The sequence below is a fragment of the Bacillus sp. JJ1474 genome, from assembly GCF_036965225.1.
GTDB lineage: Bacteria > Bacillota > Bacilli > Bacillales > Cytobacillaceae > Cytobacillus.
In genome coordinates this window covers 1-43620 of record NZ_JBALPC010000025.1, presented here as the reverse complement: position 1 = coordinate 43620, position 43620 = coordinate 1, and the positions used below count along the sequence as shown (strand labels likewise).

Below are 43620 nucleotides of genomic sequence, written 5' to 3'. Positions count from 1 at the left end.
TATTCTTTAGGTAATCGGTTACATGTTTGAGGAAAACATATATAGACAATCAAATTAATATATAAATTATTTTTTTTACTTAATAGGTAAACGGTTACATATATTTTATAGGGATGTTTGCTTTATATGGTACCGGTTTCATGAAGAGAGGTGACTTAGCTTGACTACCACAATAAGAGATGTTGCGAAATTATCGGGTGTATCTGTGGCAACAGTTTCAAGGGTTATAAATAAAAATGGATATGTTAGTGCGGAAACTGAAGCGAAGGTTCAAGAAGTAATGAAAAGATTGGATTATGAACCAAACCAACTTGCTAGGGGATTAACAGCAAAAAAAACGAAAACGATCGCTTTAATTGTACCGGATATTTTAAATCCCTTTTTCCCTGTTTTAGCAAGAGGGGTTGAGGATGTGACGAAGCTGCATGGATTTACGTTGATATTGTGCAATTCAGATGACTCAGGTGTTAAGGAGAAATCCTATATCGATATCCTCAGAAAAAAATATGTAGATGGAATGATTATTGCTTCAAATAATTTAGGGTTAAAGGAAATTAAGGATTTGGAACACTCCAATATACCATTGGTCGTATTGGATCGGGCGCAAGACATTGAAACAAATTGTGTGATACGGGTTGATAACTATGGTGGGGCAATAAAAGCAGTACAGCATCTGCTAGACGTAGGATGCAAAAAGATCGCTCATATATACGGTCCCTTGGAATATAGTACAGCCCGCGAACGGCTTGCGGGTTATGAGGACGTTGTGAAAAAGCAGCCTTGGTTTACACCCACTTTATTAGTACCCGGGGATTTCACAATTGACGGGGGAAAGAAGGCAACAGAGGACTTACTGCAACTACATCCGGATGTGGACGGCATTTTCTCAGGTAATGATCTAATGTCAATTGGAGTATTAAAACAATTACACAATTTAAATATCAAAGTCCCTGACCAAATTGCTGTTTGCGGCTTTGATGGTATAAACCTAACAGAAATTACCCAGCCGGAACTCACTACTGTAGCGCAGCCCATCTATGAGGCTGGAAAACTAGCAGCTGAGAATTTAATTGCCAGAATTAATAATACTAAAAAAGGGAACGAGGTAATAAATTTACCGGTTTCCCTCATTGTTAGAGATTCAACGAGAAAGAAGGTACAGGAGAAGAATGATATCTAAAATTGCAGTAGTTGGAAGCATTAATATGGATTTTGTTGTTCAAACGGACAGAATTCCGGTACAAGGGGAGACGCTCCTGGGAAAAGAAATAAGTTACTTACCCGGGGGGAAGGGAGCAAATCAGGCGGTAGCTGCCTCCAGACTTGGGGCTGAGGCTCGAATGATTGGGAGTGTTGGCAAGGATCTGTACGGCAAAGAGTTAATTTCATGCCTAAGCTCAAATGGAGTAGAGGTTTCGTCTATTAAGGAAATTGAAGGCTTGTCTACCGGAACAGCAATTATATTGTTAGCTAATGGGGAGAACAGCATTATTGTCATTCAAGGTGCAAATGAAAAATGTTTGCCGGAGGATATTGATCGTAACATTGATGTCTTAATGGAATCAGATATTGTTCTGATCCAAATGGAAATTCCTATGGAAACTGTCTGTCATACTGTTAAGATAGCAAATCTCTTAAATAAGACTGTTATTTTAAATCCCGCTCCTGCTCAGCATATTCCGGAAGATATTATGGCATGTGTGGACATCATTACACCAAATGAAACCGAGCTTGACATTCTTACAAGTAATTGGGCAGTGGGGAATGCTCTAGAAAGTAAAATGGACGCGCTGTTATCGAGGGGGGTTCGGAATGTAATCACCACGCTAGGTTCAGAAGGGGTTGCATATAAGGGTGATGGGCAAAGCTTCCAAAGGATACCGAGTTATAAGGTGCCGGTCAAGGATACAACCGGTGCAGGCGATGCATTTAATGCTGGGTTAGCCTATGCAATTGGCCAAGGCAAAACCATTTTAGACTCAATAGAATTTGCCAATAAAACAGCAGCATTGGCCATTGGGAAATCAGGTGCATTATTAGGTATGCCGAGCCTAACTGAGGTATTAAGCTTTCAAGAAAAAGGTTAGTAATCCTCAATAATTCGTTCCCTTTATTCACTAGTGATTTCAACTATATAAAACTATAAATCAATTAAATATTTAAGGAGAGTGTGTTACAAATGAAAATACTTTTTATCGGAGAATCTTGGATGGTTCATATGGTTCATGTAAAGGGGTACGATTCCTTTGAATCAACTAAATATGAGGAAGGTGCTACATACTTACTTAATTGTTTAAGAGATGCAAATGTAGAAGTAGATTATATGCCCGCTCACGAGGTCCAGGTACGCTTCCCAAAGAAACTAGAAGTGCTTCAGCAATATGATGCGATTGTTCTTAGTGATATTGGAGCGAACACATTCCTGCTGCAAAACTCTACATTCTACCAAATGGAGATTATTCCAAATGCATTAGAGTTGCTGAAGGAATATGTTGCTCTTGGCGGAGGCTTGTTGATGATCGGAGGTTATCTATCGTTCATGGGCATTGAAGGCAAGGCAAACTATAAGAATACAGTTCTTGCAGATGTCCTTCCTGTTGAAATGCTTGATAGAGATGACCGTGTAGAAATGCCGCAAGGAGTACGGGCTGAAACGATTAAAGAACATGCGATTACAAAGGGTATGGCAAATTGGCCAAACTTCCTAGGATACAACCAGTTTAAAGCGAAGGATGGAGCAGAGGTTCTCGTTAACATTCAAGAGGATCCCCTTCTTGTAGTGGGTGAATATGGCAATGGGAAAACAGCATGCTTTGCAAGTGATTGTGCACCGCATTGGGGACCAAAGGAATTCATGGAGTGGGAGCACTATCAGCCACTATGGGTCCGGATTTTAGAACATATCAAAAAATAAAAACAGTAAGTTGGTGATGGACATGACAGTGGAGGAAGTCGTTCGGGAAAATAAAGATGAATATATAGATTTTTTGTCAAAATTGGTGCAGACAGATACCCAGGTCATTGGACACGGGCTGCTAGGCGGGAATGAGAAGGCCGGGCAGGAAATCATTAAAGGGAAGCTATTGAATCTCGGTTTTGAAGTTGATGAATTTTTGGTGGAAGATGAAAAGATCAAAAAATATCCCGGAGCCAATTTAGGCCATAATAATGCTGATCGTCCCAATGTTGTCGGAACACTAAAAGGAGCAGGAGGTGGTAAATCCCTCATTTTAAATGGTCATATTGATACGATGCCTTATGGAGACCGAGAAAAATGGTCACATGACCCCTTTCTAGGACAGGTTCAGGATGATGTTCTATATGGACTTGGATCTACTGATATGAAAGCATCTTTAGCCGCAATGGTTATGGCGGCACAAACCATTAAAAAAATGGGCTATCAATTGAAAGGTGACTTAATCATCCAATCAGTAGTCGATGAGGAAGGTGGAGGCAACGGAACGCTTGCATGTGTAGAACGTGGTTATACGGCTGATGCTGCAATAGTCGGAGAACCCACTCAATTACATATACAGCCTGCACATATGGGTTTTCTGTTTCATGAGATTGTTGTAGAGGGCCACAGTCTTCATTCCAGTCAGCTTTGGGAAGGCGTTAACGCAATTGACAAGGCATTCAAGATTTATCAAGGATTAAAGGATCTAGAGCACCATTGGCTTATGACAGAGAGGCACCCGCTATTGCCAGGCCCTACAATCAATCTAGGAGAAATAAAAGGGGGGATAGCCGGGTCTGTTGTTCCAGGCTCTTGCACATTAAAAACATGTCTTCACTATCAGCCTAATCAATCTGAAACGTATGAACAAACGAGAGAACGTGTGAACAGAGAAGTGATTGAAGCAATAGAAAGAGTGGCTAAAGGGGATGAATGGTTAGAGAAGCATCCTCCTAAGGTGAGTGTCTATCAGGAGGGTTATCCTTTTGAAACACCGATTAATCATCCTCTTGTTGACGAAATGAAGAAAGTCATAGAGGAAGTGTTAGAGGAAGAGGCAGTGATTGAAGGGATGCCGGCAGGATGCGATGCTCGTTTGCTTGCTGGGTTTGCTGACATACCAACGATTATTATTGGTTGTGGTGATCCAAAGCAGTGTCATTGTGTGAATGAATCTGTACCAATTTCCCAATTTTTATCACTAATCGAGATTTATGTTCAATTCATCATTTCATGGTGTGGTGTAGAATCTATAGATTAAAAAACTACTAATTTATTTGGAGGGGAAAAAGTTATGAAAAAAACATTGTTTCTTATTTGTTTGTCCATGTTACTAGTTTTATCCGCTTGTAGCTCAGGGGAAAAAGCAAGCTCTGGTAAAAAGGATGATGGAAAAATAACGATTGGCGTTACAACAGCTACGCTTCGCCACCAATTCTTTATTGATATTGATAATGGAATGAAAAAGGCTGCAGAAGAAGCGGGAGTAGAATTGTTAGTTAATGATCCTAACCTGGATTTAGCAAAGCAAGTTTCTTCTATTGAAGATTATATGCAAAAGGGTGTAGACGCTCTAGTCGTTTTAGCTGTAGATAATGCTGGGGTTGTTCCTGTCGTTGAAGAGGCGAAGGAAAAGGGAATTCCGATTATTACCGCAGATGCAGTAGTAGAAAGTGAAAGTGTAGATACTTTCATTGGAACGGAGAACCTCGAAGCGGGTAAACAAATAGGGGAATATTTAAAGAAAGAGATCGAAGCGAAGGGAAAAGGTGTAAAGATCGCAGTTGTTACACATGAACAGTCTTTCGTTCAAAAACAAAGATTAGAAGGTTTTAAAGAAGTATTAAAGGATATGGGAAATGTAGAAATTCTAAATAGCCAGCCAGGTTACGATCGTCAAAAATCAATGGCAACTGTAGAAAATATTCTTCAAGCTAATCCAGATATTGATTATATTTACGCTACTGCAGAAAATAGTGTGCTAGGTGCGTTGGCTGCACTAGAATCAGCGAACAACAAGCATACAAAAATCGTTGGTTTTGACGTAACAGAAGAGGCAGCAGAAGGAGTTCGCAGTGACTATATTCTAGCTATGATTCAGCAGCAGCCTTTCAAAATTGGTGAAGAGTCCATTAAAGCTGCTCTTGAGGCTATTAATGGAAAAGAACTAGATAAAAATATTAGTGTGCCAGTAATTTTAATAGATAAATCAAATGTAGACGAACATTTCAAAAAGTAGAACAGGGAGATTTTCTCCCTGTTTTCTCACCAAACCAAGGGGGGAGTATGTAAGTGAACTCACCAATCATAGAACTGGAGAATATTACTAAGGAATTTTCCGGTGTGAAAGCACTTAAAGGTGTATCTCTGACTGTTTATCCTGGAAGTGTTCATGCGCTTGTTGGAGAGAATGGAGCAGGCAAGTCTACCTTAATGAAGATTCTAACAGGCGCCTATTCAAAAACGAGTGGGGAAATTCGATATAAAGGTGAAATCATTGACAATATGGATCCTAAGGCTTCAAAGAAAATCGGGATTCATTGTATATACCAAGAATTAAACGTAGCCAATTTCTTAACGATTGCCGAAAATGTCTTTCTCGGCAGTCAGCCAACTAAAAAAATGGGTTTTATTAATTGGAATTACATGAATGATAAGGCAGCGGAAATTTTTAAATCGCTTCAAATTAATCTTAATCCGAAACAATTGGCAAAAGAAATTAGTATTGCACAAAAACAGATGATTGAAATTGCTCGTGCGATTTCTCAAGAAGCCAAAATACTGATAATGGATGAACCTACTTCATCATTATCTGAAAGAGAAACAGAAATTCTGCTGTCTTTAGTAACCGAACTCAAAAATAAAGGTGTAAGCATCTTGTATATATCCCATAGAATGGATGAGATTTTCAAAGTTTGTGATACTGTTACTGTTTTAAGAGATGGTACTCATATTAAAACCTTGCCAATGAGTGAGGTCAAGGATGTAGACCAACTCGTTGAATTGATGGTTAATCGAAAGATGGATGATTATTTTAATAAAGAGGAAGTTCCTATCGGAAAGCCTGTATTAAAGGTGCAAAACCTTTCAAAATCAGGAGTACTTAAAGATATTAACTTTGAATTACGAAGTGGTGAAATTCTAGGAGTCGCCGGTTTGGTAGGCTCAGGAAGGACAGAAATCGCCCAGGCGCTATTCGGCCTGTTAAAAATAGATACGGGTGAAATACTGATCGACAATCAATTAACAAAAATTAATAATCCAAGCGATGCCATCAAAATGGGGATAGGGTTTGTTACAGAGAACCGCAAAGAAACAGGGCTGATTCTAAAGCAAACTGTAAGGGATAATATATCCCTTCCGAACTTAGGCAAGTTTACAAAGGGCCTCCTTATTAATAAAAAGACAGAAAAGGCAGTTTCAGAAGATTATAAACAAAAGTTAAATATTAAGGCTAGGACAATAGAACAGAAAGTGTCTACGTTAAGTGGTGGAAATCAGCAGAAGGCGATTATTGCTCGCTGGATGATCCAAGAACCAAGAATCCTTATACTAGACGAACCATGCCGTGGGGTTGATGTAGGTGCAAAGGCAGAAATCTTTGCCCAAATTAGTAATCTTGCAAAGCAGGGAGTCGGGATTATCATGATTTCTTCTGAGCTATCAGAGATCATTGGCATGAGTGATCGCACAATTGTCATGAGAGAAGGGGCAATTGCTGGCGAACTTAACAAAGAACAAATAACGTCAGATAACATATTAAAATTAGCCTTTGGAGGTGGAATAGGTGCTTAATAATACATCAACAAACATGAACTTGGATCAAAACACACAGAAAACAAGCTGGAAACAAAAGCTTTATGTTCTCTTCGATAAGGGAAGTACGACTATCGGTTTAGCTTTGCTTATCATCATTATGTCTATTATTACAACTGACTTTTTGACAGTCGATAATTTGCTTAATGTCATGCGTCAATCCGCCGTATTATGTATTATGGCTGTAGCAATGACCTTCATTATTATTACGGGAGGAATTGATTTAAGTGCAGGGTCTCAGCTGGCTGTAAGTGGTGTAGTAGTGAGCGGACTCATTGTTTCTGGTGTACCGATTCCACTTGCCATTCTTATTACTATATTAGTAGGCGGGCTAATTGGACTCTTTATGGGAACTGTTATATCTAGGCAGAATATTCCACCGTTTATTGTTACTTTAGCGATGACAACCATTTTAAGCGGTATTGCTTTTGTATATACAGCAGGGACCCCGGTTGTTATTACTGATGCGGGATTCCGAGAAATTGGGCGCGGGTATCTTGGCCCCATTCCAACAGCGATTATTATCATGATTATTGTAGCCATTCTTGGACATGTTTTGTTATCACATACTCGTTTTGGCAGAAATGTTTATTCGATTGGTGACAATGAAGAGGCTGCCAGATTATGCGGTATTAATGTGAAATGGGTGAAGACGGGTGTTTATGTTTTGGGAGGAGCTGTTACCGCAATCGCTGGTATCGTTCTTGCTTCTCGTTTATCCTCAGGTTCACCAAATGCAGGTACAGGATCTGAATTAGATGCAATCGCTGCTGTTGTATTAGGCGGGACTAACCTGTTCGGGGGCGAAGGAAAAATAGCGGGAACCTTAATGGGTGTAGCGATTATTTCTATTCTGAACAATGGATTAAATTTATTAAATGTTTCTTCCTATAATCAATTAATGATTAAAGGTGTCGTAATCTTATTAGCAGTATGGCTTAATTCCATTAAAGCAAGAAAAAATGCGAGTGTGTAGGTGATATTAATGAGTGGTGGTATTTTTCCAGAAAAGAAACATGTATTAGAAAATTTATTTAATGTACGAAAACCAATTATAGGTATGGTTCATTTGAAACCGCTGCCTGGGGCTCCCCATTACAAAGGCGAAAGTATGGATGAAATCATCGAGTTTGCTCTTGAGGATGTTCGCCGTATGGAAGAGGGCGGAGTAGACGGATTACAAATAGAAAATGCATGGGATCTCCCTTTTCCGAAGCCCGAGGATTTCAGTTTTGAAACGGTTGCAGCCATGACTGCAGTAGGGGTTGAAATTCGTAAAGCATCTAAGCTGCCGCTTGGTGTAAACTGCTTAGCTAATGCAGTCGTCCCAGCTATTGCGATCGCCAAAGCATGTGATGCTAAATGGGTTAGATCGAATCAATGGGTTAATGCTTACGTGGCTAACGAAGGAATCGTTGAAGGGGCCTCAGCAAAAGCCATGAGATATAAGTCAAATCTCTTCGGTGATGATATAAAGGTTATGGCCGATGTTCATGTAAAGCATGGTAGTCATTCCATCGTTGCTGACCGCAGCTTGGCAGAACAAACACGGGATAACGAATTCTTTGATGCTGATATTTTAATTGCTACTGGAAACCGAACTGGGGATGAAACTTCACTAGATGAACTCATTGGTATTAAGGAGTCTGCTAGTTTATCAGTTATTATTGGAAGTGGAATGACGACTGACAATGCCAAGAAGATTCTATCTATTGCGGATGGCGCGATTGTAGGAAGTTTCCTTAAGGAAAACGGAAACTGGTGGGAAAGGGTAGACATCGAAAGAGTCAAACAGTTTATGGATCAAGTAAACTCACTCCGGTAGAATAGGGAGTCTTTAACATGGTAAAAGTTGCGGTACATGGATTTATTAATGTGGATTTAATCGGACTGATTGATGGATTTGCAGACATTGATCAAGAAATGGAAGGCAAGGAATTACAAATAGCCCCAGGTGGATCGGCAGCAAATGTTGCTGTCGGTCTTTCGCGTTTAGGGGAAGAAGTTTATTTCTTAGGGGCAGTCGGTGAAGAATCCTATACTTCTTTTCTATTAAATAGTCTCGAAAAGGTCAAACTTGACTATATTCAAAGAATACAAGGAAAGACCTCAGGTACTGTTATGGTGCTAGTAAACAATTCGGGATTAAGAACGATGTATACTTTTCCAGGGGCAAACTCTCATTATGATGCCGATCTGGTCCCAAAGGCATTTTATGGAAATATTAGTTTATTGCATATAAGCAGTCCTCTTATACATCTAGCACCCTCGCTATTTAGACGGAAAGAAACTTGTCCCGATCTACAAATTTCTTTTGATCCTAGTACTTTATTGACAAAGAAAGGGTTGTCGTTTTTGGAGCCATTGTTGTCAAAAACAGATATTTTATTCGTCAACCGCTCCGAATTAAATGATATGTTTCCGAATCGAGATCTGGATCAATCTATCCAGTCGCTCCACGCTTTAGGAGTGGGCAAAATATTTGTTAAATTAGGAAAAGAGGGTGCACTGTCTAGTTTTATCACTGAAGGAAGCAGCTATCATCAGCTTGTCCTGCCATCAATAAAGGTTAATCCAGTTGATTCAACTGGTGCAGGTGATGCCTTTGCTGTAGGTGCCCTATATGGAATCATTCGAAATTGGTCGCAAGAAGAGATCTTACGGGCGGGGATTCAACTGGGGGCTAGTGCCGTTTCTGAAGTTGGTGCAAGAAAAGGTCTGCCGCATTTTCTAGAGAGGGAAGTGTAGCTAATATGGATATCCAAAAGGTATTTAAATATGTTGACAAAGATGATGCTATCCAGTTTTTAAAGTCATTAATCCAGATCAATACGATTAATCCTCCAGGCGGGGAAAAGGCACTTGCGGATAAAATTAGTCAGCGGCTTGAAAATACTGGTTTAATGGTACAGGCAGATATAGTAGAAAAAGATAGGGAAAATTTAATTGTTTCATATAGCAATGCAGAAATTTCACCTGACGATTCAAAAAGGCTGATATTCAGTGGACATTTCGATATCGTCCCAGTCGGGAATGTAGAATGGACCTATCCGGTGTTTGAAGGAAGACAGGACGGTGAGCGGATATATGGCCGGGGCTCATCAGATATGAAAAGTGGTGTAGCCGCCATGATCATCGCAATGGAATGTATCGAAAAAGCAGGAATTAAATTGAATGGTATCCTTCAATTTGTAGGTACTGTCGGGGAAGAAGTAGATTGTCTAGGTTCTAAAACTGTTGTCAAAAAAGGTCAAATTGATCAAGCTTCGGCGATTGTTATTAGCGAACCTACTTCAAATCAACCCGTTATTGCACACAAAGGTGTATTGTGGTTGAAAATCTCTATGTTTGGAAAAACAGCCCACGGTTCAATGCCTTTGGAAGGAATTAATGCAATATTGGCAATGAACCAATTTATGAACGAATTGAATAATTACATTCTCCAATATGATGAACATGAAATATTAGGAGGCTCCACGTTGAATATTGGAATGATCAATGGGGGCGTTGGGACGAATGTCGTTCCAGACGAATGTTCCATCACCATTGATATTCGAACTGTGCCAGGACAATCGCATACAGAAATTACGGAGAATATCAAACAGCTGGCACAAAAGGTATCTGAAAAAATGAATGTGTCGTTTGGAATAGAGGTACTGAATGATATGGGCTGTGTCTATACTCCTGCAGACGATCCTTTTATTGAATTAGGGATTAAAACAGCTCAAAGCTTGAATAGTAAGGAAGATCTAAAGCCGGGCGGGGTTAACTATTATACTGATGGATCTATTTACAAGGCACACCTGCCCGAAGTTCCTATATTAATTTATGGACCGGGAGAACCTAAACAAGCCCACCAGCCTGATGAATGGGTTGAAATTCAAAAATATCTCGACTCCATTCAATATTACATTGCCCTAGCCATTGATTATCTAGGGGTCCAAGAGGGTACAAATAGTGCCTTGGACTCTGACGGAGACTAAGAAGGAGAGGATAAGCTTTGGAACTAAAAGTTGTTGTGATCACAGGTGCCGGCAGCGGACTAGGTGCTTCTCTGGCTATAAAATATTCTAATATGGGCTGCCATGTATGTTTAATAGGAAGAAGAACTTCCAAACTTGAAGAAACCGCTAAACAATTAACTAACAGCTACTCTATTTACGAGCTGGACGTGACGTCCAAAAGTGCGGTAGAAAAGGTAATGCGGTCCATTAAGGAAGAAGTGGGCCCCGTTGATTTATTAATCAATAATGCTGGCCTCGGTGTATTTGATTTGGCAGAAAATATATCAGAAGAACATGTGCATGGCATGATTGATATAAATTTAAAGGGAACGATTTTCTGCACACAAGCAGTCCTGCCAAGTATGAAAGAACGTAACCAAGGCATCATTGTAAATGTCGTGTCAACGGCTGGAATTGAAGGAAAAGTCACCGAGTCCGTCTATTGTGCGAGTAAATTCGGTGTACGGGGATTCACAGAAAGCCTTAACCTTGAACTAAATGACACTGGCATTCGGGTGTTCGGTGCCTATATGGGCGGAATGAAATCACCATTCTGGGACGGCATTTTCACAGAAGAGAAAATAAAGGACTTCATGGATCCAGACGATATAGCGGATATCATCATTGATAACGCTAAGCTTCGAAAAAATCTGATTGTAACGGAAGTTGTTATTAAAAATAAAATTTAGTGGGCTGTTTAGTGTGGAGTGGGTTTTATTATTTCATACTAAGGTAAGTGGCTGGCTTCTTCGACCTGATTGACGTGATTGAGGATGAAGGAATCATAGGTGAATTATACGCAGCTTACCAAGAAAGCATTAGAAAAGGTGCGAGCTTCCTTGCACAAGAAAAGGAAATGATTGAGTTCTTCAAAAAGGCAGATGAATATGCAAATGCTGAAGATGTAGAGGGGATGATGAGCTTATACAGCGAACAATTCCCTGACTATGCAAATCTTAAAGAAGAACTAGAACCAACTTTTAAAGATTTTGATGTAAAATACGAAACGACAGTGCTTGAGGTTCAATATTTTATTGACGGAACAGCCATCGTTATTCAAGATGAAATGGCCACTATCGATCAAGTGGAAGAACTTAAAAATACTTACGTCTATTATTTGGAAAAAGATGAGACTGGAAACTGGAAATTAGTTGATATTTTAGATGTGCAATAAAACAGGGGCTAGAGTGCCGACCCAGCATCGCCCTATACAAAATAAAAATAGAAGATGCAATAGAGATGATTAATAAAATTATGCAGGTTTTAAAGAAAGAGGTAACTCCCTTCACTAAACTGAAGGGAGTTACCTCTTTTTTTCAACTTATACTATAGTCAGTGAACGAATTCTAATTAACAATAAGGACTATAGTATTATTCTAAACTTTTTGTTTCATTCTTTTATCCTATGTATTACGATATCAATAGGTAAATATAGGAGGGAATGGAATGAGTTTCTTGTACGATGCCCGTCGGTTTATTGGACGAACAGCCGTAAATCTCGAATGCAGTGATTTTTTTGGCGAGATTGGCGAAGGGGCCAAACAAGCTACGGTCGCGACAGTTCGTACAGTAGGGGATCTAGCGGCAGGTGTTTCCAAAACAGTCGCTGGAATGGCCACTAACAATGAGAGTTTGCGCCGGTCTGGAGTTAAGGGTTTATCCCATGTGATGGAGTATACCGCTAATAGAATAGAAAAGGCTGTCGTCCAAACTGCTGTAAATTCCAAGGATTTTTATCTTGGCTTGGTTGATGGGGATCGTCAGAGAATGCTGAAAGGCGGAAGAGAACTGGCCAAGAAGGTAATCATTGGCGGTGTTGCTATTACGGTGTTTGAGTTAGCGGATAGTCCTAATTCTGTTCAGGCAGATGAGGTTAAGGATGAATCTCCATTTAGGCAGGAAAACCAGATCGAAAATATTGGAGTTTTTCAGGGTAATGAAGAATCCTATCTCCATACACCTCCAGGCGGAGAAAATGAATACTTTATTGAAACGGTCAACTCCAGTTTAGAGGGGGACTTCCATGAGGTATCAGGAGTTTATTTTTCAGCGGAAACCGTTGAGTTGCCGAATGGAGACTTTGTGTCCGGCGTCTATCCCGACTTTCAGGAACAAGCAGCCGTAGTGATTCCTGAATCCATATACTTTGAAAGTGACTATGTTCAATTTGAGGCTGCTAACCAGGTGCTGGCCAGCAAAATCGCTTTGAGCCCAGAACTTGGGAATCCTTTCAATTCTGAACAGCTAGAACAGATCCAGGCGGGCGAAACACCGGATGGATATGTATGGCATCATCATCAGGAACCTGGGAGGCTAGAGCTAGTTGAGGAAGAAGTTCATGCCATGACAGGGCATACCGGCGGACGCTTTATTTGGGGCGGAGGAACAGAATACCGATAAAGGGGCTTAAGGATGCTACTAAACTGGAAATATATCAAAACACCATTAAAGGTAGAAGACATTACAAAAATTGAAACCACTTTTCATATCCAGCTCCCGATAACATATAAAAAGATTCTCTGCAAATATCACGGAGGCAGACCGGATAAAAAAATGTTCAAACCTATAATCGGAAAAGAGCGTACATTAAAATCGTTTCTGCCAATATCCAGTGATTACAAGGTAAATCTTTTCAATGTAAAGGAGTGGCTCGGTCTTCCAGACGATGTCATTCCTTTTGCCAATCTTCCTTCAGGAGATTATCTTTGTCTAGACTACCGAAACTCAGCGGACCCAAATGTTGTCTTGTTACACCATGAAATAGATGCATTTGAATTGGTCTCCAATACTTTTGACCAATTTATATCTTCATTATACTAATCTGTCATAGAAGGAGAAAAGGGTACCATGGAATTGAAATCATCCTATTTACACATACTCACAGAATTAAAGGAAGTCAGAGATAAGCATCACATATCTCATGATTTATTTTTAGCGATAGAAAAAACAGAAAAAGAGATCAACAGTTTTATCGTGAAAATCCCCGTGATTGGTGGCTTTAATGCAGGAAAAAGCTCTCTGATTAATGCTTTTTTACATGAAAATGTCCTTCCGGTAGAAATTACTCCGGAAACAGCCATTGCGGCAGAAATTAAGTATGGGGATAACAAGGTAGTGGCCCATAAATTAGACGGCGAAACACAAACCTTTCCGCTGGAGCAAATCCGGCAGATTGATGCCAATACTTATAAATACATAGAAGTTTATATGGAGAATAAGCAGATTCACCAGCTTGGAGATATGGTGCTTGTTGATATGCCGGGCTTCGACTCCGGAATAGCTGAGCACAATAAAGCAATCTTTCAATATTTGAAAGAAGGAGTCGTTTTTATTATCGTGGTAGATTGTGAAGACGGTTCTGTTAAATCCAGTGTCTTGAATTTTTTATACGAACTGGATCTTTATCAACTGAACTACGCGGTCATAGTGAATAAAATCGACCAAAAACCCATGAATGAAATTAGTGAAATTGTGGGCGGCATCAAGAATGTGATTGCCTCTATTTCTGACGGGGTGATCGTGGAGACAGCTTCTGCCAGGATGGAAGGCGGAAATGATGGGTTTGTAAAAGCGGTTCACAGCTTTGATAAGGAAGCCATTTTTAAGAAGAAGTTTCAAGTGGAGCTTGTCCAGCTTCTATCGCGTGTAAAAATGAATTTGGAAGTTCTTCTTCGAAATTCAGATTCAGATGCCGATGAAATTAAAAAGCGTATTCGTGATATTGAGAAAAAGATGAAGGGTCTCGATGAAAAATTAAAGCAGGAAGAAGTCCGAATTCAGCATAAAATTCGCAATGAAGTAAAAAGCAATATTCTGCGAGACGTACAAGCTGTTTTATATAACGAATCATCTTCCTTGGCATTGAGTGCAAAGGCGGGCAGTGAAAGCTTCAACCAAAAGGTGAATGAGTTGATAAGGCCGGTGCTGGTGATGTCGACTAACAAGCAGCTTGAACTTACCTTTTCGGAGCTGGTGGCTAAAATGTCAGGGGAGCTAGTAGATGTTTCACAGGTTGCTCAAGGTGTAACGAAAGCAGGCAAGGCTTTGGAAGGAACCATTGCCAGAGTACAGGATGGCCTTGAAAAGCTTGCTGAAAGGGAAGATCTTGAGGGTTTCCTGAAAAAATACGAAAAGCTCTATAAAGTGTCAGTGGGAAGTCTGGCCATTGTGACAGGTGTTGTCGCCCCTTGGCTGGAGCTCATCATCTTCTTCTTGCCAGATATATTAAAAGTCTTTGGTATTGGCAGTGAAGAGCGTCAGCTAGAAAAGATCAAAGAGCAGCTTGAAGCAAATGTTATTCCTAATATTATTGATAAAATAGGCGCTAATATTGATGGAAATCTAGAGAGCGTTAAGGAGAACTTCCTTCAGGAGCTTAAGAAGGAAGTCGAGGCTGAAATGCAAAATCTCGCTGAAGCTCTAAAATTGTCCATTGATATGAAAGAGAAAAAGGAAAACGAATTCGCAGCCTATATCGACTTTTTAAAAGCAGATATTGCGAGGCTTGAAAAGCTTAGAGAAAACATCCAATAGGGAGGACAGTACACGATGCAGCTGCATGAAGAAACCATCAATATGTTCAAAAATATCAGTGGGAAATATACACAGCAAAATGATTTGATTTCAGATGGCTTGCAAACCGAGTTACAGCTGTTTGTTTCTCACTTTAAGGATAAAATGGAAGGCATTGTTCAAAATGAAAAAATATTAAAAATCGGGATTGTTGGGGAGGTAAAGGCAGGTAAATCTTCATTTTTGAATGCTCTGCTTTTTGAGGGGAAAAAGATACTGCCTGAGGCACCCACCCCCATGACAGCTGCTTTGACTAAGATTTCATATGCTGCTGAGCTAAAAGCAGAGGTCTTTTTTTACAGTAGAAAAGATTGGGAAATGATCGAGGAATTATCCCATCAATATGATTTGGAATATCAGAAGCTGAAGGAAGAGCTGATTTCTCGAAAAAGAGAGCAATCTGAAAATCCGTTTTCTTCCTTAAGCTTTTCAAAAGGAGACAAATCAGCAAAGGCTCGAATATCTGAGGAAGAAATCAGGCTATATGTAAATGAGCGGGTTTCTGAGGAGAAAAAGGGCTGCAAGGAATTAACGAATCTTGTTGTGGAAAATGACATTAAGCTTGAGGAATATCTTGATTCTGCCCAAACGATCAAAGGTGTTGAAACGATTGGTGACCTAACCGACAAGCTTGGCTATTTTGTCGGTGCGGAAGGGGTCCTGACACCCATTGTCAAAAGTACAAATATTTATTTAAACCTTCCGGGTTTGAAGGACCTGGAAGTCATTGATACTCCCGGAACGAATGATCCGATCGTATCAAGGGGGTTGGTTACGAGGAAATATCTTGCCCAATGTGACGCCATTTTTCTATTAAGTTATGCCGGCCAGTTCATGAAAAATCAGGATGTGGAATTCCTCGTTAATACGTTGCCTACAGAAGGAATTCGCAAAGGGATTATCATTGGCAGCAAATTTGATGCAGCCCTGCTGAACCTTGAGCCAGGGGGCGACTTAGTACAGGCATTGAGAATGCTTCAGGGAAAGCTGACGAATTATGCTAATCAGGTCATCAATGAAGAATTGAAAAAAAATCCAGGTAATATAACACTTCGGTCATTGCAGGAGTATTTGCCTCCTCAATTTATTTCTTCCCTTGCTTACAGCATTGCGCAAAAAAAGGGCAAGGACTTAAATGAGCTGGAAAGCCATATTCTGCATCGTCTTAAAGTGACCTTCCCGAATAGGGAGTTTACGCCTGAACTATTCTCGCAGCTTGCCAATATAGAGCGAATCAAGAAAAAAGAGTTCAAGACAATCGTGTCGCAGAAGGATGAAATCTTGAAGCATAAGCTGATGGATACGATTACCGGCCAGTCAAATAAATTCAGGCAACTGATTGAATCCATTCATGCTGAAGCGGCATCCAGGCTGGATAACCTGTCAAATTTCGATAAAAAGCAGCTTCAGGAAAAATTTGATGAGTTAATGAGCAAGCTGAATGGGTCAAAAAGTAATGTCCAATATATTTTTGAAAATGAAAAGATTGAGATTGAGAAAAAGATTCTCCATTTGCAGCAGGAACTCGCGGAAGCCCAGAACAGCTACAATAAAGTAGATGTTTCCTATGAAAGGAAGCAGGAATATTCGCATTCCTCTGGCTGGTGGCTATGGAAAAAAGATGTCTATTCAAATGTGACGTATCATTATGCGAACGTCAACCAGGTCATTGATAATGTTCGAAATTATATTGTTTCGATTCAAAGGGGTGTCATTGATTCGTTCAATGAAATTGTTGACAGCAGGGCGTTGAGAAATGATTTGAAAAAGGCAATTCTAGGCTTGTTTGACCTGAAGGACAGCAAGTTTAATGAAAATGAAATCCTGAATCCAATCGAGATTTTAATGAGGAGCCTTACGATTCCGCAAATTAAGCTCGATTATACGAAGTATGAAAAAATGATTTCGGATACATTTGCCGCCAGTGTCGTCCAAAATGATCAAATTCACAAGCTTGTGAAAAAGCAGGAAGAAGTCATGGGGGCTGTGATTAAAGATATCCAGGCGTTGCTGGAACAGGAAAAGCTGGCCATTAAGGGAGTTCTCACAAAAGAGGGGCAGGAATTTACCGGAAAAATTGCCAAAAGCATTGGGGATACCCTTGTTGAGCTGCAGCAGCAGCTGGAATCCCGTGAAATGTATATTCAGGCATACAAAGAGCTGCTTGCTGATGTGGAACAGGAACTTGCTGTATTAAAAATTGATTTCACTGCAAACGCAGAGGCTGCCGCAGGTGTTGAATAATTAATCTTTTTCCCCGGTGGTTCAATTCCTGCCGGCGGAAATTCTATAAGAGGTAATGTGGATGGATATATGGGACCAAGTTGAAGATAAAGAAGAATTGAATATCTTTGCCCAGGCTGAACAGCTTGAAACAGTAGTTCATAAAATAGAAGAACAGAATGAATATTTAAGAGATAAAGATAAAGCGATTAGCATCATTTTCGAGATTTTAAAAGAAGAGGAGAAGAATCGTGAAATCAGGGCAAGCTTAAAGAGTTTTGAACGGTTAATCAACATAGATTTGTCACGATTCTCTAATTCGATCTCGGTGGCCGAGGATATGGACGCTTACCAAAAAATCATAAAATTGAAGAATAAGATTTTTGAAATTCAGAACATCCGAATCCTCTCCGGAAAAAATATCATTGGCATCGGGGGAGGGTTTAATGCCGGAAAGTCTAAATTCATCAATTCTTTGGTTGATTATAGCCTGCTTCCGGAAGATCAAACCCCAGCTACATCCATTCCCACTTATATTGTGAAAGGGGAACGGAAAATCAGTGCCTTTACCTTCGTAAATGATGAGGTTGAGATCGATGAGGATGCCATGCATGCTATAACCCATGCGTTTTATAACAAATACAACCTTGGGTTTGCCCAAATTTTGAAAAATATTGTGGCGCAGCTCCCAGCCTTTGAATGGGAGAATTCTGTCATTCTGGATACCCCGGGCTACACAAAATCAGATACGAATAAGGCAGAAGGAAACAAGGATGAAGAGATTGCCAGGCATCATTTAAAGACAGCCGACTTATTGATCTGGCTGGTGGATATAGAGAATGGAACGGTCAAAAATGAGGATTTACATTTTATTTCGTCACTTGGAATTTCCAAACCCATTCTATTTATCTTTAATAAAGCGGACCAAAAGCCAGAAAGCCACGTAAAGGAGATCGTCCTTGCTGCCAGAAAGGCTCTAAGCGAAAAAGGAATCCCCTTTTATGCAGTAACCGCCTATTCATCCCTTGAAAAGAAAGAATATACCGGCAACTATATTATGAAGTTTCTTGAACGCGCCAATAAGCCTGTGAAGGACGATAGTGAACTGGCCAAGGAGCTGGAGGGTTCATTAAAAGTTTATCAGGAAGGTCTTCGCCAATCATCGGTAGAGCTTCTCAAGCAAAAAGAAGAAGTAACTCAGCTTATCTGCGAGGCGCAGCAAATAGAACAAATATACGAATTAGCCGTCCTCTACTCATCAATCAACCATGAAGTGATTAAGCACAACCAGCTTTCAAAAGATTTCATGAAGATGAAGAAAAAATTTCTGAGCACATTTGATGCCATTGTTGGGGTCTAGCTTGGAGAGATAGGATTGAGGGCAAGACCTCTGATGGGATACAGGGGAAAAAATGGGGCATCCCCCTGAAGTACGAGGAGGGACGTAATGGAGTCCGTAAAGAATATGGAAATGAACCTGCTTGCCAGGCTTCTTTCCGCGGATTTTGATGAAACAAAGTATAGCAGTTTGCTGAAAAGGCTTAAGGAATACACTGAAGGGGAACTGACATCCATTTTAAAGAAGGCTCATTATCCGAATAAACCTGGATTGATAAAGAAAGTCAGTTCACTAGTTGAACGTACCGCAGTCAGGCTGCAATACCCAGCATTGCAAGGGAAAATGACGGCCGGGCTCTTATTTGATTCTGTCAAAATAAGAAATTCTTTCTATCATACAGTCTTTCCAGATTCTGATTTCAAGTTTGTGCTGCAAACCAAGAAATTTCCTATTATCCAAAGCTCAACTTCAGAAGGCCTTTGTGTAGAAGCCAACAATGTTTTTGGCCGGAAGGAAAAGCTTGCTAATCACGAATTAAAACTGCTTGACGAGGTTTTAATTAAAGAATACCAATTAAATCTTCGGAACGTATTGGAAGGCTTTTCGGTGAAGGCGGGCTTACCCTTCGAACATCTGGCATGGATTGATTTATTCCCGAATAAAAAGAATCAAAGGCTGATCAACAGCACTGATTATTTGATTGTATGCATTGGTTATTCTAGCAAATGGGAGCAGCTGCTAAGGGAGCTGGAAAACCGTCAATATGTCCAAGATGTACTAGTTGTAGTTGAAGATAGAAAACAGGAATTAATGGATTTCTTAAAACGAACCAAATTGAATTATAAAATCATGAATCCTGGCCAGCTCAAGAATCACTTAAAAACTATTAATAAACCGACATATAACTTTGCCTATCAAACTGAGTTTGAAGCTGTTTTTTTGAAGGCGAGCGCTTTTATCCACCGGCAAAGGCAAAATAATTATCATAGGATTGAAAAAGTTAATAAGACGCTTCTTTTGCTCAATCATGATAACAAAGATCGTTTAATTCATATGAGAAACAAAATCCAAGAGGAAATTATCCGTGATACCAAGACCGTAGAGGCCCTTGCCAAGCTATCGAAAAAAATGTTTGGTGTTCTTGACGAGATGGAGCAGGAAATGGTAAGGGATTGTGAGGCCATCTTTAAAGGGGCGCCTATAGATAGAGCATTAGCCGTTTCAAGAGGCGCTCTTCAGACTTTATACGAAAAGGGTTCTGCTTTGATAGAATTAGAAAGGTATTCGGAGGCCCTGGAAGTTGCCCAGCATTTACTGGAACAAGGCTTTAATAAAGGCCATCTCCTTTTATTGAAGCACCATGAGCGAAATGAACAGCCATTATTGAAGGAATCATTGCACGCCGTACATGCATTGCCGGTAAATGATCGGGAGGCTGTAGAAGCCAAGATCAGATACAGGGATCAATTAGGCCTCAGTATCCAGCAGGCGATTAACCTCAGCTTAAAGGTAAAAGATACGGAGGATCCCGATATCCAATTCCTTTTAGGCAAGTACTATGAGATAAAGAAAAATGCTCAGTCTGCAATAGATTATTATAAAAAGTCATTGGAAGCAGGAAACGAGCAGGCTGGAAATCACTTGTTGGGACTGTATCAATCACAAAATAATCTGAGCATGCCCAATCTTATCTACCTTGGCAATTTGTTGAACAGCGAGGCCAACTATTTACTTGGTGAAAAGTATTTAACTCTAAATAATACGTCCAAGGCCATTATTCATCTGACTTTTGCGAGTATGTTTATCCATAAAAAAGCCCTTTTGCGCTTGGCTCAATTGTACTTTCAAATGAGAAATTTTGAAATGGCGATTGAGTCCATGCACACGTTACTAGACCATGGTATAACTAACGGGCGTATTATGGAAACCTTGGGAATCTGTTACTATGAAAAGAAAGATTATCAAAATGCCTACGAAAAACTAATGGCCGCCAAAACGGGTGAATCTTTTTACCGGATTGGAAACATGTATGAACAAGGGTATGGAAGAATTAAGGACATCAATAAAGCGCTTGAGTATTATCGAAAAGGTAAAGATCTGGGCAACCAAAAAAGCCATACAAAATATATTAAGATCTCAACCAGATTGGATGAAGAAAAGAAAGCAAAGGAAAAGTCTTCAACCAAAGCCTACAGCAGCAGCACGAGCTATACAAGATCCAGTTCATCCAGCTCCTATAAAAGCAGTTCCTCCTGTTTCTTAACAACAGCGACATGCAAAGCACTTGGAAAAGAGGATAACTGCGAGGAAATCCTAGCTTTCAAGGCATTCCGTGATGATTGGCTCATTACCCAAGCAGAAGGCCCGTCCATAATAAAAGAATACTATAAAATAGCGCCCGCCATCGTTGACCGTATTAACAGCGAGCCTAATCAATTGGAAATCTATCATTATATTTGGAATAAATACATGCAAAAAGGTTACAGCTATCTTTTATTGAAAGATTACCAAGCTGCCAAACAAACTTATATTGAAATGGTCGTTGAACTGAATAATAACTATGGATAACTGCAATTGGCTGACTAGACTTGCGGATGAGGGGAGATAGAGACTGCCGAGGGAATCCCCTTTTTTAGAAAACTTCTACCTTAATTTGATAAATGATGCTTTTGAAACCAGAGTAACTAATAGAGTAACAACATAAAAAGCATGGGTCAGAATTTAATTTGAACTCATGCTTTTAATATCTTATTTAAATTTTATGCTTCTTAATTATTCCGAGTAACCGTAGGGTTCGTATTTGGTGGATACCAAGCTGTGAATTTGGTTAATAACTTACTCAACGGATGGCCACCCTTTTGGAATTGGCTGACAAACTACCAAATCTGGCTGATGAATCTTTCAAGCCCTTCGTCAAATTGTAATACTTTTTATTATTTGAGGCTTGAGAGGCTTATACATGTTAAGTACAGCGCTGTTTATGAAAAAGAGCAAATTCATTAAAAATTGAAGTCGAGAATGTTGATATACCGGCATTTTTTAACATAAAAAGGGGTATCTAATAGCCGAAAACTCGACTTATTGGTAGCCCCTTAAATTATTACAACAATCCATCATTCACCATCGTTAAAATATCACTTTCTGCTTGTAAAATATCTTTTTCAGCTCTAATGGCGATTTGTTCAGCAGCTTGTTGTGCCTCAGTAATAGCAGATGTTTCATCAATGGTGAGGATTTTTCGATTTTCCATAATTACTTGGCCATCAATAATGGAAGTTTCTACTTCGTGTCCTCGTGCAGAGTAGACTAGGTTTGGAACGATATTTCGAATCGGCTTTGTGTAGACTGGGAAGAAGGATGGGTCTTGTAAATTAATTATGACCAGGTCCGCTTTTTTTCCTTTTCGGATCGATCCGACTTCATGATCAATTCCCATTACTTTTGCTGCTTCGATGGTTGCCATTCTTAAGGCCATGGTGGCATTAAATACTCTTGGATCAGCTAATTTTACTTTGTTTAAGATTGCTGCAAATTTCATTTCATTTATCATGTTGTTGCAGTTATTGCCTGGAGCTTGGTCGGAACCTAAGCAAGCTACACCGCCTGACTGTAGGAAGTGGTAAACAGGAGGGACTAGACCATCAATAATCCCGATACTGCCGGAGCAATAAACCATGCCGGCACCGCTTTTAGCAACTTTTTCAGTTTCTTCATTTGTGGCTTCGGTTAAATGTACAGCAATTAATCTATCATTTAAAAACCCATGTTCTTCAAGGAAATCAATCGATCTTTTGCCGTAACGTTTAATCATCTGATCAATTTCTCTATCACCTTGAGCAACATGCATGTGAAGTTTAGTATCGAATTTATCTCCATACTCTTTGATCTCATTAAGTAGCTCCAAACTCATCATATCAGGACCATGCGGACCTAAAATGGCTGTAATTCTTCCATTTTCAGTCCCATGATGTTTTTCAAATAATTCAAGGTTTCTTTTCAGCTTTGTATTTCCGATAGATGGATTGAAAGGATATAGTTCCCCAACAGGTAAATCACCCACGTTATCCGGAATTTCATTTACGAGTTCAGCAAGGCGGGCCCTTGCACCAATCTTTTTGTAATTCTCAACAATTAGGTCCATTCTTCCATCGTAATCACAAAAGGTTGTTGTTCCAGATTTAATTCCTTCAATAATATTGACCATTGATCCTTTAACGCTTTCTTCTGGTTGCAAATGCTTTTGAAACGGCCAAAGTCCCTTTTGCATCCAGTTTGACATATCCTGAGCGACTCCTCGGAAAATAGCAATTCCTGTATGGATATGGGCATCAATAAAACCAGGTGTTACTAATTTGTTTGTTGCATCTATAATTCTATCAGCTTTATAGTTTCTTTTTATTTCATCGGTACTCCCAACCTCTTCAATAAGGTTTCCTTTAATGGCAATGGAACCGTTTTCTATAAACCCTACACCTTTTCCTTCCATTGTGAGTATATGTGCATTTTGTATAATCAGATCAACTTTCAATCTATTCCTCTCCTTTTATTACATACTTATATTTAATGAATTTCTTGCATGCTTAGCTTTCTTATTTAGGAGATAGAGAGCTATAAATGTTGTAAATGCCGTTGTAATGATTCCTAACCAGCCGACTGTTGCTCCGGCTACAATAAAGCCTATTAAGGTACAGACCGCGATTAATACGGCATAAGGAAGCTGAGTTCTTACGTGTTCAATGTGATCACATGCTGCACCAGTTGAGGCTAGGATGGTTGTATCTGAGATAGGTGAGCAATGGTCGCCGAACAAACCGCCGCTAATAACAGCCCCAATGATAAGTGGGATATGAATGTCCATCGTTACCGCCATTGGAATGGCAATCGGCATCATAATCGCAAATACTCCCCAGGAGCTTCCTGTTGCAAAAGCAATTAAAGAGCCAAGTAAAAAGATTAAAGCAGGAACAATAAAGGAAGGCAAGTAGTCTCCGACAATCGAGGACATATAGGCACCTAACTCCATTTGACCTGCAATTTTTCCAATGGACCATGCCAGCACAAGAATCATCGGTACAATCATTAAATTAATGATTCCTTGCGTGAACTCATCAAAAGCAGACTTAACCGAATGAAGCTTGGATGCCACGGATATCACACCTGCACCAATCGAACCTGTTAAAAATCCACATGAAATGGCTAAAACAATGTTTGCATTAATAAATGCGCCTCTAAACCCATTTTCAGCTATATTTCCTGTCCAAAAAATAACAGTAAAAATCGTAATGAATAGGAGCAGCATTGGAATTAAGAATTGATGGAATTTAAATGTATATCCTTCTGGAAACTCGTCCGACTTTTCAGTAGCTACCAATGGCTTGTCATTTTCTCCTATAACTTTACCAGTCTCAATCGCTCTTTTTTCTGCATGATACATAGGGCCGATATCCAGTCCAGTATTGATTACATATAAAACACCAATCATCGCAAATAGTCCATATAGGTTATAAGGAATCATTTGAATAAATAATGTCCAAGGGTTGTCCGTTAAACTTAGCGCCGTAATTTGAGTTGCAATAAGTCCCGTTATGAAAGGACCATAACTGCTAATAGGGGACATAGATGCAAGGGAACACCCCATTGAGTCCAAAATGTAGGCTAGCTTAACTCGGGAAACGTTAAGTTTATCTGTTAATGGTCTCATAATCGTTCCTAGGATAAGAACTGGCTCTGTATAAGAGAATAGAAATGCACTGCCCCATGTAACATTTTGTGCCTTTCTTCGTGTGTTTACTTTTTTCGTGGCCACTTGAGCAAATGCTTGGGCAGCCCCAGTCACTCTTAAAATATGAATAAATCCTCCCGCCAAGCTGACTAAGATTAGTAGCCCTGCATTCCATGGATCGGCAATGGAGGGAATCATATAATCAGAAATACTTTTTGCAAATCCTGACAAAGGATTCCAAGAATTAATGATGGTGGCTCCTACCCATACTCCAATAAATAGAGATAAAATGGTCTGTCTTGTTAGTAAAGCAATTACAATGGCAACTAATGGCGGCAATAGTGATAAAGCTCCAAATTCCATACATTTTCCCCCTGTATTAATTTTTTTTAGATAAATACTCCTCATAGTGCTGAATATTTTAAAAATTTAGCCTATGCAAAAAATATAACACAATAAATACAAAATTCAATAAAAATATTAACTATATTTATATTTTATTAAATCATATTGTGGTTTTGCGTGTGTCATTATGGAATTAAGTACAAAAAAACAGAGAAGGCTGCCGAAAAATGTTTCAGCAGCCTTCTCTGTTTTTCAATTAATGGGCTCCCAAGGAGTGCCTGTCCAAATAGCAACCGCAGGAAGATTTCCTGGATTTCGAAAAGCGTGGGGATGCGTACTGTCGAAATAAATACTATCTCCTTGTTTCAGCAGATATGTTTTATCGCCAATAAGGACCTCTAATTCTCCCTGTATAACAACTCCGCCTTCTTCTCCATTATGAGGGTAAAATTGGAGTTCCTCTCCCTGATCGGGGCTAACCGTAATTTCAAAAAACTCAATTTTCCGTCCAGTAAGAGGAGCTAATACTCTGTATTGAACATTTTTATGTCTCATCTTGAGTATCTCTTGCTCGTCCCGTCTAGATACGATAACGGATTGTTTTTCAATACCTTCAAAAAAGTAGGATAGAGATACATCAAATAAAATACTCAATTTCCACAATGTATCAAGAGAAGGCTTTGCTTTTCCTCTTTCTAATTGAGAAACCATACTTTGACTTAATCCAATTTTTTCCGCGACTTCGTCTACAGTTAATAGGGACTTCTTCCTTATAGAGCGAATTTTTTCTCCTATTATTTCGACCGGAAGTTCAGGTCGAATTAAACTGCTGTCCATTATTTATTCCGCCCTTCCGGCAACTTTTATGTAGGTTTATCTTTCGTACAAAGGTTTATTATGGCGATTAACCTCTTAAGGAAAATCAATCTTTAGTATTTTAAATATTCTCAATTAGTATACCATACAGTTTCGAAAAAGGGACAATGGTGACACTTTTAAAATATTTACCGCAAAAATAGTATTATTTTTATATTTTAGTATTTTTATCATCTCCTCTAAAAATTTGTTATTATTAATCTACTAAATTTAAATATTCTGACTAAATTAGAAGTAATGGTTGAAAGGAGAATAACCATGTACAAATTATTGATTGCCGATCGGGATAATAATGAACGAACTGGTCTTAATTGGCTAGTTTCCTCTTTTTCAACTCCCTTTCAACAGGTATTTCACGCAGCATCTGTTGAGGAACTAATCGAAATAACAGAAAATAAGCTTCCTGATATTGTTATTGTTGAATTAGATATGATCCCTAACAAGCTTTGGGACACATATAAAAAGATTTCCGAAAAATATGGGCATGAGATTATTGTGATGACCATGGAAGCAACATTTGATCGTGCTGCTCAAGCAATTGAATTAGGGGCCAGGGATTTTTGGCTAAAGCCGAACTCCCCAACGCAAATAAAAAGAACCTTGCAGAAGTGTATTCATAACTTAAAAAAGAATAACGTCAATAAACCGCAAGAAAATTCTAGCCAACCGCATGTACTCTCCTATCATTCTTTATTTCTGGAGAATGAAGTGGAGGGAAGAGATTTTCACTTAATGATGCTGCAAACAGAAAGCCGGAATGAAATCAATAATTTACTATCATTTGTGGAGACCTATGAATTTCAATATCAACCAATCCTACTTCCGGTGAGTGATTGCTTAATTTGTGTCTTTACTATTGAAGGGGATTTACTTAAACAGGAGGCACATCGAATCCTTAGAACATGGGAAGAAATAAGGCATGATCCAATCGCGATTGTTATTAATGATGATACATCAAATGATCTGTCCTTAAATGAAAAATATCTTCAGACTAGACAGGCTATGGAGCTGACCTTTTTTAAAGGCTATCGACAGATTCTGCATTTTGAGTCAGTCAGCAAGTGGGTGCCAATTGATGTATTTTTAACACCGGCAGAAATTAGAACATGGATTGAAATGTTAAATAGTTCATCTAAAGATGGAATTAGAGATTGGATGTATAAAGAATTTTTAAATCTATCTGAGCCTTTTCCCGAGCCTGGATTACTTCGCTCCAGAATGACAAGTATACTAGCCCAAATTCATCGTTTTATGAAAACATACAATCTAGGAAATGAACGAATGATGAAACTTTATCATCAATTGTTTACTTCCATTTTATATGGTCCTGTTTTAAATAGAATTGTTCAGGAAATGCTTTTGTTTATTAATGAAGTTATTGATGAAGGTAAAAAACAAACAGATTTAAACCGTATTGATGTCATTGAGCAGGGGATTATGTATTTGGAAAACCACTATGGCAATTCAGAATTATCGTTAGATAAGGTTGCTGAATATGTGAATAGAAGCCCTGCTTATTTAAGCAATTTATTTAGTAGAAAACATGGTACCTCTTTTAGACAAATATTGACCAATATTCGTATAAATAAGGCACAGCGTTATTTAATTGAAACGAATTTGTCCATTCAAGAAATTGCCGAGCGAACCGGCTTTACCACCTCAAGTTACTTCGGGAAAATATTTAAAGAAGTAACTGGAACAACTCCAAGGGAATTTAGAACCTCAAGAGACCGCACTAAAGTTAACTTAAATTCTAAAGAAAATAATAAAAGCTAAAAAAATTAACATTATTTACGAGAAGTAGAGAAAATCTATACTTTCAATTCTTAAAAATGTATCCAATTTCTAAAATATTCTGTCTATTTTATCGATTTCACCTTTCATATAATTTATTTAATCTAATACGGATGAATTAGATAAAACCATAAAGAGGGTGAAATGGTGAAATTGCAGCAAAAAAATAAACGAATTGTAAAAAACTATAAAGGGACTGAATTGAATACAAAAGGATGGGAACAAGAAGCAGTCCTTCGAATGTTAATGAATAATTTAGATCAAGAAGTGGCGGAATATCCAGAAGATCTTGTTGTTTACGGCGGGATTGGAAAAGCAGCGAGGAACTGGGATTGTTATGATGCGATTGTTGAGACATTAAAGAAATTAGAATCTGATGAAACCCTGCTTGTCCAATCGGGAAAACCGGTAGCGGTCTTTAAAACACATAAGAATTCTCCAAGAGTACTAATTGCCAATTCTAATTTAGTTCCGGCTTGGGCAAATTGGGAGAATTTCCATGAGCTTGATCGAAAAGGGCTGATGATGTTTGGACAAATGACTGCTGGTAGCTGGATTTATATTGGAAGCCAAGGGATTGTACAGGGAACGTATGAAACCTTTGCAGAATGTTCGAAGCAGCATTTTAATGGCAGTTTAAGGGGTACTATTTCTGTAACAGCTGGTCTAGGGGGAATGGGTGGTGCCCAGCCTTTAGCTGTCACGATGAATGATGGAGTCGCCATAGCTGTAGAAGTTGACCGAACACGGATTGAAAAGCGGATTCAGACTCGATACTTAGATCGGATGGTTGAATCACTAGATGAAGCCATTGAATTGGCAATGAATGCGAAACGGGATGGAAAAGCACTTTCTATTGGTTTACTTGGCAACGCTGCAGAAATTTTACCAGAAATGGTGAAAAGAAATTTCATACCTGATATTGTTACAGATCAAACATCCGCGCATGATCCATTAAATGGCTATTTACCAATCGGGATGACATTAGATGAAGGAAAAGAATGGCGAACGGAAAATCCAGATGAATATGTTAAGCGTTCAAAAGCAAGCATGGCTGTTCATGTTGCAGCAATGCTTACTATGCAGGAGCGAGGTGCTATTGCATTTGACTACGGCAATAATATTCGTCAGATTGCAAAAGAGGAAGGTGTCGAAAAAGCATTTGATATTCCTGGGTTTGTCTCGGCTTATATTCGGCCAAAATTCTGTGAAGGCAAGGGTCCATTCCGCTGGGTTGCTTTATCAGGAGACCCGGAAGATATTTATAAAACGGATGAAGTCATCTTAAGAGAATTTGCCGATAACAAACATATATGCAAGTGGATTAAAATGGCACAGGAAAAAATTCAATTTCAAGGACTCCCTGCACGAATATGCTGGTTAGGATACGGGGAAAGAGCGAAATTTGGAAAAATAATTAACGATATGGTTGCAAGAGGGGAACTAAAAGCTCCAATTGCTATAGGGCGAGATCATTTTGATTCGGGATCAGTTGCTTCCCCAAACCGTGAGACCGAGGGGATGAAGGATGGCAGTGATGCAATAGCGGACTGGCCAATCCTAAATGCTTTGCTTAATACAGCAGGTGGGGCCAGCTGGGTTTCATTCCATCACGGCGGAGGGGTTGGAATTGGTTACTCTCTCCATTCAGGGGTTGTGATTGTTGCCGATGGCAGTAAGGAAGCGGAACAACGTCTAGTAACCGTTTTAACGAATGATCCGGGAACGGGTGTTGTCCGGCATGCAGACGCAGGTTATGAGATTGCGATTCGAACAGCTAAAGAAAAAGGAATTCATATTCCAATGCTTCAATAGATAGTTTACTAAAAAAATAGGCAGGTGAATGAAATGAATAGACCCCTTGAAAACATTAGAGTACTAGATTTTACGAGAGTATTAGCTGGCCCATATTGTACAATGCTTTTGGCCGATATGGGGGCAGAAGTCATTAAGATAGAAAGGCCCGAAAGCGGTGATGATACTAGACATTTCGGTCCATATAAGAATGACGAGAGCGGCTATTTTATTTACCTTAATCGGGGAAAAAAGAGCATAGCCATAGATTTAAAAACGGAAAAGGGGATTGAAATCATAAAATCCCTTGTAGAAAAATCCGATGTGTTAGTTGAAAATTTTCGTCCAGGCGTAATGAAAAAATTAGGTTTAGACTATGAAACTTTGAAAAAGATAAATCCAAGCCTAATTTACACCTCCATTTCTGGCTTTGGACAATATGGCCCCTATAGCCAGCGCGCTGCTTATGACATCATTGCACAAGCAATGGGAGGGATGATGAGCATTACAGGGTATGATGACACCCCTCCAACTCGAACGGGATCCTCATTAGGTGACATGAGTGCTGCCTTATATGCTGCTTATGGAACAATGGTTGCACTATTTCATAGACAGCAATCGGGAGAAGGTCAGTTGATTGATGTTGCTATGGTAGACAGTATTTTTTCTTTGCTAGAAAGCAATATTATGCGATATACGATTAATGAAGAACTTCCCACGCGTATTGGTAGCCGCCATCCAATCAGCTCTCCTTTTGATGTTTATGCGTGTAAGGACGGCTATATTGTTATTGCCATTGCCAATGATTCACTTTTTCTACGGCTGTGTCATTTGATGGGGGAACCCGAATTAAGCGAAAATCAAAAATTTAAAACAGATCCTCTTAGAAAAATTAATGAAAATGAGTTAAAAGATAGGATCGAAGAATGGTCAAAGCAATACTCTGTATCTACTGTTGTTTCAAAGGCTAACGAGGCTGGTATCCCTTGCTCCCCGATTTTAAATATAGATGAAATTTGTGAAGATGATCACATATCGGTAAGGGAAATGCTTGTAGAAATTGAACACCCCATTGCCGGTAAAGTAAAAATACCAGGTCATCCTGTAAAATTTTCTAGTACACCAGCGGTAATTAAAAATCCTTCTCCTAGTCTTGGAGAGCATACGGATGAAGTGCTGCAAACTATTTTGGGCTACAAGGATATAGAAGTCTAAACGACATAGAGGGGCAATCCCGTGTTGATTGTTCTCTTTTTAAAATACTGCTAAGGAGGCTTAGTAACATGACGAACGCTAAAGATACGATCCTAACACCGCTAGAGGCCGATTCACAGGTCCATAAAAGAAATGCGGCAGCTGCCCGATCTATTTTTGCACCAAAATTATTTGAAGGTAAAACAGCCATTATTTCTGGTGGAGCGACAGGGATTGGTTTTGCCATTGCTAGAGAATTAGGGCAACTGGGCGCCCACGTAATCCTAGCTTCGCGAACGATAGAACGTCTTCAAAATGCTGTCGATGATTTGCGAAAAGAAGGAATCAAGGCCGACAGTCATCCTGTAAATATCCGTAATGAGCAGGAAGTTAAAGACTTGTTTGATACGGTAACAGAACAATGGGGAACGGTAGACTTTCTTATTAACAATGCTGGTGGTCAATTTGCTGCACCCGCCCTCAACCTTTCTTTGAACGGATTTAAATCGGTTGTTGACTTGAATTTGCATGGGACATGGTTAATGAGCTCCGCCTTTGCCCACCACCTGACTGATAATAATAAAAATGGGCGAATTATTAATATTGTACTTTGTCTTGCTTCAGGTATACCTGGAATGGTTCATGCATCAGCTGCCCGAGCGGGAGTAGTAAATATGACGAAAACCTTGGCTTCTGAATGGGGGCCTTATGGAATTACTGTCAATGCCGTGGCCCCTGGGATCATTGACACGTCAGGCCTAGAAAATTACGAATCTCAAAACATGGATAACCTAGTTAACCGTCTGCCAATTAAACGGATGGGGACTCCTCACGAATTGGCAACGGCAGTTACCTATTTACTGTCACCAGGCGGCGACTTTATTACGGGTATTACGCTAGAAGTTGACGGAGGGGAACATTTAACCGGGGCGCTGCAACGATTCAGTGCTAAATAAATTTTCAAGCTCCTTGCTTTAAAGGGGCTAAATTTATCCCTTTGGGGCCGCTCGAATTAGATAAAATAAACTTCATGCGAAAAAAAATATTAAAATCTAAAAAAATTGCCATAAATCATGCGATATCTGTATAAAAAGAAAGGATTCCCCTTTGAATATTCATATTATTCAAAATTATATTTGCTATTTTTGAAAATTCTAACCAAATATACTTTTAGTAGAAGGGAGGGGTAACTTAAAAGCAGCGCAAAGTATGGATACAAGAGGCCATTACGAAAAGAAAGTGGGGAATGGGATGAATAATCAAAATTCATCGTTAAATGTAGAAGCTTCTATCAGTAATCTTCCTCAATCAAATAGTAAGCAAAACATATTCAAATTTCTCGTATTCAGTATGATAGGTGTTTTTATGTTTTTTATCCCTGTCACTGTTAATGGGAAGTCATCAATTGCTCTTAGTCACGTTTCTAAGTGGGTTGAGGTCAGTTTAGGTGCAAGTCTTCCTTATTATGTTTTAGTTTTAGTCATTTTAGGAGCTGTGCATCCTTTTTATTCGAAAACTTGGAATAAAAATACCACCACCACGATATTCTCGATTTTTAAAGTTCTGGGATTAATTACAACTGTAATGGTCATTTTTAATATTGGACCGAATTGGATACTTGCTGAAGGAATAGGTCCATTTTTATTCAATGTCCTTGTAAAGCCGTTAAGTGTTGTGCTTCCAATCGGATCAGTCTTCCTGGCATTATTAGCGGGCTATGGATTACTAGAGTTCTTTGGTGTATTGCTTGAAAGGGTTATGCGGCCGATTTGGAAAACACCAGGGCGTTCGGCTATTGACGCTGTAGCCTCCTTTGTCGGTAGTCCTTCAATGGGTATAATTATTACCGACCGGGTTTTTAGTCAAGGAAAATACACTATAAAAGAAGCTGCAATTATAGTAACAGGCTTTTCGGCCGTCTCTGTACCAATTATGGTTGTGGGTTTAGATATTCTTGGACTCATGCATATGTGGAATTTGTTCTTTTGGTTAACATTGATCATAACCTTCCTTGTCACAGCTATTACGGCAAGGATTTGGCCATTAAGTAAGATGAAAAATGAATACATTACTGAAACCGTACCAACTGAGAGGAACGTCATAGCCAAGGGCCAATATATAAAGACCGCCTGGGACACAGCAATGGAGGCTGTTGAAAAAACTCCTGGGTTTTTTAAAAATTGCTGGGATAACCTTTTAGCCGGGTTACTTATTACAATGGCGGTCCTTCCTTCCATCATGTCAATTGGACTTCTAGGCTTAGTTCTTGTCGAGTATACCCCCGTTTTTGATATTTTAGGATTTTTGCTATATCCATTCACCATGCTTCTACCAGAACCTCTACTCGCTGCCAAAGCGGCATTTGTTGGATTTGCTAGTACACCAATGCTTTCACTTGCAATAGTAGCTCAGGCTTCAATGGTTACAAAGTTTGTCATCAGTATATTGTTTGTATCGGGAATATTATTCTTTTCAGAGGTCATTCCCGTTATATGGTCAACGTCCATTCCGATTCGAACAAGAGATTTGGTAATTATTTGGTTCCAGAGGGCGGTATTAACCCTAATCATTGCTACCCCGATTGCCTACCTGTTGTTTTAGAACATGGTCACAGTGGGGGGACTGTATGGAAGCAAGTGGGTTAATGGGGTAAGGGTGTATCCCAGTCAACTTGTTAATAGTATTCCTGCTTTGGAATTGGATAATGTTAAACAAAAGGAGATAGAAAAATTGCCTCTATTATAACTCCGTGGAGAGAATGGGTCTCTATGCGGAGTTGTTTCTTTTTAAACCTCTATGCAATAGCTTTTGGGGAAGACATTAATCGGGTGGAAAAGAAAAAGGTTCATAACGAGTGTTTAAATAAGAAGGCTTCGCAAATGGAAGCCATGGAAGGTTTATAGTGCGAGTTTGGAAGTTGGATATTCTCAACCCATTAGGTAAATACAATAAATAACCAATGAATGTACACAAGCCACAATAATTGCATATAATAGATTCCACTTTAAAACAAGGTCAAAAATACTAACCCTCAATAAATTGGATATCACAATATTTGGTGGGGAGACACTTGAGATGGTTGAGCCTACAGCCCAAGAACTGAGTAGGGTTAGTGCCATAATGATATTATTGATTCCAATTGCCTCATTTGAAACACTTGCAAGGATTATGCTGATCATCACGATTTGATGTATGCCTAAGAAGGAGAATAGTGAAACAAATGCTATTGTAAAGAAAATCATAAGTAATATGGAGTAATCTGCGATGCTCACCCATAAAATATTTAGATTATTACCAACAGAAGTAGTTGAGGCAATAGAGCCAAAAAAGCCAGCTGTTAAGAATAACACAATTTCATTTGCTCTATCAGGGAAGATTTTTAATAGAAATTTTTTTGATTCTCGTAAAAAATCCTTCTGCTTTTTTAAATATGCTGACCAGATAACAGAAAACAAGATAACGGTAAAAGTCACCATAAGGATAATATTTAAGGAGCTAAAGAACTCCAAAAGACCGATGGAGACAGTTAGCAGGGTGATGACAATTAATAGTTCATATGGTTTTCTAAGATTAATGAATTCTTTTCCTTTTTGGGTGTGCCAACTTACTGTTTTTCTTTCCCTTAACGAAAAAAGTAGGTTTGATATGACTAATTGTAAGATTCCTAGGAAAAGGCCAAAATGCAAGTATTCATGTATTTGAATGTTGTAATAATTTACAATTAGTAAAACAGATGCAAAGTAGGGTGCCCACATACATGCGGGTATAAAACCTCTCATATATACTTTGCCTAAAAGAGATGTAGGAAGCTTCAGTTCTTTTACCATTGAATGAATAATGAAAATGGAACCTACATTAATGATTGGCGCTAAAAAGAAAAATGAGGCAGAAATAAAAAAGTAAATTTGTTGTGGCTTCTTAGCAAACTTTACAGCTAAATCCATTATGTTTCTTTGGTAGTTCCCAAGTATGATAGGGATTGATAATATAGGTACCAAAACAATTAAACTCATAAGTGGCAAGTTCTTAGAAATGGCTATTGTCATCTCTGTTAAGGTGTATTGATTAATAATGATAATAAAAAAACTAATACTGATCATTACTCCGCCAATAATCTTATTTAGCTTTGTACAATAAGGAAGGCAAACAAGAATAACTAAGAGGGTCAAACCTCCAATTACAAAGTCTAGTTGGGGAACCGCTGCAAAATTTGAAATTACAAATAGTAGTAGTAAGGATAAAGTTAGTATATTACCTAATTTAATCAATTTTATAACTCCTTACATAATACTTCATAGTATTAAAAAAATTAGGTTAACCATATAGATTGTTACATCCATATGATTAACCCTTTTAATTGATTAATTTTCCACTGATGTATTCCAATAAATAGGTCCGGACAGAGTTGAAATTCCCTTTACCTTATCGGCTGCTCCGTATAAATTATTGTACCCCCCTAAAATCGTTACAGGAACGTGATTTTCCCATGCATATTGTTGTAATTGATCCCAAATCTTTTTTGCTTCCTCTTGGCTTGTAGAGGTTTCTAAAGTTTGCAGCAGTTCCGTAATCTTAGGGTCGTGCATCCCACCAGCAAAAGAAGGGCTTAAAGACACAAGCTGCGATGGGGTTGTTACAGTAGAGGATCCTGTGACAACTGCATCCCAATCCCCAGGATTATTTTGTTTATCTAAAAGTGTTGCCCAATCATAAAACTCTAATTTTACATTCATCCCTATTGCTTTTAATTGATCCTGTATAACAACAGCCGCATTATAGAATTGAGGATAATCACGAGTTGTCATAATTCTGAATTCTTCATTGTTATAACCAGATTCACCTAATAATTTCTTTGCCTTCTCTGTATCTTTTTGATTATAGAACTCTTTTCCTGCTTCACTGTGCCAGTTACTTACAACATTCGTCATATATCCTGGGTGTAGCCAGTATAAGTCTTCATCGGCAAAGGAGGCGAGCATAATTTTGTCAATATCAAGGGCTGCATTTATAGCTTGACGCATTTTTACATTTGCTGATAAACCTTGATTTTCATTATAAATCATCAGCATTTCCCCATAAGTATCAAAAACAGGATACAGATTCTTTTCATTTTTTAATTGTGAGTAGTTGTCAAAAGGAACTGTATAGACGAAATCATATTGACCGGAGCGGAGTCCAGCCATTCTTGTGGAGGCATCTGGAACGATATAGAAATAGAGATCGTCCACCAATGCTTCTTTCTTTCCTGCTAATCCATCAGACTTTGATTCTGAAGGGGAGTATTCTTCAAATTTAGTGAAATGAATATACTGATCCTGTTTCCATTCAACAAATTTATATGGACCTGTTCCGATGTATTCAGACACTCCTTCAGTAGTGGCAGATTCAACAATTTCCTTTGGCATAATCGCAGCCGCCATCTTGGCTGAGGCCATTGTATCTAAAGCAAGTGGGGAAGACTGGGCTAACTCCAATGTAACCGTATAGTCATCCTTTGCTTGGAACACCGCACCATCAAAAATCTTACCTGTTATCGATGATTTCTCCATCCAGCGGTTCATGGAGGCTACAACATCCTCTGCTTTCATTTCTTTTCCGTTATGAAATTTAACACCTTTTCTTAAATGGAAGGTAAAGGATTTATTATCTTCGCTTGATTCAACCGATTCAGCTAGCATAGGAACGGCTTTGTACTCTGAGTTCGTTGTTAAAAGAGTTTCAAACATAACTCTTGATGTATCACGACTAACTGTAGCTGTAGTTGTTGGCTGGTCTAGTGTTGGCGGCTGTGTAACCAATGCAACCTTTAGTTGTCCTCCTGCTTTTGAACCTTTTCCATCGTTCGTTTCACTTGTCTTATCCGAACTACACCCAATTAACATGAAAACGACTAGCATGATCATCGCTAGCATCCAATTCTTTGCTCTAAACATTTAATAGCCCCCTTTAATAATTGTTTTTTAAATTTATAAAACTGTACTAAACCTCTATTGAATTATTAATCTGGTTGCTAGTTTTCTCATTATATTTAATAACAGAAGTTACTAAAATTTTTGCTGCCGTTAGCATGGTTTTTTCATCAAAGTCAAAACGCGGGTGGTGGTGTGGGTAAACCTTTGCTGAATCACTTAAACTTGCACCTACAAAAAAATAGGTACCAGGCACTTCTTTAAGATAGTAAGTGAAATCCTCACTGCCCATTGCTAAATTCCTTTCCATCACATTTTCTGTCCCAACAACCTCAACTGCGATATTTCGAATAAACTGTGTTTCCTTTGGATGATTCCAAACGGCATCATAGCCGCGAATATAAGAAATTTCACAAGTTGCTCTGCTCTGAAGGCAAGCGGCATTTGCGATATTCTTTATATCCATCTCTATTAAATCTCTAGTTTCAGGGTCGAAGGATCTTACTGTTCCAGACATTTCAGCCGTTTCAGGTATCACATTCATCGCTGTACCAGAATGTAATTTACCAACAGTCAGTACAGCAGGCTTTACTGGATCTACTCGGCGGCTAATAATCTGCTGAAGATTTAGGACGATTTGACTTGCCGTTACTAAAGGGTCTACTGTTAGATGAGGGGAGGCACCATGCCCGCCCTTCCCAAATATTTTTATTTCAAAGAAATCAGAGGCTGCCATTGCGTAGCCCTCGCGATAATAAACCTTTCCGAATGGCAAAGCTCCTTGAAGATGTGTGCCAAAGATTACATCGACCCCTTTTAAGCAATCATCCTCAATCATCGCTTTAGCTCCACCAGGTACTAATTCCTCTGCAAATTGGTGAATAAAAACGACATTTCCTGCTAATTCTTCACGGAATTTAGCTAAAACCGTTGCCACTCCTAATAAGGTTGCCGTATGACCATCATGGCCACATGCATGCATAACTCCAGGCACTTGGGATTTATAACTGACATTTTTCTCATCTTGGATGGGAAGAGCATCGAAATCAGCGCGAAGGGCCACTGTTTTTCCCTTATGCTTTCCTCTTAAGAGACCGACAACTCCTCTTCCTCCAACATTTGTCCTCACTTCTAATCCTAAATCTGTTAGGTAGTCTGCAATTAATTTTGGTGTGCGGACTTCTTGAAATGAGAGTTCTGGGTGTTTGTGCAGATCACGCCGTATGTCAACTAATGTTGGGTATATCGATTCCAACTCTGTATAAAGCTTGTTTATATCCATTTAATCCTCTCCCAAGATTATTATTTTTAGGAATGGAGGTGGCAAGCAACAAAATGACGGTCGCCAATTTCCTTTTTAATTGGTTCCTGATGTTTACAAATATCTTTCACAAAAGGGCAGCGTGTATGAAAAACACATCCCGAGGGCGGAGATAGAGGAGAGGGGATATCTCCTTTTAATATGATTCTTTCTTTCTTATATTTTGGATTAGACTGTGGTACAGCAGATAATAAAGCTTGGGTATAGGGATGTTTTGAATTAGCAAAAAGCTGATCCGTTGGTGCTTCTTCCATGATTTTGCCCAGGTACATAACACCGATTCGGTCACAAATATGCCGAACAACACTGATATCATGCGAAATAAAGATATAGGTGAGCTTTAAATCTCTTTGTAGTTCTTTTAATAAATTAATAATTTGTGATTGAATAGACACATCAAGTGCAGAAACCGGCTCGTCTAGAATGACGATTTTCGGATTAATAATAAGGGCTCTTGCTAACCCAATACGCTGACGTTGTCCGCCTGAGAATTCATGTGGATACCGATAGTATTGATCTTCGCGTAATCCTACCTTTTCCAGGATGTTCATAACCATTTCGGTACGGTCCTTTTTATTTCCAATTGAATGAATCGCTAGCGGTTCTTCGAGGATGTGTCCAATTCTAATTCTTGGATTTAAAGATGAATAAGGATCTTGAAAGACCATTTGCATTTCTTGGCGCAAGTCGCGCAGCTTTCTGCTATCAAGCTGGAAAATATCTTGGTTCTTATAAATGGCTTTTCCCACGGTTGGTTCTAGTAATCTTAAAATCGTTCTTCCGGTTGTACTTTTCCCGCAGCCAGATTCTCCTACCATTCCGTAAGTCTCACCTTCATATAGTTGAAAGGAGACATCGTTTACTGCTTTGATATGTTCTTTTGCCTTTCCGAAACTCTTTAATGATCCTTTAACAGGGTAATATTTTTTCAGTCCTTGGATATCCAGAAGCGGTGTTTTATTTTCATGTTCCTGTACTAACATAACTTCCCTCCATAATTTGATCTGCATGCCAGCATCTTACTTTTTGGGAACCTTGAAAAGAGGTAAGCTCAGGCATGTTTTCATTGCATAATGCATCGGCATGCGGGCAGCGAGGGGCGAACCGGCAGCCTTTTGGAATGTTATCTAAAGCAGGAACTGTACCCTTAATTACATGCAGGTCCTTTGAACGATCACTATCTAGATGAGGAATAGATTTAATTAAACCTCTTGTATATGGATGAAGCGGATTTTCAAAAAGACTTACTGTATCTGCTTCTTCCACTATTTGCCCAAGGTACATCACAACCACCCTTGTACAAATTTCTGAAACTACTCCTAAATCATGGGTGATAAAGATAACTCCCATTTGCAGCTCACGATTTAATTTCACAATAAGATCCAATATTTGTGCTTGGATCGTTACATCAAGAGCTGTAGTAGGTTCATCAGCAATTAATAATTGCGGCTGGCATGATAGGGCGATTGCGATCATGGCCCGTTGCTGCATTCCTCCTGATAATTGGTGAGGATATTCATTAACTCGTTTCTCTGGAGAGGGGATACCAGTCAATCTCAGCATTTCGACTGCTTTTTCATAGGCCTCTTTCTTTGTCACTTTTTGATGTAAAAGGATGGCCTCTGCAATTTGGAATCCGATCGTATAGACAGGGTTTAATGAACTAAGCGGATCTTGAAATATCATGGCTATATCATTCCCGCGTATCTCCTGCATTTCTGACTTTGATAGGTTTAATAGATTTTTACCTTTAAAATTGATCGTACCATCATATTGAACGGTGTTTTTTTCATCAAATAATCTTAATATAGATTGAGAGGTAACACTCTTCCCACAACCAGATTCACCGACTACACCTAAAATTTCTCCTTGCTTCACATGGAAGGAGACACCATCAACGGCAGTGACCCGTCCACGTTCTGTATGAAAATGGGTTTTAAGATCTTGTACGTGTAAAAGATGCTGTTCATCTGACATTTTGATCACCCCTTATGAATCGTTATTTTTTTGCATGATTTGTGTGAGGATCAATTAAATCTCTGAGACCATCACCTAGTAAATTTAATCCAAGAACCGACATTACAATGGTGATTCCTGGGAAAACGGTCATCCACCACGCATTAAATATTACTGTTTTTCCATCATGTAAAATACTTCCCCAACTAGGCTCTGGAGCAGGGACGCCAGCACCTAAAAAGCTTAGAGCAGCTTCGATAATAATAGCTTCGGCAAAAATAAACGTTGCTTGAATTACAAGAGGAGAGATGGTATTAGGCATAATATGACGCCAGATTATTCTCAAGTTGCTTGCCCCTTGTGCTCTCATTGCTTCTATATAAGTTTGTTCGCGAACTACCAAGGCAGATGAACGAATGACACGAGCAATATATGGAGTAAAAACGATACTTAGAGCAATAATAACGTTCAAAGTATTTGGACCTAATGCCGCCATTAAGGCAATGGCCAATAAAATTGCTGGAATAGCCATTAAACCATCACAGATTCTCATTAGAATTTGATCTAACGCTCGATAGTAACTTGCATATAACCCAACAATTAATCCTAAGACTGAAGATATTAATGCTACCGAGAGGCCCACACCAATTGTTATTCTGCCTCCATAAATAATGCGGGTTAATAGATCTCGGCCAAATTCATCCGTTCCTAGAAGATGCAATCCATTAGGAGCTAGTAATCGATCCATCACTTCCATTTGATAAGGACTAAACGGAACTAGTAGCGGACCAAAGACCGTTATCATGATTAAGATGAGTAATAAACTGCCTCCGGTAAGTATTTGTTTGTTCGATAGAAGCCGCTGCATAAATAGTTGTCTTTGTTGTTTTTTAAGCTTGTGTTTGACAGTAGAGTGTTCTAAAACGCTTTCAATTTCCACAATAGCAAAACTCCTTTCCTACTTGCGCTCTAATCGGACACGAGGATCAATATAGGCATATAACAAATCTACAATTAAGTTAATGACAACATAGGAAATGGTAATAAATAAGACAACTCCCTGAATGACTGTATAATCGCGCCTTTCAATAGAATTTATGATCATTTGCCCAATACCAGGGATATTAAAGATAGTTTCGGTAACAACTGCCCCAGCTACTAAGGTTCCAAATGTCTGGCCAATTACAGTCAAAATTGGAAGAAATGCATTCCGTAATGCATGTTTGTACACGATAATATGTTCTTTTACCCCTTTTGCTCGAGCAGTTTTAATATAATTAGAATTTAGAACCTCTAGCATTGATGTCCTTGTCATACGAGCAATGAGTGCTGCTTGAATGGCGCCCAATGCGATGGCAGGTAAAATAAGGTATTGCAAACTGTTCCACAGTCCAGAACTTAAGGGTTGATATCCTGCAATAGGCAGCCATTGCAGCTTAACGCCAACGACTAAGATTAAAAATAATCCAAGCAGAAAACTAGGAACCGACATTCCTAGTAATGAAAAGCCCATTAAGGACTGGTCTGTAAGGGATCCTCTTCGATTAGCTGCAATTATTCCAGCAGGGATGGCTATTACCAGCGCCACAACTTGACCTAAGATAGCAAGTGAAAGGGTTGGTCCAAGATGGCTTAAGATAGCGCTTGTTACCGGCTCTTTCATAAAGTAGGATGTACCTAAATCGCCTTTAAAAACATTGATAACCCAGTCCGCATATTGCTGAATTAAAGGAGCATTAAGACCAAGTTCTTCACGCATTTCCTTAATTTGATCTTCTGTTGCTTCTTCTCCTAGCATGATAGAAGCAGGGTCACCAGGTGTTAAGTGAATAACCATGAAGATCACTACTGAAATCACGAATAGGACGGGGATGAGAGAAAACATTCGCTTTAATATGTAATAAATCATATAAGTTTAACCCCCTTGTTTTTTAATCATCAGTTAAACATTCCTGGTATAGATAATAATGAAGTAAAAGTCCTTTACATAGTATGTCCAGGAGGCCCTGTCCATCTAGTAAAGGACCATAACGAGATTAGTAAGTAAGTGCCTCTCTTTTGGAAGGATCAAGCTTGCTGTCTTCTCTCCAATTTGTCACTGGCGGGACAATATCCGTAATCGGTTCAATTAATATATCCAAAAACACAGGCCCTTGCTGGTCGATTGCCCACTTTAATCCTTCTTCGAGCTTTTCGTTCGAATCAATTCTTAAGCTTCTAATATTAAAGCCCTCTGCAATTTTTGCCCCATTAATTTGACTAAAATCAACTCCGATATAGCGCTCATCATAATAAAGCTGGTGTAATTTTTTGATCCATCCGTAACTATTGTTTTGGAAGAGAAGAAAGACAACTGGCAACCCTAATCTGCTTGCAGTTTCTAGTTCACCAACAGACATGGCGAAACTTCCATCACCAAACATAGAGAATACTTTTGATTGTGGGCTTGCCACTTGTGCGCCTATTGCAGCTGATAAAGCGTAGCCTAAATTTCCATGACCACGGTCAAAAACTGTTCTCCTGCCTGATTTTTTAGTGACATAATCTGAAGCCATATATGGATTTTGAGTTCCAGCATCAATAACAAATAGAGCGTTTTCATTTGTATGTTTATTTAATAGGTCAATTATTTTTGCTGGATTGACCAGTTTCGTTTCCTCTTGCACCTCTTTTGCTACTCTACTAAACTTCTCATTTAATACATTTTGATAAAATTTATTCCATTCTGTTAAAGAATTTGAAAAGTCTTTATTTCTATTATTCATCAGTAAATTTAAATGGTTTAGAAATGCCTTTATATCTGACATAATAGCTACATTTGTTCGAATGTTTTGATCCAATATTTCTTCACTGATGTCTACTTGAACGACAACAGGGGAATGACTGAAAATGCTTTTGGCCACTGTTGTTACATTGTTAAGCTTTGAACCTAGAACAAGGACAAAATCAGCGTTTTTGATAATGCTGTTTGTTTCATCCGTTCCGCCGTTAACTCCAATTACACCAATTGCTTGCGGTAAATTCTCAGCTATACTTCCTTTACCATTTATAGATGTACCGACAGGAATGGTGAAGTCACTTGCAAGGCTTTCCAATTCCTCGTATGCAGCTGAAAGATGGACACCACCGCCAGCAATAATTACAGGACGTGAGGATTGAGTGAGTAATTCATATACTTTTTCAATATCTTCTCTGTTAGGTGAACTTTTAAAGGGCTTATGAAAGGATGAATAGAGTTCCTCATCTGTATAATCATAATGCTCCTCATGAACATCTTCAGGGACAGAAATATGCACAGCTCCTGGTCTTCCTCCAGTAGCCATTCTAAAGGCTTTTCTTAACATATGTGGAATTTTTGAAGCAAGTTTTATTTTCGTATTCCATTTCGTAATGGATTGAAGAAGCTCGACTTGCTTTAGCTCTGTTAGTGCCCCGGTTTCTTCACTGCTCATTGAAATGTCAGAGGAGAAACAAATAATGGGAACGGATGATGAATTTGCTTCACTAATTCCAGGAGTCGCGTATAAAACACCGCCACCACTCGGAACGTCAACCACACCTGGTTTTCCAGATACCCGTGCATATGTGTCGGCCATATAAGTAGCGTGTCGTTCATCTCTACATTGGATATATTTAATCTGGTCACTATGGGCCTCTATTGCGTTATGAAAAGTCATACTTGTATCGCCAGGCACCCCAAATATTACTTCCACATCATTAGCGATTAAAATTTTTACGATAGCATCTGCTGCTCTCATGTAAACAATCCCTCCGTTAAAATATTCAGATTTTATTGAAT

34 protein-coding genes are annotated in these 43620 nt (G+C 39.0%); 23 read left to right on the top strand and 11 right to left on the bottom strand.

From position 1 onward, the window contains the following. The first annotated feature begins 160 nt into the window (after nt 1-160). The 18 genes from V7164_RS03975 to V7164_RS03890 all read left to right on the top strand — a co-directional run bounded on the left by V7164_RS03975 (nt 161) and on the right by V7164_RS03890 (nt 21478). On the top strand, nt 161-1180 hold the full coding sequence (locus V7164_RS03975; protein ID WP_335353450.1) for a LacI family DNA-binding transcriptional regulator: 1020 nt from the start codon (nt 161-163) through the stop codon (nt 1178-1180). After that, the gene (gene rbsK, locus V7164_RS03970) at nt 1170-2087 is read left to right on the top strand and encodes a ribokinase (RefSeq protein ID WP_335353449.1); all 918 of its coding nucleotides are present in this window, start codon (nt 1170-1172) and stop codon (nt 2085-2087) included. The genes V7164_RS03975 and rbsK overlap by 11 nt, the downstream gene beginning before the upstream one ends. Nucleotides 2088-2179: 92 nt before the next feature. Beyond that, a complete protein-coding gene (locus tag V7164_RS03965; protein ID WP_335353448.1) occupies nt 2180-2914 on the top strand; it encodes a glutamine amidotransferase in 735 nt (244 codons plus the stop codon). Nucleotides 2915-2936: 22 nt separating this feature from the next. Further along, complete coding sequence (locus V7164_RS03960; protein WP_335353447.1) at nt 2937-4217, top strand: M20 family metallopeptidase; 1281 nt, start codon at nt 2937-2939, stop codon at nt 4215-4217. Between the two features lie 33 nt (nt 4218-4250). After that, a complete protein-coding gene (locus tag V7164_RS03955) occupies nt 4251-5195 on the top strand; it encodes a substrate-binding domain-containing protein (RefSeq protein ID WP_335344078.1) in 945 nt (314 codons plus the stop codon). 53 nt (nt 5196-5248) lie between these two features. Next, nucleotides 5249-6751 (top strand): sugar ABC transporter ATP-binding protein, encoded by a 1503-nt coding sequence (locus V7164_RS03950; RefSeq protein ID WP_335353446.1) that lies wholly within the window; start codon nt 5249-5251, stop codon nt 6749-6751. After that, complete coding sequence (locus tag V7164_RS03945; protein WP_335353445.1) at nt 6744-7748, top strand: ABC transporter permease; 1005 nt, start codon at nt 6744-6746, stop codon at nt 7746-7748. The genes V7164_RS03950 and V7164_RS03945 overlap by 8 nt, the downstream gene beginning before the upstream one ends. Before the next feature lie 9 nt (nt 7749-7757). Beyond that, complete coding sequence (locus V7164_RS03940) at nt 7758-8597, top strand: BtpA/SgcQ family protein (protein ID WP_335353444.1); 840 nt, start codon at nt 7758-7760, stop codon at nt 8595-8597. Between the two features lie 17 nt (nt 8598-8614). Next, nucleotides 8615-9520 carry a carbohydrate kinase family protein gene (locus V7164_RS03935; RefSeq protein ID WP_335353443.1) on the top strand — a complete coding sequence of 302 codons (906 nt, stop codon included), beginning with the start codon at nt 8615-8617 and terminating at the stop codon, nt 9518-9520. Nucleotides 9521-9525: 5 nt separating this feature from the next. After that, a complete protein-coding gene (locus V7164_RS03930; protein ID WP_335353442.1) occupies nt 9526-10755 on the top strand; it encodes a M20 family metallopeptidase in 1230 nt (409 codons plus the stop codon). 17 nt (nt 10756-10772) lie between these two features. Further along, on the top strand, nt 10773-11465 hold the full coding sequence (locus V7164_RS03925) for an SDR family oxidoreductase (RefSeq protein ID WP_335353441.1): 693 nt from the start codon (nt 10773-10775) through the stop codon (nt 11463-11465). A 47-nt stretch (nt 11466-11512) separates the two neighbouring features. Beyond that, nucleotides 11513-11950 carry a hypothetical protein gene (locus tag V7164_RS03920; protein ID WP_335353440.1) on the top strand — a complete coding sequence of 146 codons (438 nt, stop codon included), beginning with the start codon at nt 11513-11515 and terminating at the stop codon, nt 11948-11950. A gap of 272 nt (nt 11951-12222) precedes the next feature. Further along, a complete protein-coding gene (locus V7164_RS03915; protein WP_335353439.1) occupies nt 12223-13176 on the top strand; it encodes an HNH endonuclease in 954 nt (317 codons plus the stop codon). 12 nt (nt 13177-13188) lie between these two features. Further along, on the top strand, nt 13189-13596 hold the full coding sequence (locus V7164_RS03910; RefSeq protein WP_335353438.1) for an SMI1/KNR4 family protein: 408 nt from the start codon (nt 13189-13191) through the stop codon (nt 13594-13596). 27 nt (nt 13597-13623) lie between these two features. Next, nucleotides 13624-15309, top strand: a complete 1686-nt coding sequence (locus tag V7164_RS03905; RefSeq protein WP_335353437.1) for a dynamin family protein — start codon at nt 13624-13626, stop codon at nt 15307-15309. 15 nt (nt 15310-15324) lie between these two features. Continuing rightward, the gene (locus tag V7164_RS03900; RefSeq protein ID WP_335353436.1) at nt 15325-17592 is read left to right on the top strand and encodes a dynamin family protein; all 2268 of its coding nucleotides are present in this window, start codon (nt 15325-15327) and stop codon (nt 17590-17592) included. 61 nt (nt 17593-17653) lie between these two features. Continuing rightward, complete coding sequence (locus tag V7164_RS03895) at nt 17654-18931, top strand: dynamin family protein (RefSeq protein ID WP_335353435.1); 1278 nt, start codon at nt 17654-17656, stop codon at nt 18929-18931. Nucleotides 18932-19018: 87 nt separating this feature from the next. Further along, entirely contained in the window at nt 19019-21478 is a 2460-nt protein-coding gene (locus tag V7164_RS03890; protein ID WP_335353434.1) for a tetratricopeptide repeat protein, read from the top strand. Nucleotides 21479-22010: 532 nt separating this feature from the next. Here the strand turns inward: V7164_RS03890 and V7164_RS03885 are convergent. From V7164_RS03885 to V7164_RS03875, 3 genes are all read right to left on the bottom strand, one after another. Next, on the bottom strand, nt 22011-23438 hold the full coding sequence (locus V7164_RS03885; protein ID WP_335353433.1) for an amidohydrolase family protein: 1428 nt from the start codon (nt 23436-23438) through the stop codon (nt 22011-22013). Nucleotides 23439-23456: 18 nt separating this feature from the next. Continuing rightward, nucleotides 23457-24995: a Na+/H+ antiporter NhaC family protein gene (locus V7164_RS03880; protein WP_335353432.1), complete on the bottom strand. Its 1539-nt coding sequence runs from the start codon at nt 24993-24995 to the stop codon at nt 23457-23459. Between the two features lie 234 nt (nt 24996-25229). Beyond that, nucleotides 25230-25814, bottom strand: a complete 585-nt coding sequence (locus V7164_RS03875) for a helix-turn-helix domain-containing protein (RefSeq protein WP_335353431.1) — start codon at nt 25812-25814, stop codon at nt 25230-25232. A 297-nt stretch (nt 25815-26111) separates the two neighbouring features. Between V7164_RS03875 and V7164_RS03870 the strand changes: the two genes are divergently transcribed. The 5 genes from V7164_RS03870 to V7164_RS03850 all read left to right on the top strand — a co-directional run bounded on the left by V7164_RS03870 (nt 26112) and on the right by V7164_RS03850 (nt 33236). Continuing rightward, the gene (locus V7164_RS03870) at nt 26112-27629 is read left to right on the top strand and encodes a helix-turn-helix domain-containing protein (RefSeq protein ID WP_335353430.1); all 1518 of its coding nucleotides are present in this window, start codon (nt 26112-26114) and stop codon (nt 27627-27629) included. Between the two features lie 162 nt (nt 27630-27791). Next, the gene (hutU, locus tag V7164_RS03865; protein ID WP_335353429.1) at nt 27792-29462 is read left to right on the top strand and encodes a urocanate hydratase; all 1671 of its coding nucleotides are present in this window, start codon (nt 27792-27794) and stop codon (nt 29460-29462) included. Nucleotides 29463-29495: 33 nt separating this feature from the next. Continuing rightward, entirely contained in the window at nt 29496-30656 is a 1161-nt protein-coding gene (locus tag V7164_RS03860; protein WP_335353428.1) for a CaiB/BaiF CoA transferase family protein, read from the top strand. A gap of 68 nt (nt 30657-30724) precedes the next feature. Continuing rightward, on the top strand, nt 30725-31591 hold the full coding sequence (locus tag V7164_RS03855) for an SDR family oxidoreductase (RefSeq protein ID WP_335353427.1): 867 nt from the start codon (nt 30725-30727) through the stop codon (nt 31589-31591). 253 nt (nt 31592-31844) lie between these two features. Further along, on the top strand, nt 31845-33236 hold the full coding sequence (locus V7164_RS03850; protein ID WP_335353426.1) for a YjiH family protein: 1392 nt from the start codon (nt 31845-31847) through the stop codon (nt 33234-33236). A gap of 326 nt (nt 33237-33562) precedes the next feature. Here the strand turns inward: V7164_RS03850 and V7164_RS03845 are convergent, their stop codons facing one another. From V7164_RS03845 to V7164_RS03810, 8 genes are all read right to left on the bottom strand, one after another. Then, nucleotides 33563-34903 (bottom strand): hypothetical protein, encoded by a 1341-nt coding sequence (locus V7164_RS03845; RefSeq protein WP_335353425.1) that lies wholly within the window; start codon nt 34901-34903, stop codon nt 33563-33565. Nucleotides 34904-34996: 93 nt separating this feature from the next. Beyond that, nucleotides 34997-36568 (bottom strand): ABC transporter substrate-binding protein, encoded by a 1572-nt coding sequence (locus V7164_RS03840; RefSeq protein WP_335348087.1) that lies wholly within the window; start codon nt 36566-36568, stop codon nt 34997-34999. 46 nt (nt 36569-36614) lie between these two features. After that, complete coding sequence (locus tag V7164_RS03835) at nt 36615-37826, bottom strand: M20 metallopeptidase family protein (RefSeq protein ID WP_335348088.1); 1212 nt, start codon at nt 37824-37826, stop codon at nt 36615-36617. 26 nt (nt 37827-37852) lie between these two features. Further along, nucleotides 37853-38848, bottom strand: coding sequence for an ABC transporter ATP-binding protein (locus tag V7164_RS03830; RefSeq protein WP_335348089.1), 996 nt, complete (start codon nt 38846-38848; stop codon nt 37853-37855). Next, entirely contained in the window at nt 38829-39842 is a 1014-nt protein-coding gene (locus tag V7164_RS03825) for an ABC transporter ATP-binding protein (RefSeq protein ID WP_335348090.1), read from the bottom strand. Before V7164_RS03825 ends, V7164_RS03830 begins: the two co-directional genes overlap by 20 nt. Nucleotides 39843-39864: 22 nt before the next feature. After that, complete coding sequence (locus tag V7164_RS03820; RefSeq protein WP_335348093.1) at nt 39865-40764, bottom strand: ABC transporter permease; 900 nt, start codon at nt 40762-40764, stop codon at nt 39865-39867. Between the two features lie 15 nt (nt 40765-40779). After that, on the bottom strand, nt 40780-41730 hold the full coding sequence (gene nikB / locus V7164_RS03815; RefSeq protein ID WP_335348091.1) for a nickel ABC transporter permease: 951 nt from the start codon (nt 41728-41730) through the stop codon (nt 40780-40782). Nucleotides 41731-41857: 127 nt separating this feature from the next. After that, nucleotides 41858-43620 (bottom strand): thiamine pyrophosphate-binding protein (locus tag V7164_RS03810; RefSeq protein ID WP_335353424.1); only part of this gene is annotated, 1763 nt, incomplete at its 5' end.

Bases quoted from the DNA above. Each gene is read 5' to 3' on its own strand.
- V7164_RS03910 (WP_335353438.1), top strand. From the start codon at position 13,189: ATGCTACTAAACTGGAAATATATCAAAACACCATTAAAGGTAGAAGAC.
- rbsK (WP_335353449.1), top strand. From the start codon at position 1,170: ATGATATCTAAAATTGCAGTAGTTGGAAGCATTAATATGGATTTTGTT.
- V7164_RS03830 (WP_335348089.1), bottom strand. From the start codon at position 38,848: ATGTTAGTACAGGAACATGAAAATAAAACACCGCTTCTGGATATCCAA.
- V7164_RS03880 (WP_335353432.1), bottom strand. From the start codon at position 24,995: ATGGAATTTGGAGCTTTATCACTATTGCCGCCATTAGTTGCCATTGTA.
- V7164_RS03905 (WP_335353437.1), top strand. From the start codon at position 13,624: ATGGAATTGAAATCATCCTATTTACACATACTCACAGAATTAAAGGAA.
- V7164_RS03850 (WP_335353426.1), top strand. From the start codon at position 31,845: ATGGATACAAGAGGCCATTACGAAAAGAAAGTGGGGAATGGGATGAAT.
- V7164_RS03825 (WP_335348090.1), bottom strand. From the start codon at position 39,842: ATGTCAGATGAACAGCATCTTTTACACGTACAAGATCTTAAAACCCAT.
- V7164_RS03930 (WP_335353442.1), top strand. From the start codon at position 9,526: ATGGATATCCAAAAGGTATTTAAATATGTTGACAAAGATGATGCTATC.
- V7164_RS03955 (WP_335344078.1), top strand. From the start codon at position 4,251: ATGAAAAAAACATTGTTTCTTATTTGTTTGTCCATGTTACTAGTTTTA.
- V7164_RS03915 (WP_335353439.1), top strand. From the start codon at position 12,223: ATGAGTTTCTTGTACGATGCCCGTCGGTTTATTGGACGAACAGCCGTA.
- V7164_RS03960 (WP_335353447.1), top strand. From the start codon at position 2,937: ATGACAGTGGAGGAAGTCGTTCGGGAAAATAAAGATGAATATATAGAT.
- V7164_RS03965 (WP_335353448.1), top strand. From the start codon at position 2,180: ATGAAAATACTTTTTATCGGAGAATCTTGGATGGTTCATATGGTTCAT.
- hutU (WP_335353429.1), top strand. From the start codon at position 27,792: ATGGTGAAATTGCAGCAAAAAAATAAACGAATTGTAAAAAACTATAAA.
- V7164_RS03895 (WP_335353435.1), top strand. From the start codon at position 17,654: ATGGATATATGGGACCAAGTTGAAGATAAAGAAGAATTGAATATCTTT.
- V7164_RS03870 (WP_335353430.1), top strand. From the start codon at position 26,112: ATGTACAAATTATTGATTGCCGATCGGGATAATAATGAACGAACTGGT.
- V7164_RS03875 (WP_335353431.1), bottom strand. From the start codon at position 25,814: ATGGACAGCAGTTTAATTCGACCTGAACTTCCGGTCGAAATAATAGGA.
- nikB (WP_335348091.1), bottom strand. From the start codon at position 41,730: ATGATTTATTACATATTAAAGCGAATGTTTTCTCTCATCCCCGTCCTA.
- V7164_RS03890 (WP_335353434.1), top strand. From the start codon at position 19,019: ATGGAGTCCGTAAAGAATATGGAAATGAACCTGCTTGCCAGGCTTCTT.
- V7164_RS03935 (WP_335353443.1), top strand. From the start codon at position 8,615: ATGGTAAAAGTTGCGGTACATGGATTTATTAATGTGGATTTAATCGGA.
- V7164_RS03860 (WP_335353428.1), top strand. From the start codon at position 29,496: ATGAATAGACCCCTTGAAAACATTAGAGTACTAGATTTTACGAGAGTA.
- V7164_RS03900 (WP_335353436.1), top strand. From the start codon at position 15,325: ATGCAGCTGCATGAAGAAACCATCAATATGTTCAAAAATATCAGTGGG.
- V7164_RS03840 (WP_335348087.1), bottom strand. From the start codon at position 36,568: ATGTTTAGAGCAAAGAATTGGATGCTAGCGATGATCATGCTAGTCGTT.
- V7164_RS03835 (WP_335348088.1), bottom strand. From the start codon at position 37,826: ATGGATATAAACAAGCTTTATACAGAGTTGGAATCGATATACCCAACA.
- V7164_RS03855 (WP_335353427.1), top strand. From the start codon at position 30,725: ATGACGAACGCTAAAGATACGATCCTAACACCGCTAGAGGCCGATTCA.
- V7164_RS03940 (WP_335353444.1), top strand. From the start codon at position 7,758: ATGAGTGGTGGTATTTTTCCAGAAAAGAAACATGTATTAGAAAATTTA.